Origin of the sequence: Micromonospora sp. NPDC050200, from assembly GCF_040656135.1 — a bacterium.
Classification (GTDB): domain Bacteria; phylum Actinomycetota; class Actinomycetes; order Mycobacteriales; family Micromonosporaceae; genus Micromonospora.
In genome coordinates, this window is sequence record NZ_JBFALG010000012.1 from 57,099 (window position 1) to 111,959 (window position 54,861).

The 54,861-nt window shown below is 73.8% G+C and carries 54 protein-coding genes and 1 pseudogene (2 of these 55 running past the window's edge); 21 read left to right on the top strand and 34 right to left on the bottom strand.

The window, feature by feature from the left end:
- The 4 genes from AB0I41_RS10870 to AB0I41_RS10885 form a co-directional block, all read right to left on the bottom strand.
- Positions 1-1,803, bottom strand: the 5' portion of a protein-coding gene (locus AB0I41_RS10870; RefSeq protein ID WP_357104741.1) for a glycosyltransferase family 39 protein. It extends 387 nt beyond the left edge of the window; only the first 1,803 of its 2,190 coding nucleotides appear in the window; its start codon is at positions 1,801-1,803; the stop codon falls past the left edge of the window.
- 44 nt (positions 1,804-1,847) lie between these two features.
- Entirely contained in the window at positions 1,848-3,350 is a 1,503-nt protein-coding gene (locus AB0I41_RS10875; protein WP_357104744.1) for an ATP-binding protein, read from the bottom strand.
- Complete coding sequence (locus AB0I41_RS10880; protein WP_357104932.1) at positions 3,328-4,068, bottom strand: response regulator transcription factor; 741 nt, start codon at positions 4,066-4,068, stop codon at positions 3,328-3,330. Before AB0I41_RS10880 ends, AB0I41_RS10875 begins: the two co-directional genes overlap by 23 nt.
- A gap of 200 nt (positions 4,069-4,268) precedes the next feature.
- Positions 4,269-4,502 (bottom strand): hypothetical protein, encoded by a 234-nt coding sequence (locus AB0I41_RS10885; RefSeq protein WP_357104746.1) that lies wholly within the window; start codon positions 4,500-4,502, stop codon positions 4,269-4,271.
- Between the two features lie 254 nt (positions 4,503-4,756).
- Between AB0I41_RS10885 and AB0I41_RS10890 the strand changes: the two genes are divergently transcribed.
- On the top strand, positions 4,757-5,179 hold the full coding sequence (locus tag AB0I41_RS10890) for an OsmC family protein (RefSeq protein ID WP_357104748.1): 423 nt from the start codon (positions 4,757-4,759) through the stop codon (positions 5,177-5,179).
- A 1-nt stretch (position 5,180) separates the two neighbouring features.
- On the opposite strand, the gene AB0I41_RS10895 is transcribed toward AB0I41_RS10890, so the two are convergent.
- Complete coding sequence (locus AB0I41_RS10895) at positions 5,181-6,131, bottom strand: endonuclease/exonuclease/phosphatase family protein (RefSeq protein ID WP_357104750.1); 951 nt, start codon at positions 6,129-6,131, stop codon at positions 5,181-5,183.
- Positions 6,132-6,459: 328 nt separating this feature from the next.
- Between AB0I41_RS10895 and AB0I41_RS10900 the strand changes: the two genes are divergently transcribed.
- A complete protein-coding gene (locus tag AB0I41_RS10900) occupies positions 6,460-7,302 on the top strand; it encodes a hypothetical protein (protein ID WP_357104752.1) in 843 nt (280 codons plus the stop codon).
- 13 nt (positions 7,303-7,315) lie between these two features.
- Here the strand turns inward: AB0I41_RS10900 and AB0I41_RS10905 are convergent, their stop codons facing one another.
- From AB0I41_RS10905 to AB0I41_RS10915, 3 genes are all read right to left on the bottom strand, one after another.
- Positions 7,316-7,864: an ATPase gene (locus AB0I41_RS10905; protein WP_357104755.1), complete on the bottom strand. Its 549-nt coding sequence runs from the start codon at positions 7,862-7,864 to the stop codon at positions 7,316-7,318.
- Between the two features lie 128 nt (positions 7,865-7,992).
- Complete coding sequence (locus AB0I41_RS10910) at positions 7,993-8,439, bottom strand: response regulator (protein WP_357104757.1); 447 nt, start codon at positions 8,437-8,439, stop codon at positions 7,993-7,995.
- Between the two features lie 193 nt (positions 8,440-8,632).
- Positions 8,633-8,947, bottom strand: a complete 315-nt coding sequence (locus AB0I41_RS10915) for a hypothetical protein (RefSeq protein WP_357104760.1) — start codon at positions 8,945-8,947, stop codon at positions 8,633-8,635.
- A 185-nt stretch (positions 8,948-9,132) separates the two neighbouring features.
- Between AB0I41_RS10915 and AB0I41_RS10920 the strand changes: the two genes are divergently transcribed.
- The 3 genes from AB0I41_RS10920 to AB0I41_RS10930 all read left to right on the top strand — a co-directional run bounded on the left by AB0I41_RS10920 (position 9,133) and on the right by AB0I41_RS10930 (position 12,283).
- Positions 9,133-10,110, top strand: a complete 978-nt coding sequence (locus AB0I41_RS10920) for a DUF2267 domain-containing protein (RefSeq protein WP_357104763.1) — start codon at positions 9,133-9,135, stop codon at positions 10,108-10,110.
- A 255-nt stretch (positions 10,111-10,365) separates the two neighbouring features.
- On the top strand, positions 10,366-11,154 hold the full coding sequence (locus AB0I41_RS10925) for a fused MFS/spermidine synthase (RefSeq protein WP_357104766.1): 789 nt from the start codon (positions 10,366-10,368) through the stop codon (positions 11,152-11,154).
- Positions 11,155-11,200: 46 nt separating this feature from the next.
- A complete protein-coding gene (locus AB0I41_RS10930; RefSeq protein WP_357104769.1) occupies positions 11,201-12,283 on the top strand; it encodes an AI-2E family transporter in 1,083 nt (360 codons plus the stop codon).
- A 22-nt stretch (positions 12,284-12,305) separates the two neighbouring features.
- Here the strand turns inward: AB0I41_RS10930 and AB0I41_RS10935 are convergent, their stop codons facing one another.
- Complete coding sequence (locus AB0I41_RS10935; protein WP_357104772.1) at positions 12,306-13,604, bottom strand: NAD(P)/FAD-dependent oxidoreductase; 1,299 nt, start codon at positions 13,602-13,604, stop codon at positions 12,306-12,308.
- A gap of 114 nt (positions 13,605-13,718) precedes the next feature.
- On the opposite strand from AB0I41_RS10935, the gene AB0I41_RS10940 reads away from it, so the two are divergent.
- A complete protein-coding gene (locus AB0I41_RS10940; protein WP_357104774.1) occupies positions 13,719-15,164 on the top strand; it encodes a M20/M25/M40 family metallo-hydrolase in 1,446 nt (481 codons plus the stop codon).
- A 100-nt stretch (positions 15,165-15,264) separates the two neighbouring features.
- Here AB0I41_RS10940 and AB0I41_RS10945 read toward each other — a convergent pair whose 3' ends face one another.
- Positions 15,265-15,786 (bottom strand): GNAT family protein, encoded by a 522-nt coding sequence (locus AB0I41_RS10945; protein WP_357104777.1) that lies wholly within the window; start codon positions 15,784-15,786, stop codon positions 15,265-15,267.
- A 132-nt stretch (positions 15,787-15,918) separates the two neighbouring features.
- Here AB0I41_RS10945 and AB0I41_RS10950 point away from each other — a divergent pair.
- Positions 15,919-16,173, top strand: a pseudogene (locus AB0I41_RS10950) (MFS transporter); the annotation flags it as partial.
- Between the two features lie 164 nt (positions 16,174-16,337).
- Here the strand turns inward: AB0I41_RS10950 and AB0I41_RS10955 are convergent.
- The 4 genes from AB0I41_RS10955 to AB0I41_RS10970 all read right to left on the bottom strand — a co-directional run bounded on the left by AB0I41_RS10955 (position 16,338) and on the right by AB0I41_RS10970 (position 19,111).
- Positions 16,338-16,625, bottom strand: a complete 288-nt coding sequence (locus AB0I41_RS10955) for a DUF6510 family protein (RefSeq protein ID WP_357104780.1) — start codon at positions 16,623-16,625, stop codon at positions 16,338-16,340.
- Positions 16,626-16,641: 16 nt separating this feature from the next.
- Positions 16,642-17,403, bottom strand: a complete 762-nt coding sequence (locus tag AB0I41_RS10960) for a ferredoxin reductase (protein ID WP_357104783.1) — start codon at positions 17,401-17,403, stop codon at positions 16,642-16,644.
- On the bottom strand, positions 17,373-17,963 hold the full coding sequence (locus AB0I41_RS10965) for a sulfite oxidase-like oxidoreductase (RefSeq protein WP_357104935.1): 591 nt from the start codon (positions 17,961-17,963) through the stop codon (positions 17,373-17,375). Before AB0I41_RS10965 ends, AB0I41_RS10960 begins: the two co-directional genes overlap by 31 nt.
- 128 nt (positions 17,964-18,091) lie before the next feature.
- Positions 18,092-19,111 carry a TerC/Alx family metal homeostasis membrane protein gene (locus AB0I41_RS10970; protein ID WP_357104785.1) on the bottom strand — a complete coding sequence of 340 codons (1,020 nt, stop codon included), beginning with the start codon at positions 19,109-19,111 and terminating at the stop codon, positions 18,092-18,094.
- 253 nt (positions 19,112-19,364) lie between these two features.
- Between AB0I41_RS10970 and AB0I41_RS10975 the strand changes: the two genes are divergently transcribed.
- Positions 19,365-20,531, top strand: coding sequence for a CaiB/BaiF CoA-transferase family protein (locus tag AB0I41_RS10975; RefSeq protein WP_357104788.1), 1,167 nt, complete (start codon positions 19,365-19,367; stop codon positions 20,529-20,531).
- A gap of 49 nt (positions 20,532-20,580) precedes the next feature.
- Here AB0I41_RS10975 and AB0I41_RS10980 read toward each other — a convergent pair whose 3' ends face one another.
- On the bottom strand, positions 20,581-20,994 hold the full coding sequence (locus AB0I41_RS10980; protein ID WP_357104791.1) for a DUF2267 domain-containing protein: 414 nt from the start codon (positions 20,992-20,994) through the stop codon (positions 20,581-20,583).
- Positions 20,995-21,146: 152 nt separating this feature from the next.
- On the opposite strand from AB0I41_RS10980, the gene AB0I41_RS10985 reads away from it, so the two are divergent.
- Both AB0I41_RS10985 and AB0I41_RS10990 read left to right on the top strand, forming a co-directional pair.
- Positions 21,147-21,416 carry a DUF2795 domain-containing protein gene (locus AB0I41_RS10985; RefSeq protein ID WP_357104794.1) on the top strand — a complete coding sequence of 90 codons (270 nt, stop codon included), beginning with the start codon at positions 21,147-21,149 and terminating at the stop codon, positions 21,414-21,416.
- 46 nt (positions 21,417-21,462) lie between these two features.
- On the top strand, positions 21,463-22,116 hold the full coding sequence (locus AB0I41_RS10990) for a DUF1345 domain-containing protein (RefSeq protein WP_357104797.1): 654 nt from the start codon (positions 21,463-21,465) through the stop codon (positions 22,114-22,116).
- A 232-nt stretch (positions 22,117-22,348) separates the two neighbouring features.
- On the opposite strand, the gene AB0I41_RS10995 is transcribed toward AB0I41_RS10990, so the two are convergent.
- From AB0I41_RS10995 to AB0I41_RS11005, 3 genes are all read right to left on the bottom strand, one after another.
- Positions 22,349-22,993, bottom strand: a complete 645-nt coding sequence (locus tag AB0I41_RS10995; protein WP_357104800.1) for a hypothetical protein — start codon at positions 22,991-22,993, stop codon at positions 22,349-22,351.
- A 53-nt stretch (positions 22,994-23,046) separates the two neighbouring features.
- Positions 23,047-24,018 carry a pirin family protein gene (locus AB0I41_RS11000; protein WP_357104801.1) on the bottom strand — a complete coding sequence of 324 codons (972 nt, stop codon included), beginning with the start codon at positions 24,016-24,018 and terminating at the stop codon, positions 23,047-23,049.
- Between the two features lie 636 nt (positions 24,019-24,654).
- A complete protein-coding gene (locus tag AB0I41_RS11005) occupies positions 24,655-25,248 on the bottom strand; it encodes a hypothetical protein (protein ID WP_357104804.1) in 594 nt (197 codons plus the stop codon).
- Between the two features lie 542 nt (positions 25,249-25,790).
- On the opposite strand from AB0I41_RS11005, the gene AB0I41_RS11010 reads away from it, so the two are divergent.
- The gene (locus tag AB0I41_RS11010; protein WP_357104806.1) at positions 25,791-26,795 is read left to right on the top strand and encodes an NAD-dependent epimerase/dehydratase family protein; all 1,005 of its coding nucleotides are present in this window, start codon (positions 25,791-25,793) and stop codon (positions 26,793-26,795) included.
- 99 nt (positions 26,796-26,894) lie between these two features.
- On the opposite strand, the gene AB0I41_RS11015 is transcribed toward AB0I41_RS11010, so the two are convergent.
- Positions 26,895-27,869 carry a nitroreductase gene (locus AB0I41_RS11015; protein ID WP_357104809.1) on the bottom strand — a complete coding sequence of 325 codons (975 nt, stop codon included), beginning with the start codon at positions 27,867-27,869 and terminating at the stop codon, positions 26,895-26,897.
- Positions 27,870-28,055: 186 nt separating this feature from the next.
- Between AB0I41_RS11015 and AB0I41_RS11020 the strand changes: the two genes are divergently transcribed.
- Complete coding sequence (locus AB0I41_RS11020; protein WP_357104812.1) at positions 28,056-28,694, top strand: response regulator transcription factor; 639 nt, start codon at positions 28,056-28,058, stop codon at positions 28,692-28,694.
- 52 nt (positions 28,695-28,746) lie between these two features.
- Here AB0I41_RS11020 and AB0I41_RS11025 read toward each other — a convergent pair whose 3' ends face one another.
- Positions 28,747-30,420, bottom strand: a complete 1,674-nt coding sequence (locus AB0I41_RS11025; RefSeq protein ID WP_357104938.1) for a GAF domain-containing sensor histidine kinase — start codon at positions 30,418-30,420, stop codon at positions 28,747-28,749.
- A gap of 93 nt (positions 30,421-30,513) precedes the next feature.
- Positions 30,514-31,551, bottom strand: coding sequence for a nitroreductase (locus AB0I41_RS11030; protein WP_357104815.1), 1,038 nt, complete (start codon positions 31,549-31,551; stop codon positions 30,514-30,516).
- Between the two features lie 187 nt (positions 31,552-31,738).
- Here AB0I41_RS11030 and AB0I41_RS11035 point away from each other — a divergent pair, with 187 nt between their 5' ends.
- Positions 31,739-34,105, top strand: a complete 2,367-nt coding sequence (locus AB0I41_RS11035; RefSeq protein WP_357104941.1) for a heavy metal translocating P-type ATPase — start codon at positions 31,739-31,741, stop codon at positions 34,103-34,105.
- Positions 34,106-34,248: 143 nt separating this feature from the next.
- On the opposite strand, the gene AB0I41_RS11040 is transcribed toward AB0I41_RS11035, so the two are convergent.
- Together AB0I41_RS11040 and AB0I41_RS11045 are read right to left on the bottom strand one after the other, a co-directional pair.
- A complete protein-coding gene (locus tag AB0I41_RS11040; RefSeq protein WP_357104818.1) occupies positions 34,249-34,758 on the bottom strand; it encodes an O-acetyl-ADP-ribose deacetylase in 510 nt (169 codons plus the stop codon).
- A 205-nt stretch (positions 34,759-34,963) separates the two neighbouring features.
- Positions 34,964-35,689 (bottom strand): hypothetical protein, encoded by a 726-nt coding sequence (locus AB0I41_RS11045; RefSeq protein WP_357104821.1) that lies wholly within the window; start codon positions 35,687-35,689, stop codon positions 34,964-34,966.
- 108 nt (positions 35,690-35,797) lie between these two features.
- On the opposite strand from AB0I41_RS11045, the gene AB0I41_RS11050 reads away from it, so the two are divergent.
- Positions 35,798-36,673 (top strand): alpha/beta hydrolase, encoded by an 876-nt coding sequence (locus AB0I41_RS11050; RefSeq protein ID WP_357104824.1) that lies wholly within the window; start codon positions 35,798-35,800, stop codon positions 36,671-36,673.
- A 104-nt stretch (positions 36,674-36,777) separates the two neighbouring features.
- On the opposite strand, the gene AB0I41_RS11055 is transcribed toward AB0I41_RS11050, so the two are convergent.
- The 4 genes from AB0I41_RS11055 to AB0I41_RS11070 form a co-directional block, all read right to left on the bottom strand.
- The gene (locus AB0I41_RS11055; RefSeq protein ID WP_357104944.1) at positions 36,778-37,644 is read right to left on the bottom strand and encodes a universal stress protein; all 867 of its coding nucleotides are present in this window, start codon (positions 37,642-37,644) and stop codon (positions 36,778-36,780) included.
- 31 nt (positions 37,645-37,675) lie between these two features.
- Positions 37,676-40,078, bottom strand: a complete 2,403-nt coding sequence (locus AB0I41_RS11060; RefSeq protein WP_357104826.1) for a phosphoketolase family protein — start codon at positions 40,076-40,078, stop codon at positions 37,676-37,678.
- 126 nt (positions 40,079-40,204) lie between these two features.
- Entirely contained in the window at positions 40,205-41,035 is an 831-nt protein-coding gene (locus AB0I41_RS11065; protein WP_357104828.1) for a universal stress protein, read from the bottom strand.
- Between the two features lie 190 nt (positions 41,036-41,225).
- Positions 41,226-42,032: a PP2C family serine/threonine-protein phosphatase gene (locus tag AB0I41_RS11070; protein WP_357104831.1), complete on the bottom strand. Its 807-nt coding sequence runs from the start codon at positions 42,030-42,032 to the stop codon at positions 41,226-41,228.
- 48 nt (positions 42,033-42,080) lie between these two features.
- Between AB0I41_RS11070 and AB0I41_RS11075 the strand changes: the two genes are divergently transcribed.
- The 5 genes from AB0I41_RS11075 to AB0I41_RS11095 all read left to right on the top strand — a co-directional run bounded on the left by AB0I41_RS11075 (position 42,081) and on the right by AB0I41_RS11095 (position 46,749).
- Positions 42,081-42,290, top strand: coding sequence for a Clp protease N-terminal domain-containing protein (locus AB0I41_RS11075; protein WP_357104834.1), 210 nt, complete (start codon positions 42,081-42,083; stop codon positions 42,288-42,290).
- Between the two features lie 67 nt (positions 42,291-42,357).
- The gene (locus tag AB0I41_RS11080; RefSeq protein ID WP_357104837.1) at positions 42,358-43,365 is read left to right on the top strand and encodes a diacylglycerol kinase family protein; all 1,008 of its coding nucleotides are present in this window, start codon (positions 42,358-42,360) and stop codon (positions 43,363-43,365) included.
- Complete coding sequence (locus tag AB0I41_RS11085) at positions 43,358-44,359, top strand: YihY/virulence factor BrkB family protein (RefSeq protein WP_357104840.1); 1,002 nt, start codon at positions 43,358-43,360, stop codon at positions 44,357-44,359. The genes AB0I41_RS11080 and AB0I41_RS11085 overlap by 8 nt, the downstream gene beginning before the upstream one ends.
- A 79-nt stretch (positions 44,360-44,438) precedes the next feature.
- Entirely contained in the window at positions 44,439-45,929 is a 1,491-nt protein-coding gene (locus tag AB0I41_RS11090) for a phosphatase PAP2 family protein (protein ID WP_357104843.1), read from the top strand.
- A gap of 10 nt (positions 45,930-45,939) precedes the next feature.
- Complete coding sequence (locus AB0I41_RS11095; RefSeq protein ID WP_357104845.1) at positions 45,940-46,749, top strand: endonuclease/exonuclease/phosphatase family protein; 810 nt, start codon at positions 45,940-45,942, stop codon at positions 46,747-46,749.
- A 274-nt stretch (positions 46,750-47,023) separates the two neighbouring features.
- Here AB0I41_RS11095 and AB0I41_RS11100 read toward each other — a convergent pair whose 3' ends face one another.
- Together AB0I41_RS11100 and tnpA are read right to left on the bottom strand one after the other, a co-directional pair.
- A complete protein-coding gene (locus tag AB0I41_RS11100; protein ID WP_357104848.1) occupies positions 47,024-47,386 on the bottom strand; it encodes an alpha/beta hydrolase in 363 nt (120 codons plus the stop codon).
- A 141-nt stretch (positions 47,387-47,527) separates the two neighbouring features.
- Positions 47,528-47,923 (bottom strand): IS200/IS605 family transposase, encoded by a 396-nt coding sequence (gene tnpA, locus AB0I41_RS11105; protein ID WP_357104850.1) that lies wholly within the window; start codon positions 47,921-47,923, stop codon positions 47,528-47,530.
- 39 nt (positions 47,924-47,962) lie between these two features.
- On the opposite strand from tnpA, the gene AB0I41_RS11110 reads away from it, so the two are divergent.
- Both AB0I41_RS11110 and AB0I41_RS11115 read left to right on the top strand, forming a co-directional pair.
- Entirely contained in the window at positions 47,963-49,048 is a 1,086-nt protein-coding gene (locus AB0I41_RS11110) for a transposase (RefSeq protein ID WP_357104853.1), read from the top strand.
- Positions 49,049-49,234: 186 nt separating this feature from the next.
- Positions 49,235-49,759: a hypothetical protein gene (locus AB0I41_RS11115; protein ID WP_357104856.1), complete on the top strand. Its 525-nt coding sequence runs from the start codon at positions 49,235-49,237 to the stop codon at positions 49,757-49,759.
- 21 nt (positions 49,760-49,780) lie between these two features.
- Here AB0I41_RS11115 and AB0I41_RS11120 read toward each other — a convergent pair whose 3' ends face one another.
- The 5 genes from AB0I41_RS11120 to AB0I41_RS11140 form a co-directional block, all read right to left on the bottom strand.
- On the bottom strand, positions 49,781-51,049 hold the full coding sequence (locus AB0I41_RS11120; protein ID WP_357104947.1) for a sigma-70 family RNA polymerase sigma factor: 1,269 nt from the start codon (positions 51,047-51,049) through the stop codon (positions 49,781-49,783).
- Between the two features lie 3 nt (positions 51,050-51,052).
- A complete protein-coding gene (locus AB0I41_RS11125) occupies positions 51,053-51,445 on the bottom strand; it encodes a YciI family protein (RefSeq protein ID WP_357104949.1) in 393 nt (130 codons plus the stop codon).
- 113 nt (positions 51,446-51,558) lie between these two features.
- Positions 51,559-53,727: an alpha-galactosidase gene (locus AB0I41_RS11130; RefSeq protein ID WP_357104858.1), complete on the bottom strand. Its 2,169-nt coding sequence runs from the start codon at positions 53,725-53,727 to the stop codon at positions 51,559-51,561.
- 171 nt (positions 53,728-53,898) lie between these two features.
- Positions 53,899-54,777 carry a carbohydrate ABC transporter permease gene (locus AB0I41_RS11135; RefSeq protein WP_357104860.1) on the bottom strand — a complete coding sequence of 293 codons (879 nt, stop codon included), beginning with the start codon at positions 54,775-54,777 and terminating at the stop codon, positions 53,899-53,901.
- Positions 54,774-54,861, bottom strand: the end of a protein-coding gene (locus tag AB0I41_RS11140; protein ID WP_357104862.1) for a sugar ABC transporter permease. It continues 872 nt past the right edge of the window; only the last 88 of its 960 coding nucleotides appear in the window; its start codon lies beyond the right edge, outside the window — the gene reads right to left on this strand; it ends in the stop codon at positions 54,774-54,776. Before AB0I41_RS11140 ends, AB0I41_RS11135 begins: the two co-directional genes overlap by 4 nt.

The following is a 54,861-nucleotide window of genomic DNA, read 5'->3' on the forward strand; positions in this document are numbered from 1 at the left end:
CGACCGGCCGTCACCGCCGGCGCTCTGGCCCGGCTGCCCGCCCGGGAAACCGGGGAACTGTCCGGTCTGGCCGGTGCCGCCGGGCAGGCCCGGAAAGGCGCCCGTGCCGCCGTCCTGGCCGGCCCGGTTGCCGCCCGGGAAACCGGGGAGCTGGCCGCCGCCCGGGAAGCCGCCCCGCCCCGGGCCGAAGCCGCCCTGCACGGCCGGGCCGGCGCTCGGGATCGCACCGGTGTGCGGGGTGGCCGCGGTCTGCAGGGCGTACCCGGCCGGCCCGGCCAGCGCGGACACCGTGCCGAGGGCGAGCACCACCGGCACGACCCGCCGGGGCAGCCGGTCCGCCAGCAGGACGAGCACCGCCGCGCTGAGGCCGACGACCAGCACCGCCGTGCGCAGCCAGGGGTACCAGTCCGGGCTGCGGCCCAGCAGTCGCCACGACCACCAGGCGGTGACGGCGAGGGTCGCCGCCAGCATGCCGGTGGCCAGCAGGCCCCGGCGGCCCGCCCACCGCTCGGGCGTCGCCTCGGCGGGCACCGGACCCACCGCCGCGTCGGGCACCACGACCGGGCCGGGCGCGGCCGGGCGTGCCCGCCAGAGCAGGACGGCGCCGCTGCCGACCAGGGCGCCGACCGCCGGGGCGAGGGCCACCGTGTAGTACGCGTGGAAGATGCCGGACATGAAGCTGAAGATCAGCCCGCTGACCAGCAGCCAGCCGCCCCACAACAGCAGGCCGGCGCGACGCCGGTCGGTGCGCGCCGAACGGCCGGCCAGCACCAGGCCGGCGACCAGCAGGATCAGCGCGGCCGGAAGCAGCCAGGAGATCTGGCCGCCGACCTCGGTGTCGAACATCCGCAGCCAGCCGCTCTGGCCGGCGAACGGGCCACCGCCGCCGGCCCGGCCGCCACCAACGCTGCCCTCCTCGTTGCCGGTGATCCGCCCCAGGCCGTTGTAGCCCAGGGTCAGTTCGAGGATGCTGTTGCCCTGCGAGCCGCCGATGTAGGGACGGGCGCCGGCCGGCGCCAGCTCGACGACCGCCACCCACCAGCCGGCGGCGACGACCAGGCCCAGCCCGGCCAGCAGCAGCTGCCGGATCCGCCGCCACCGACCGGTCGGCGCGGCCAGCAGGTAGACCCCGGCGAAGACCGGGACCACCAGGAACGCCTGGAGCATCTTGGTGAGGAAGCCCAGGCCGACCAGCGCGCCGGCCAGGGAGATCCACCGGGTGCTGGCCGTCTCCACCGCCCGCACCGTCGCGTACGCGCCGAGCACCAGCAGCAGGACGAGCAGGGCGTCGGGGTTGTTGAAGCGGAACATCAGGGTGGCCACCGGGGTGAGCGCGAGGACCGACCCCGCGATCAGGCCGGCGACCGGGCCGTACCAACGCCGCACGGTGGCGTACAGCGCGCCGACCGTGGCCACGCCGAGCAGCGCCTGCGGCACCAGGATGGACCAGCTGCTCAGGCCGAAGATCCGCACCGACAGCGCCATCAGCCAGAGCGACGCGGGGGTCTTGTCCACCGTGATCGAGTTGGCCGCGTCGGACGAGCCGTAGAAGAACGCCTTCCAGCTCTCCGAGCCGGCCTGCGCGGCCGCCGAGTAGAAGGAGTTCGCCCAGCCGGACGCGCCCAGGCCCCAGAGGTAGAGCACCCCGGTGGCGAGCAGCAGCACGGCCAGGGCCGGTCGTACCCAGGTCGGGTCCCGGCGCGACCGCGGGGGTTCCGCCGCCACGGGTACGGGTTCCGGTGCGGGTGGCAGCGGCGGTGCGGCCGCCGCCGGCGCGGTCAGCAGGCTCTCGGTTCTGTCCATGCGACGAGCCTGGCGAAGCCGGCTAGATCGACCCCGTGACCGGGCTATGGGTCAGCTGTGGAAGCCGGCAGCAGGACCCGGAAGACGGTGCGGCCCGGCCGGCTCTCCACCTCGACGAACCCATGGTGCGCCTCCACCACCGCCGCCACGATCGCCAGGCCGAGGCCGGTGCTGCCGTGCTCCCGGGACCGGGAGCTGTCGCCCCGGGCGAAGCGTTCGAAGACCTCGCCCTGCAACTCGGGCGGGATCCCCGGCCCGTCGTCGGCGACGCTGATCTGCACGCCGCCGGGGGCCCGGGCCAGCCGGGTGGTCACCGTGGTGCCGGGCGGGGTGTGCACCCGGGCGTTGGCCAGCAGATTCGCCACCACCTGGTGCAGCCGGACGGCGTCGCCCGGCACGTCGAGCACCTCGTCGGGCAGGTCGAGCTGCCAGCGGTGCTCCGGGCCGGCGGCGTGCGCGTCGCTGACCGCGTCGACGATCAGCGCGGTCAGGTCGACCGGCTCGGCCACCAGCGGCCGGCCGGAGTCCAGCCGGGCCAGCAGCAGCAGGTCGTCGACGAGGCTGGTCATCCGGGTACTGGCCGACTCCACCCGGCGCAGCGCGTGCGCCACGTCCGGCGGCACCCGGTCCCGGCCGCGCCGGGCCACCTCGGCGTAGCCGCGGATCGCGGCCAGCGGCGTACGCAGCTCGTGGCTGGCGTCGGCGACGAACTGGCGTACCCGGGTCTCACTGGCCTGCCGCGCGGCGAGCGCGGCGGCGACGTGCCCCAGCATCCGGTTCAGCGCCGCCCCCACCTGCCCCACCTCGGTACGCGGGTCGGTGTCGCCCTCGGGCACCCGCACCGACAGAGCCACCTCGCCGCGGTCCAGCGGCAGCTCGGTGACCCGCACGGCGGTGGCGGCGACCCGGTTGAGCGGGCGCAGTGTGGCCCGCACGATCAGCGCGCCCAGGCCTCCGGCGACCAGCAGGCCGGCGGCGGCGACACCCGCCTGGGCGGCAACCATCCACCAGACCGTCTCGTGCACCCCGGCCAGCGGGATCGCGAAGACCAGCACGTCGCCGTCGGGCACCTGCCGGGCCGCCGCCCGGTAGTCGCCCCGATCGCCCAGGTCGACGGTGCGCGGCCGCCCGTCGGTGGGCACCCGGGTCAGCGCCGACAGGTCGGCGGCCGGCAGTGCTTCGGCCGGACCGGAGCTGCTGCGGATCCGCGCGGACACCACACCGCCGTCGACGACCTTCGCCGCGATCGAGTCGGGCGGGAAGCCGGCCGGCGGCTCGGGAACCCGCTGGCCGTCCACCCGCTGCCGCTCGGCGAACTGCCGGTACCAGAGCGGGGGTTCCTGCTGCCGGCGGTCGTCGAGGGTGAGCTGGTTGTCGACCTGGACCACCAGGAAGTGCCGCAGCGCCACCGTGGTCAGGCCGCCGATGGCGATGCTGACCAGGGCGAACAGCGCCACCACCGCGGCGACCAGGCGGGCCCGCAGGGACCGCCCGGCCAGCCAGGAGCGCAGCCGGCCGCCCCGGTCACTCCGCGGGCTTGAGGACATAACCCGCGCCGCGCAGCGTGTGGATCATCGGCGCCCGTCCTACGTCGATCTTCTTCCGCAGGTACGAGATGTACAGCTCCACGACGTTGGCCTGCCCGCCGAAGTCGTAGTTCCAGACCCGGTCGAGGATCTGCGCCTTGCTCAGCACCCGGCGCGGGTTGCGCATCAGGTAGCGCAGCAGCTCGAACTCGGTGGCGGTGAGGGTGACCAACTCGCCGCCGCGGCGCACCTCGTGGCTGTCCTCGTCGAGGCTGAGGTCGCCGACGGTGAGCACGGCGTCGTCACGGGCGGCCACGGCGAAGCCGGAACGGCGCAGCAGGGCGCGCAGCCGGGCGATGACCTCCTCCAGGCTGAACGGCTTGGTGACGTAGTCGTCGCCGCCGACGGTCAGCCCGGCGATGCGCTCCTCGACCGCGTCCCGGGCGGTCAGGAAGAGCACCGGCACGGTGGGGGTCTGCTCGCGCAGCCGGCGCAGCACCTGGAAGCCGTCCAGGTCGGGCAGCATCACGTCGAGGACCACGGCGTCCGGCTGGAACTGCCGGGCGGCGCTCAGCGCGGCCATCCCGTTGCCGGCGCTGCGCACCTGCCAGCCCTCGTAGCGCAGGGCCATCGACAGCAGGTCGGTCAGGGTCGGCTCGTCGTCGACCACCAGGACCCGGACCGGCTCGCCGTCCGGGCGACGGAGTTCGATCCGCTGCTGCGCTGCCTGCCCGTCCATCACCATGCCCCCATCGTCGGCGCCGTGCCTGGCGTCGACCTGTGCGCATCCTGTGCGCGTCCTGTGCGCGCCGACCCGGGTCGGCTCGACGGTACCGGCCCGGCGGGCGCCGCGCGGGGGAACGGGACGGGCGGCGCGGGTGGCGGTGACCGACCGGGCCGCGCTGCCGCAGGCGACCGCACGGCGGGCCGGTGACCGGGCTACTCGCTCGCCCCGACGGGATAGGTGCGCACGAAGCGCATCGTCCAGACCCCGCTGCCGTCGCGCCGGTCCCGCGCGTAGAGGTGGTCCGGCCCGCCGCCGCCCGGGGGTGGGCCGGCGTCCGGGTGCCGCATGACCCAGCGCTCCGGCGGGTGGCCGCCCGGGTCGGCGGGCACCTCCCGGACCAGGTCGTGGGCCGGCCCGCCGACGAAGCGTACGGTCACCTCGCCCATCCGCGTCCCCCTCCGTCCCACGCCGTCCGCACCGGTGCACCGGACGTCCCTGGCTGGCAAGCTACCGCACGGCGGTCGGCCCCGAGCCTGCTCCGGGTCGACCCGCCCACGGGTTGCCCTGCTGAGACCGCGGGTACCGGAGCTCGGGAACGGCGGGCGGTCGCCCTCAACGACTGGTCCCGCACCCCCGCCTGACCGGCGTTTCACCCGATCGAGGCCGGGAACGCGGGCCGGTGACTGACGGGAGGAACGCGATGCCGGATCCGAGTTCCTGGCTGAACGAGGCCACCGCGACCGCCTCGGGCGGTCACGTACGCACCGACGACGGCGGCTGGTCCACGGCGCTGGCGTCCCCGCTCGCGCCGCACTGCACGGGCCTGACGCCGGAGCAGCTGCTGGCCGCCGCGTTCGCGTCCTGCCTGCACCACGCGGCGGTGGAGGCGGCCGGCGAGATCACCGACGAGGCGCACACCGTGCAGGTCACCGCCGAGGCGAAGCTGGGCCGCGACGACGACGGCCGGTACCGGGCGGACGTGCACGCCTCCATCTCGTCGGTGGGCCTGAGCCGCGAGCAGCTGGCCGACCTGGTGGAGTACGCCGACCGGATCTGGCCCTTCTCCAGCGGCGACGCCAGCCGGCACCGGTTGACCGTCACGCCCGCCGACGGGCGTCGCTGAGTCACCAGCGGAAGCCGGCGGTCACCGCCCGGTGGTCGGAGTCCGGCGTCCGCAGCACGTCGGCCTCGGTGGGAGTGAGTCCGCGGTAGAGCACGTGGTCGGGTCGGGTGACCGGCACCGACGAGGGCCAGGTGAACCCGAAGCCCCGGCCCGCGTCGGCCTGGGCGTCGCCGAGCAGGCGCGTCAGCGGGTCGAAGACCCGGTCGGTGGTCGCGGTGTTCAGATCCCCCAGCACCAGCAGCCGGTCGGCGCGGTCCGACCGGACCACCCGGGCCAGGGTGCGGACGGTCTCGTCCCGGGTGGCGGTCTTCCCGGCCCGGGCCGATCCGAGATGCACCACGTAGACCACCAGGTCCCCGCGCGGGGTGGCGACGACCGCCCGCAGCCCACGGGTCCAGCCGAGCCCGGTGTCCACCCCCGCGGAGTCCCGGATCGGGTAGCGGCTCCACAGCGCGACGGTGGAGACCGACGCCCGGTGCGGGTAGCGCTGCCGCAGGTCGGGCGCGAGCCGGTCGGCGTCGTCGACCTCCTGGAGTGCGATGAGGTCGACGCCGGCCTCGGCGAGCGGGGTCACCGTGGCGGCGGGGTCGGGATTGCCCGCCCGCAGGTTCTGGCTGGCCACCCGGATGCCGGCCGGCCCGGCGCCGGCGCCGGGCGGCAGCCAGGCGCCGGCGTACATCAGCGCCCAGACGGCCGCGGGAAGCCCGACGGCCACCAGCGCCCGCCGGGAGCGGCGCAGCAGCGCGACCAGGGCCAGCACCGGCACCGCCAGGCCCAGCAGCGGCGTCGCGCTGTCGAGCACACTGCCCAGGCCGTGCACGTTCGGCACCGCGCGGTGACCGGCCAGCACCGCCGCCAGCAGCACGGCGAGCAGCACCACGACGAGTCCACGCCGGTCACCGGGGCGGTGCGCGGCACCGCGGACGGGCTCGTCGATCATGCTGTCGGTCACCGTCCGCATCGTACCGAGCCGGGTGCCGGGCGACGGCGACACCGTGGGCGCCGGCCGCAGCCGGGGGTTCCACCGCGCGGTGGGCCCGCGGATCGGCGGTACGGCCGGCGGCCGTCGCCGAAGGGATGAGGGCCGCCCGCCTCGCCAGCGCGCTCACGGCCCGCCGGATTCCTCCGGTAGTTTCCGACATCAAGGATAAGTAGGACTGGCGAGGTCGGTGCCGTTCCTCGCAGAGCGGCACCAATGCCCGGTCGGATCATGGCAAATTGTGCCGCATGCCACCAAAGACCCCGGTGGCAAGCGGCGGCAGACTCTCTAACCTCGGCGGGTGCTTCCCGACGACTCCCCTCAGCAGCAGCTGTCCGAGACCCGACCGGGTGCCCGTCCCGCTGATGCCGCATCGGGCGAACGGAGGATCGGCCGGCACCGCGCCCCGGAGCCGTCCCGCCGCGGGACCCGGGCCCTGCTGGCCTCGGCCCCCGCCCGGGTGGCCCTCGCCTGCGGCGTGACCTGCTGCCTCGGCCTGGTGGCGTTCGCCGGCGCGCACGACACCGGCCAGCACGGGAAGCCGGTCAGCGAGGTGCTGGCCGACCGGGCCGCGGCCACCGACCGCGCCTCCCGGTCGCTGGACCGGGGCGCCTCGCCCGTCGCCGTCCCCGTCACGCCGATCCCCACGGCCAGCCCGAGCCCGGCGGCCACCCGGCCGCCGAAGCCGAAGCCGGCCAGGTCCAGCCGTCCCCGGCCGGTCGCCGGTCTCACCCAGGCGCAGATGGACAACGCGAAGGTGATCGTCGACGTCGGCGTCGAGATGAAGATGCCCCGGCGCGGCCTGATCGTCGCCATCGCCACCGCCATGCAGGAGAGCGACCTGTACAACCTGGCCAGCGACGTGCTGCCCGAGTCGTACGACCACCCGCACCAGGGCAGCGGCTCCGACCACGACTCGGTCGGGCTGTTCCAGCAGCGCCCCAGCAGCGGCTGGGGCACCGTGGCCCAGCTGATGCGCCCCGCGTACGCGGCCCGGGCGTTCTACGCGGCGCTCGCCGAGGTGCCCGGCTGGCAGGAGCTGAGCGTGACCGCTGCGGCCCAGGCGGTGCAGATCTCGGCGTTCCCCGACGCGTACGCCCCGCACGAGCAGCGGGCCACCACGGTGGTCGCGACGCTGACCTGACCCGCCCCCGCGCTCACGCCACCCGGGTGCCCGGCTCCGGCCGCTGCACCGACACCTCGGTCGCGCCGGCGGCGGCCCGGGTCGCCGGGACACCGCCCGTGGACGCGGCGGCGGTGGGCGTGTCGGCCGGCACCGCGTCCACGGCCACACCGGCCAGGATCTGGTCCACCCGGGCCTCCCGGCACCGCCGCTCGTGCAGCGCCGCCTCGAACTCGCGGCGGGCCTGCACCGCCTCGGCGTACACCCGCTCGCGGACCCGCCGGGCCTCCTCGCGCGCCGCGTCGAGCTCGCTGCGGGCCTGCGCCAGGATCTCGGCGGCCTCCCGCTCGACCGCCGACGCGGTGCGCCGGGCCGCCGCCGCGTCGTCGTCCGTGGGCGAACCCTGGCGGTCGACCAGGCCGCGCAGCAGGCTCGCCTCCTGCCGGATCTGGTCCCACTCCCGACCCGCGCCGGCGGCGACCTCCGCCCGCGCCGCGAGCCGGGTCAACCGGATCCCGAGCTCGTCGAGGCAGGAATCGACCTGCCGCTGGTCGTAGCCGGTCTCAACGACGGAGAACCTCATACTGTCGCCCCCCAGGCAGCTGGTACGTCTTTTCCCCAGTTCGATCCTCGCGGCTACCGCTCGACACCGAGGATGTTCGGGAAAAATGTTCAGCAACTGAGCGCCGACCCCGGCGGGGCGGCGGGCGGTCAGGAGCGCTTGGGGAGCACGACCACCCGCCCGAAGAACTCGTCGATGCGGCGGACCGTCTCGTTGAAGTCGTCCAGGTCGATCGGTTTGGTCACGTACGCGTTGGCCTGCAGCGTGTAGCTGCCGACGATGTCGGTGTCCGCGTTGGAGGTGGTGAGCACGACGACGGGGATGGTCCGCAGGTCCTCGTCCCGCTTGACCGCGCCGAGCACCTGCCGGCCGTCCATCCGGGGCATGTTCAGGTCGAGCAGGATCACGTCCGGGCGCCGGGCCTCGGTGTGCCGCCCCTCGCGGTGGAGGAACTCCATCGCCTCCTGGCCGTCGCTGACCACGTCGATGACCTTGTCGATCTCGGAGTCCTCCAGCGCCTCCTCGATCATCAACACGTCACCGGGGTCATCGTCGACGACGAGGATACGGACGGGGTTCGCGGCGCCTTGGCCCATGGAGGGGTACCTGTCTCGTGTCGGGCGATGGGGACCGCACGGGGTCACCCGCTGGCGGGGAAATCTAGCCGATCAGAGGGCGTCCTGCGACGCCGGGTCCGCTATGTCCGCTTGGCAGCTGGGCACGTCCGTCCCGAGGGTCGGGGTGGCCCCCGACCCTGGGACCAGGGGCCGGGGGCCGAGAGGAAGGTCCTCAGGTGGCGACGGCCGGTCGGAGCCGCGGCCCGTCCTCGCGCAGGTCGGCCGACGACGGTGGTTCGACGTCCTCCGGGCGACCGGAATCAGGCGTCTGGAACAGGTACCGGACGAAGTCCCCACCGACCTCGTTGACGTCCGATCCAGGCCACTGGCCGGCGCAGTCCACGCCCACCACCTCGCGGCCGGAACCGTCGGTCTCCTCGACCAGCGCCCACAGGCTCACCGGGTAGCACCGGGTCGCCTCCGGGCCGACCTGCCACCGGGCGTACCAGCCGGGTCGGGCGGGGACGATCTCGACGATCCTCTTCATGACGACCTTCCCTTCCGCGTTCCTCGGAAGACTTCCGGTCAGCTCCGATCGTGCGGCCCGGTCGGGTGAGGGTGGCTCACCCCCGGCGAGTGAACCCCGCGACCGGGTTCGGCCCGTTACCTTCCGCCGGGCGGCGGGAACGCGACCGCGGACGAGGTGAACCCCGACAGGAGCGAGGTGCGAGCATGCGCAAGCAGATGGAGGGCGACAACCAGCGCCGCCGGGCCCTGGCCCGCCAGGCCCGCGAGCAGGGTCGACAGCCGAGCGAGGCCGGCACCAGCCTGAGCGCGTCGAAGCAGCTCACCAGCCTGGACCGGGGTCGACGGTCCGGTCCCCCGCCGGCCGGCCGGCACAAGCCGGACAGCTCCCGGGGCGGGCCGGCGCCGCCGCCGACGGCGGTGGGTACCGCGACCCGGCCCCTGCCGGAACCCGGGCAGGGCACCCCCGAGGTGACCTCGATGGGCTACCGCGAGCTGGTCGGCGAGGTCAGCCGGCGCGCGGGAGTGGACTTCCGCACCGCCAAGGTTGGCGCGGAGGCGACCGTACTGGCACTGGCCTGGGCGCTGGACGAGGCGGAGCGCGAACGGCTGCTGGAGGCGGTTCCGGTGAAGTTGCACGACGTGGTGCCGGTCGACGGCATCGAGCGGCACCGGGACCTGCCGGGCTTCCTGGCCGAGGTGGGCCGGATCAGCGGACGTAGCCCGGAACAGGCGCGGTACCAGGCGGAGGCGACGCTGACCGCGCTGGCCGACCACGACGGCGACCTGATCGACTCGCTGGACGTACCGGACGGGTTGCGCGACCTGCTCGGGCCGCCGGCACCCGGTGGTGGCCTGGTGGGCGCGCGCAGCGCCACCGCCCCGCTGACCGAGGCGGAGCTGCGCGACGCCCTGGACGACCTGAAGTACTGGTCCAGCGACCGCCGGTCGCTGGTGCGGACCATCGAGCTGCCCACCGGCAACCTGGACCGGGTGCTCGACCGGCTCGACCAGCTCCGCGTGGAGACCGGCCGCGGGCCGCAGATCGGTCGGCCCGACTCGGACAATGCGGTGCTGACCGTGCGCAACCGCACGGTCGACGGGGTGACGGCCGCCGACGTGGACCTGGCCCACCGGGTCGACGACGCCATCGAGGAGGCCGGCGCCGGCATGGCCGCCGGCTGACCCGTCGCCGGGCCGGTGGGCTGTCCGCCCGCCGGCCCGGGCTGGCCCGGCTACGCGTCCGCCGAATGAGGCGGGAGGCGCGGCCGGGGCCGGCAGCCCACGTCGGTGCGCCTTGGAGCTGATGACGTGACCGACTCACCCCACGCGCGAGGCTGAGTCGTCAATGTCATCAGCTCCAAAGCGTCCCGGACCCCCGTTGCCTGTCGCGCCGGCAGGGGCCGTCGGTCGGTGGTCGCGGTCGGCTAGCGTGCCGGCATGGACAGCGAGGCGGACGACCGGCTGGAACTGGTCGTCGACCCGGCGCGCCGGACCGCCCGCACGCTGCTCGCCGGGGGCGTCGCCCAGTCATACGTCGACGTCGCCGACCCCCGTCACCTGCACTTCGAGTACGTCCGGCGGATGGCGGCCCTGGTCGACCTGGCCGCGCCGGCCGGGCTGCCCCGCGACGTGCTGCACCTGGGCGGCGGCGCGTTGACCCTGCCCCGGTACGTGGCGGCCACCCGCCCCGGGTCGGCGCAGCGGGTCATCGAACGCGACGCCGCGGTGGTGCGGCTGGTCAGCGAGGAGCTGCCGCCCGCACCGGTAGTGGTCGAGGTCGCCGACGCGCGCGACGCGGTCACCGCGTCCGCAGCGGACGGGTACGACCTGGTGCTGGCCGACATCTACCGGGCGGCGCGGATGCCCGGGCACGTGGCCGGCGTGGAGTTCGTGGCCGAGGTCGCCCGGACGCTGCGCCCCGACGGCATCTACCTGGTAAACGTCACGGACCTGCCCCCGCTGGTCTTCACCAGGGTGCAGGTGGCCACGGTGCGCGCGGTCTTCGCCGACGTCTGCCTGGTGGCCGACCGGCGGATGCTGCGCGGACGCCGGTACGGCAACCTCGTGCTGGCCGCCGCGCACCGCCCCGGGCGGCTCCCGGTGCGCCGGCTCGCCGCCCGGGTGGCCGCCGACCCGGTGCCCGGCGGCGTGCTGCACGGGCCGGATCTCGACGCGTTCGTCGGCGGGGCCCGCCCGGCCACCGACGCTTCCCTCGGCGTCGCCTGACGGCCGAGCCGGGTTTCCCGGCCGGGAGCCGGGGTAGCCGCGCCGGATGAGCACCGCCGACGACCGGTCCACCGCCCGTAGGTCCCTGATCGTCATCGGTCTGGTGCTGGCCACGGCGCTCGGCCTGGTGCTGCTGTGGGCCACCCGCCGGATCCTCGTCTGGATCCTGGTCGCCGCGTTCTTCGCGGTCGCGCTGGCCCCGCTGGTCGACCTCCTGCAACGCCGGCTGGTGCGGCACCGGGCGCTGGCGACGTTGCTGGTCTTCCTCGCCGTCTTCGTCCTGCTGGGCGGGGTGGCCGCGCTGATTCTGGTGCCGCTCGTGGAAGAGGTGGCCCGCTTCGTCGACCGGGCCCCCGAACTGCTGCGGGAAACCCGGGCGGGCCGCGGCCCCTTCGGCGGGCTGCTGGAACGCGTCGGGCTGCTCGGCTACGCCCGGCAGCACTCCGACCAGATCCAGCACTACGGCGGGCAGTTGGGCCAGCCGGCGTTGGGGCTGGTCCGGGGCGTGGTGGAGACCGTCGCCGGCCTGGTCACGGTCACCGTGCTGGCGTACCTGATGGTCCTGGAGGCGCCGCTGATCAGCCGCGGCGTGTTCAGCCTGGTCGGGGACGGCGCGGCGCAGCGGCTGCGCCGGATCGGGCGGGAGATTTCCCGCACCATCACCGGCTACCTCAGCGGGAACGTGCTGATCAGTGTGATCGCCGGCGTCCTGACGTACCTCGTGCTGATCCTGCTCGGGGTGCCGTTCGCGGCGGTGATCGCGCTGGTGGTCGCGGTCGCGGACCTGATCCCGCTGGTGGGGGCGACCCTCGGCGCGCTCATCGCGGTTGGTGCGGCGTTCGTGCACTCCCCCACCGCGGGCGTGGTGGTGCTGGTCTTCTTCGTCGTCTACCAGCAGGCGGAGAACCACCTGCTGCAACCGGTCATCATGTCCCGGGCGGTCCGGTTGAACCCACTGACCGTGCTGGTCAGCGCCCTGCTCGCCGCGCAACTGGCCGGGCTCGTCGGGGCGCTGCTGGCCATCCCGGCGGCCGGGATCGGACAGATCCTGCTGCGGGAGTTCGCCCCCACCGGCGTCCGGTCGCTGCCGGATCCCACCGATCCGCGCGCCGGCCCGGCCGACCGCTGAGACCGGGCGGGCCGCTCCGGGGTCACCGCCGGACCGGCACCTCCGGTGACGAGCTCTCCAGTGGTACGGCGTGCGCCGGCACCAGCCCGAGCTGGGTGGCCGAGCGGGGCAGCGCGGCGTCGAGCATCCAGTCGGCGCCCACCCGGACCCGGTTGCCGGGCATCGCCAGCAGGTGGTAGCCGCGGGTGACCGCCTTGGCCGGCAGCCCGGATAGCGGCACCTTCAGCGGGTTGGCCGCGGCGTCCTTGCCGCCCAGGTCGACCACCCAGCCCAGGTCGTGGTGCTTGTACGGCTTGCGCCGGCCGTCCCCGTACGAGGCGGCGATGTTGTGCGCGGCGAGTTTGCCCTGCCGCTGTGCGTGCTGCGCGGTCATCGTGCAGATCTGCCCGGGGCGGATCAGGTCCGGCACGGCGGCGGCGTCGCCGCAGGCGTACACCTCGGGAAAGCCGGGCACGTTGAGGTACTCGTCGACCACGAGTCGGCCCTTCTCGGTGCGCAGCCCCAGCTCGGCGACGAACGGGTCGGGGCGTACCCCCACGCACCACACCAGCGTGCAGGTCGGCACGTACTCGCCGTCGGTGAGCATCACCCCGTCGGCGGTGGCCTCGGCGACCGAGGTGCCCATCCGCACGTCCACCCCTCGCCGGCGCAGCACCCGGTCGGCGGTTGCGGACATCCGTTTGTCGAGCTCGGGCAGCACCCGGGGCGCCACGTCGAGCAGCATCCAGCGGGGCCGGACATTCAGCCGGGGCCGCTGGGCGCGCATCGCGTCGGTGAAGAGCTGCCCGTGGGCGGCCACCTCGGTGCCGGTGTAGCCGGCACCGACCACCACGAACGTGGACCGGGCCCGCTGCTCGACCGGGTCGCCGGTCTGTTCGGCCAGCTCGATCTGGCGGATCACGTGGTCGTGCAGGTAGACGGCCTCGGGCAGGCCCCGGAAGCCGTGCGCGTACTCGGTCACCCCGGGGATCGGCAACAGCTTGTTGACGCTGCCCACGGCGAGCACCAGCCGGTCGTACGCGATCTTGCCCCGGTCGCCCTCGGGCTGGGTGAAGCCGACCCAGCGGTTCTGCAGGTCGACCCGGTCGGCCTCGCCGACGATCACCCGCACGCCGTCGAGGGTGCCGGTCAGCGGCACCGAGATCCGGGTGGGCTCCACGACCCCGGCCGCCACCTCGGGCAGCAGCGGCAGGTAGAGGAAGTAGTCGGTCGAGTTCAGCACGACGATCTCGGCCCGGTTCCTGGCCAGCCGGCTCAACGTCTTCGCCGCGTGGTAACCGGCGAATCCGGCCCCCACGATCACCACACGAGGTTTCGTCATGCCCGCTCCCGTTCCCGTCGATCCGCCCGACAAACGTGCGGTCGGGCCCGCGAACCCTCCGATCCATCCGCGTAGATATGGACACCTGGCACTGAATGTGGTGAGTTTGCCGTCATGGGATCCCACGAGACCACCGGCGACCGGCCCACAAGGTCCACCCGCCGCACCTTCCTGTCCGCTACCGCCGTCGCGACCGCCGCCACCGTGGCCGTACCGCTGACCGCCGGGCCCGCCCCGGCGCAGGCCGCGCCGCCCGCCGGGCCCGGCCACCCGACCCAACCCCAGGCCCCCGACCGTGAGCTGCGCGCCCTGCTGCGGGAGGTGGACCGCGACCGCATCGAGGCCACCGTCCGCCGACTCGCCGCCTTCGGCACCCGGCACACCCTCTCCCGCCAGGACGACCCGACCCGCGGCATCGGCGCAGCCCGGGACTGGATCTTCGCGCAGCTCTCCGGGTACGCCGCCGCCTCCAGCGGCCGGATGACCGTGGAGCTCCAGTCGTACGTGCAGGAGCCGGCCTCACGCATCCCGGTCGCCACCCGGATCACCAACGTGGTCGCCACCCTGCGCGGCGACGTCAGCCCCAACCGGGTGTACGTCGTCACCGGCCACTACGACTCGCGGGCGACCGACGTCATGGACGCGGTCAGCGACGCTCCCGGCGCGGACGACGACGCCTCCGGCGTGGCGGTGCTGATGGAGCTGGCCCGAGTGATGGCCACCCGGCGCAGCGAGGCGACCATCGTCTTCGCCGCCGTAGCCGGCGAGGAGCAGGGTCTGTACGGCTCGGCGTACCTGGCGAAGCAGCTGAAGGCGGCCGGCGTCGACGGGCAGGGGATGTTCAGCAACGACATCGTGGGGTCCAGCACCGCAGACGACGGCACCCGCGACCCGCGGGCCGTCCGGCTCTTCGCCGAAGGGGTGCCGACCGCGGAGACCCCGGCGGAGGCGAGCACCCGGCAGTCGGTCGGCGGCGAGAACGACTCCCCGTCCCGTCAGCTGGCCCGGTTCGTCAGCGACGTCGCCGAGAACGGCGTCACCGGGATGGGGGTACGGGTGGTCTACCGCCGGGACCGCTACCTGCGCGGCAGCGACCACATCTCGTTCCTGCGCGAGGGCTGGCCGGCCGGGCGGTTCACCGAACCGAACGAGGACTTCGCCCACCAGCACCAGGACGTCCGGGTGGTCGACGGGGTGCAGTACGGCGACCTGCCGGAGTTCTGCGACTTCGACTACATCACCCGGGTCGCCCTGGTCAACGGCGCGACGCTCTGGTCGCTCGCGCAGGCGCCCGGCACCCCGAAGCGCGTCACCGTGGTCACGACCAACCTCACCAACGACACCACCCTGCGCTGGCAGCGCGGCGACGAACCGGACCTGGCCGGGTACGAGGTGGTGTGGCGGGAGACCACCGCCGCCGAGTGGCAGCGGGTGATCCCGGTCGGCGACGTCACCGAGGTGACCGTGGACCTGTCCAAGGACAACGTCTTCTTCGGGGTGCGGGCGGTCGACCGGGACGGCCACCGCAGTCCGGTGGCCTTCCCCCGGCCGGGCAGCTGACCCGTCCGGTCGCGCGTGGGCCGGCGTTCGGCGCGCCGGCCTCCGCCGCCGGTCCCCACGCGGAACCCGTCAGCAGCAGGCCGGTCAGGGCGGGCACCGGTCAGGCCGGGGCGGTGACCGCCCAGCGCTCATGGTCGCGCCAGGCGCCGTCGATGAAGAGGTAGTCCGGCGAGAACCCCTCCTGACGGAAGCCCAGCTTGCGGGCGACGCGTATGGACGGCTCGTTGCCCGGCTGGATGTTCGCCTCGACCCGGTGCAGGCCGAGCGTGTCGAAGGCGTGCGCCAGCACCAGCCCAATCCCGGCCAAGGCGTGCCCGGTCCCGCTGTACGGCAGAAACGCGGCGTAGCCCATGAACCCGCCGCGCAGCGCACCCATGATGATCCCGCTGATGTTGACGTAGCCGGCGATCCCGCCGCCGGGCCGGTCGCAGATGAGGAAGCTCTGCTGGTCGCGGCGGCGCGCCTTGGCGAGGTACGCGGCGAACTTCTCGGCGGTGTCGGGGGCGGCCAGCCAGGGGTGGTGCAGGTCGCGGCTGCGGCGGGCGGCGGCGACGAACTCGGCCTCGTCGGCGGGACGCGGGCGTCGGATGCCGACCGGGCCGGCGCTGCGCAGGTATCTCACGGCGGACCACTCTGGTCCCGGCGGCGGGGTCCTGTCCAACCGGAAAGCGGGGTAGGGAGTCCTCGTGTTTCCGCAGTTCCCGTGCGGGCGCCTCCGCGTGCCCGGACGTTGTCATCTCCACGGGCGGTCCCGATGACCGCCGTCACGTCCCAGCAGAGCCGGCTCGGCCCCGACTTCGCCCGGCTCTGGACCGCCAACGCCGTCTCCAACCTCGGCGACGGGGTGACCATGGTCGCCGGCCCGCTGCTGGTCGCCTCGATCACCGACGATCCGGCCGCGGTGGCCGCGGCGGCGCTCGCGCCGCAGCTGCCGTGGCTGCTCCTCGCCCTGGTCAGCGGGGCGCTGGTGGACCGCCTGGACCGGCGCCGGCTGGTCCTCACGGTCAACCTGGCCTGCTGCGCTGGCGGCCGGTGCCACCGGCCGAGCCGACCCCGAACGGCGGGGCACGGCGCTCGCTGCGCGCTGACGTCGTCGCCGGGTTGCGCGCACTCTGGTCGGTGCCGGTGCTGCGGGCCCTCGCGGTCTGCATCGCGGTGATGGGACACTGTGCGTCAGAGCCGGCCCGGCCGGTCGAGCGGCATCGGCACCTGGAGGAAGGTGGCGCCGCGCAGGTCCAGCCAGGCCCGGTCGGGCGCCCGGACCAGCCGCAGCATCACCTCGGAGCAGACCGGGCAGCGGGCGACCAGCCCGGGCGCGTGGGAGAAGACGTGCAGCCCGGCCATCGGGCCGAGCGTCCCGCACGACTGGCAGCGCGAGGTCGCGGCGCTCAGGTCGACGGCGAACAGCTCGCGCAGCGGGCCGTCGAGCATGTTGCCGTCCAGATAGGACATGTCGGTCATCGGATCTCCTCGGGCGTCAACCGGTGGGGCCGAACCGTTCGGTGCGCACCCGCCGGGTCTGGTGACCCAGCCCCACCAGCAGGTCCGCCACGGTCTCCACGAAGCCGGTGGGGCCGCAGACGTAGCAGAGCGGTTCGAGGTCGGGCGGCCAGCCGTGGTCGTTCACGTCGACCAGGCCGATCCGGTGCGGCGCGCCCCGCCAGCCGTCGGGCGCCTCCCGGGTGTACACGTACGCCACGTCCAGGCCCTGGTCGTCGCGGGCCCGGCGGCGCAGCTCGTCGGCGTAGAAGACGTCGGTCGGGGTGCGGACGGAATAGATCAGCCGGAACGGCGTCCGGCTGCCGGCCGCGCGCCGGGCCCGGACCATCGCCATCAGCGGCACCACCCCGGAGCCCCCGGCGACCAGCAGCACCGGCGCGGTCTCCGCCGGCCGCCAGACGAAGTACCCGCCGAGCGGGCCACGCACCTCCACCGGGTCGCCCTCGGCGTAGGTGTCGATCAGGTACGGCGACACCTCGCCGTCGGGCACCCGCTGCACGGTCAGCGCGATCCGCTCGCCGTCAGCCGACGCGGCCAGCGAGTACGACCGGGCGGCCTGGTAGCCGTCCTCGGCGGTCAGCCGGACGTCGACGTGCTGCCCGGGCAGGTGCGCGGGCCAGCCCGGCACCTCCAGGACCAGGGTCTGCGCGGACGGCGTCTCGACCCGGCGCTCCACCAGCCGGGCCACCCGCCACGTGCCCGGCGCGTTCAATCGCCGGCGTAGCGCTGCTCGCGCCACGGGTCGCCGTAGTCGTGGTACCCGGCGGTCTCCCAGAAGCCGGGCTGGTCGTCGACGAGCAGGCGGACGCCGCGCACCCACTTCGCCGACTTCCAGAAGTAGAGGTGCGGCACCAGCAGCCGGGCCGGGCCGCCGTGCTCGGCCGGGAGCGGCCCGCCCTCGTACGTGTGCACCACCCAGGCCCGCCCGCCGCGCAGGTCGTCCAGTGGCAGGTTGGTGGTGTAGCCGCCGTAGGAGTGGGCCAGCGCGTACCCGGCGGTGGTGTCGATGCCGTCGAGCAGGGTGTCCAGGGAGACGCCCTGCCAGTTGGTGCCGAGCTTGGACCAGTGGGTGACGCAGTGGATGTCGACGGTCGGCGACTCCTGCGGCAGGTCGGCCATCTCGTCCCAGGTCCAGCGGTACTCGGCGCCCGTCTCGGTGGTGAGCACGAACTCCCAGGTGTCCAGCGACACCTTCGGCGTCGGGCCCGCCGACAGCACCGGGAAGTCCTCCGTCAGGTACTGCCCGGGCGGCAGGGCCGGCCCGCTCGAGCGGCGCCGGCCCTGGAAGCCCGGTGACACGATTCCCACCTGTCAGTCGTAACACTGTCGACGCCGGCGGCGGGGGCGTTCCCGCGTACCCGGGCGGCGAACGGGCGGGCGCGGAGCCGGCGGCGACCGCGGTGGCCGCCGCCGGCGCGCGGCCGGCGTCAGTTCCGCTCGGAGACGACCTGACGCTCGCCGGGGGTCCGGTCGCGGGTGGCGCGCAGGCTGGTGACGGTGACGACGACCAGCACGCCGATGATCACGCCGAGGGAGGCCGGCGTCGGGATCTGCGGTACGCCGGGCCAGCTGCCGTGCGCCCAGTGCAGGCCGAGCTTCACGCCGATGAAGGCGAGAATGATCGCCAGGCCGTAGCTGAGGTGCACCAGCCGGCTCAGCGCGGCGTGCAGGACGAAGTAGAGCGCGCGCAGGCCGAGCAGGGCGAAGGCGTTGGTGGCGAAGACCAGGTACGGGTCCTCGGTGATGCCGTAGACGGCGGGCACCGAGTCCACGGCGAAGACGATGTCGGTGGCCAGCACCGCGACCACGACCAGGGCGAACGGGGTGAGCGCCCGGCGTCCGTGCTGCCGGATGGTCATCCGGGTGCCGTGGTAGTCCTCGACCACCGGCATCACCCTGCGCAGCAGCCGGACCGACCGCATCGTGTTGATGTCGACCTCCTGCTCGTGCCCGGAGAGGGCGTCGCGCAACAGCTTGATCGCGGTGACGATCAGGATGACGCCGAAGAGCAGGAAGGCGAAGTCCAGGGTCTGCAGGGCGGCGGCGCCGAGGGCGATGAAGATCGCGCGCAGCACCAGCGCGCCGGCGATGCCGTAGAGCAGCACCCGCTGGGCGAGCACGGCGGGCACGGCGAAGGCCGCCAGCAGCAGCATGAAGACGAACAGGTTGTCGACCGAGAGGGACTTCTCGACCAGGTAACCGGTCAGGTACTCCACACCCTGTCGGGAGCCGAAACGCGACCAGATCCAGGCGCCGAAGGCCAGCGGCAGCGCGATGTAGAACGCCGACCAGCCGAGGGCCTCCTTCATCGACACCTCGTGCGGGCGCCGGGTGACCAGGAAGTCCAGCACCAGCAGGGCGAGCACGCCGACGATGGTGACCGCCCAGAGCGTGGGCGTGCCGACCGACGACAGCTCACCGGCGGACAGGTACGACAAATCGGCCATGGGGTCTCCTCGAACACCGTGTCATGTTCGAGGTCTCCTTCACCCGCGATCCAGCGGGCAACCACCCGAGGCGTGCCCTGGGCACACCGTACTGACCGGCATGGTTCGTGGGAAGTACTCCCCTCGTGCGTCAAGGTTAGGGCAGGCCGACTCCGCACGCCAAGTCCAGCCGGGCATGGTTGCCCTGATCAACCGCTGGACGCCGGCCGGTCGGGGCCGGACGCGAGGGCCCGGATGGGCCTATCGTGACGCGATGACCGACGACGCCCCCGCCGCCCCGGTCGGCCCCCTCACCGGCGTACGCGTGGTCGAGCTGGCCGGCATCGGGCCCGGCCCGTTCACCGCGATGATGCTCGCCGACCTCGGCGCCGACGTGGTCCGGGTGGACCGCACCACCCCGGCCGACTTCGGCAGCCCCCCGGAGGACCTGCTCCACCGCAACCGCCGCTCCATGGCGGTGGACCTGAAGTCCGACGCCGGGCGCGAGGTGGTGCTGACCCTGGTCGGCGGCGCGGACGCCCTCATCGAGGGCTACCGGCCCGGGGTGACCGAACGCCTGGGCCTGGGCCCGCGGGAGTGCCTGGCGGTCAACCCCCGTCTGGTGTACGGGCGGATGACCGGCTGGGGCCAGGACGGCCCGTACGCGCACACCGCCGGCCACGACATCGACTACCTGGCGCTGACCGGCGCGCTGCACGGCATCGGCCGGGCCGGTGAGCGCCCGGTGCCGCCGATGAACCTGCTCGGCGACTTCGGCGGCGGCGGGATGATGCTGGCGCTCGGCATCGTCGCCGCCCTCTACGCCGTCCGCGCCGGCGCTCCCGGCCAGGTGGTCGACGCCGCCATCGTGGACGGCGTGTCGGTGCTCAGCACCCAGGTCCACGCGCTGCGCCGGCTCGGCAGGTGGCAGGACCCGCGCGGGGTCAATCTGCTCGACGGCGGCGCGCCGTTCTACGACACGTACGAGTGCGCCGACGGGCGGCACCTCGCCGTCGGCGCCCTGGAGCCGCGCTTCTACGACGAACTGGTCCGGCTCACCGGGTTCCCGCTCCCCGGCGACGAGGCCCTCGACCGCCTCGACCCCGCCAACTGGCCGGCGCTGCGCGAGGCGTGGGCGCGGCTGTTCCGCACCCGCACCCGGGACGAGTGGGCCGAACTGCTGGCCACCTCTGACGCCTGCGCGGCGCCGGTGCTGGACTGGGGCGAAGCGCCGGAGCACCCGCACCTGCGGGCGCGGGGCACGTTCGTGGAGCACGCCGGGGTCATCCAGCCCGCCCCGGCACCCCGGTTCTCCGCCACCCCCACCTCGGTACGCCGACCCCCGCCCCGACCCGGCGAGCACACCGACGAACTGCTGGCCGAGGCCGGCTTCGACGCCGAACGGATCGCCGCCCTGCGCGCCGCCGGCGCGGTGGTCTGAACCAGCCGGCCGACGTCGGGCGCGGCGCCGGGCGGCGCGGGGTGGCCGCTCAGGCGCGGCGCAGCACGCTCGCGCCCGGGGTGAGCGCCGGCTCCACCATCTCCCGGTAGTCGCGCGGCAGTTGCGTCACCACGTCGTCGAACTCGCCGCCGCTGACCGCCTCCCGCAGGGTGATGAAGACCGCCCGGAGGCCGTCCCGGGCCGCCGCCTCGTCCACGCCGGCCCGCTGCCCCACCCGGGCGACGAACTCGGCGGCGCCGAACCGCTGGGCCGCCTCCACGCTCGGGCTGGGCTTGAGGACCAACTGCAACGGGGCGGGCAGCTGGATGGCGAGGTCGAGCACCTCGCCACCGGTCAACCGCTCGGTGAGGGTCTCCAGCGTCGCGTGGGTCAGCTCCACGGCCCGCTCGGAGCTGGTCCGGGCCCGGCGGGCGACCTGGTCGACGAAGGTGTCGTAGTTCATCGGGGCTCCCTTCGGGGTCGGAGGGCTCGGGTACCCCGCGCGGGGCGGCGGAAACGGCCACGATTTCCCGCCCGGTCGGTGCGTGAGCCCGGGCCGGGCGGGTAACCGCCGCCGGTCGTGACCGGATCGAGGCGCGCGAGGGAGCTCACGCCATGGCGAGTTACACCGACGTCCTGCAGTACCTGTCCAGCCTGGACTACCCGGCGGAGAAGGACGACGTCGTGCGCGAGGCCGAACGGGAGGGCGCCCCGCCGGAGGTGCTCAAGGCGTTGCGCGCGCTACCGCCGGTGGACTACGCCAACGGCAGCGAGGTGGCCCGCTCGGCCGGTATCGACGCCGCACCGGAACTCAGCCCGGCGCAGCGGGCCGCGCAGGCCCGGGACAGGCACCCGCGGGTCTCGCAGCACCTGCGCGGCATCTGAGCCGCCGGCGCGCGGTGCGGTCAGCCACCGGGCCGTGGTTCGCTCCGTGACCGGCCGGAGGCCGGACGGGCACACCCCGGTCACCGTCCAGCTCACCGTGATGGGCGTGGTCGGGCTCTGCGTCGGCGGGCTGTTCGCCGCGCTGGTCTCCCCCCGGCTGGCTCCGCTGGTCGGCTGGGACGCCGCGGCGGCGAGCTGGCTGGTGCTGGTCTGGCGGAGGCTCCTGCCTCTGGACGCCCGGCGCACCGAGGCGGTGGCGGTGCACGAGGACCCCAACCGGGCCATCCGGGACGTACTGCTGCTGGTCGCCTGCGTGGCCAGCCTGCTGGCGGTCGCGCTGGTGCTGGCCGGCGCGCGTGCCGCCGGGCCGGGGTTGCACCAGGCCGCGTTCGGCGGGTTGGGCATGCTCAGCGTGGTGCTGTCCTGGTTCGTCGTGCACACCGTCTTCACCACCAGGTACGCGCGGATCTACTACACCGGCACCGACGGCGGGGTGGACTTCCACCAGTCCGGCAAGCCCTGCTACGTCGACTTCGCGTACGTGGCGTTCACCGTCGGGGCCACGTTCCAGGTCTCCGACACCAACCTGACCAGTCAGGCGATGCGCCGGACGGTGCTGGGGCACGCCCTGCTGTCGTACCTGTTCGGGGCGATCATCATCGCCGCGACGGTGAACCTGCTGGCCGGCCTGGCCGGGTGAATTCGCGGGCGGATGCCGCACGGCGAAACAGGCGGGCGCCCCGGGTCACGAACCGCGACCTGGGGCGCCACGCGTACCTGTCCCTGGCGGGTCCACGCCCGAACCGGGTCGCGTACCGCCAAGCGGTGGATGTTCGCCCGAACCGGGCGGCATCACTGCCACGATCATCATACGACAAGACATCACCCGTACGGATGATTTTGGCGAGACTGTGGGCCAGGGCACCACGGGCTCAGCGGGTCACCTCGGCGTACCGCTGCTCCAGGTCGACCCGGGCGAGCGCGCCGACCAGCCAGGCCAGCCGCTCCGACTCGCCGCTGCCGGCCAGCTCGGCCAGATCGTCGGCGGACCGCCCGAGCCCGAGCCGGCGGGCGGCGGTCAACGCCCGCTTGTCGGCCACCGGCGCGACCTCCCGCCACAGCGCCTGCGTCTCGCGCAGGAACAGATCGGCGACCTGATCGTCCACTCCGGGCAGCGCGGTGAGCAGCGCCCGCTCCCTGCCCGGGTCGTGCCCGGCCGTCGCGCGCAACCGGCGCAGGTCGCCCCGGTAACGCTCGACCACGGTACGGGCGAGGTCGCCGAGAAGGTCGGCCAACTGGTCGACGTCGCCGCGCTGGCCGGCGTCACGCAGCACGCGTACCCGGTCGGCGTGCAGCGAGCGGGCCAGCCGGGCGGCGCTGTCCCAGCCGTTGGCGGGCAGGGCGTGGGCGCTGTCCAGGGCGCGCCGGAAGTCACCCCGGCGGGCCAGCAGCACCGCCAGGCAGAGCAGCTGGAACAGGCTCGACGGATTGTTGGTCACCCGGAAGCCGTACTGCTCGGCGAAGCCTCGGTCGCCGGCGAGCCGACGCACCAGCCGCTTCCTGTCCTCGGTCGTCATACTGCGGGTCATGCCCCGCGACTACCCGCCCCAACGGCGGGCACGCCTGCCGGTCAGCCGCGTACGCCGCCGTGCCGGTCGCGGGCCTTGAGCCGGGTGGTCGGCATCTCCGGGGCCGGCAGCGGCGGGGCGGCGTCGTCGGCGACCACGCCGAACCGCCGGCCGGCCATCCAGTCCTTCCGGGCGGCGGCCACCTCCTCGTGCGACCGGCCGACGAAGTTCCACCACATGACCAGGGGCTCGTCGAACGGCTCGCCGCCGAGCAGCATCAGCCGGCTGCCCGCCCCGGCCCGCAGTTCCAGCCGGTCCCGGCCGGCGCCGAGGTAGAGCAGCGCGCCGGGGGCGACGTCCACGCCGTCGACCTGCGCGGCGCCGGACATCGCCAGCAGGCCGTACTCGAAGTCGGGCCGCAGCGGCACCGTCGCCGCCGTGGCATCGCGGACCTGGACCTGCACGCCGAGCAGCGGGGTGTGCACCACGGCCGGCGAGCGTTCGCCGCGCAGCTCCCCGACCAGCAGGGTGAGGTCCAGCTCGCCGTCGCGCCAGCGGGGCAGCTCGGCGTGGTGGGCGAAGTCGGCGCCGCCGGCCCGCGCCGGGTCGGGCAGCGCCACCCACAGCTGCACGCCGTGCATCACCGGCGGGTGCGTGGCGGGCGACCGTTCGGAGTGGGCGATGCCGTGGCCGGAGGTCATCACGTTGAGCTGGCCGGGGCGGATCGCCTGCACGTTGCCGAGGCTGTCCCGGTGCACGATCTCGCCGTCCAGCAGCCAGGTGACCGTCTGCAGGCCGGTGTGCGGGTGCGGCGGGACCTCCATGCCGGGCCGCTCGGCGACGTCGTCCGGGCCGAAGTGGTCGACGAAACACCACGCGCCGACCATCCGGCGCTGCCGCTGCGGCAGCAGCCGCCGCACGGTGGTGTAGCGCCCGAGGGGCACGTCGTGCCCGGGCAGCAGCACGCTGCCCGGATCGACCGGGGCCACCCCGGGTGGTCGGGTCTGCGCCGGCAACGATTCGGTACGGTCCACCGCCTGACTCTATGCCGACGGCGGCTCCCCGCGTCCCAGTCGGCGCCGGCCGTGGCCCGGTTGGCGCCGCCCAGGTCGACGTATCGACCGAGCGGTCCCGTGTGGCCCTCCGGTACGAGGCGGAGCCCGGCGTCGACGGAGGCCGGCCCGGCCCGGCCGCCTCGACCGCCCCCGCGCCACCCGGCTCGGCGCCGAAAGTCACCGACGGCGCCGAACCCGTCCGCCGGAGAAGGCGACGCCGAGCCGGCCCCGGTGACGGTCACCGCGGGCGCGCCGAGAGCCAGCACCACGATCGCGGCGGCGGCCAGCAGGCGCGCGCCACGCGGCCAGGACGAACGGTACGGCGGCGCCTCGTCGGCCGGCTCTCCAGTCACCACCACGACCAGCGCCGTGCGCTCCCCGCTCGTCGGCCGGCTGCTCGCTACCCGTCGTCGGACGGTCGGTCCGGTCCGGCCTCCGCCATGGCGCTCCCCTTTCACCGTCCCCCGTCGTGGGCAGGCTCCGCCCGTCGGTGCTGTGTGAAGAGTTGTTGTCGCTGGAGCAGCAACATCTCTTCACACAGTTCCGGGGCTGGATATGCTGCTGGCCGGCACCCCGGTCTCGGGGTGCCGGCCAGCGGCGGTTGTTCTGGGTGGGTCAGCTGTTCCAGTACTGGGCGACCAGGTCGGCGGCCTGCTGCTCCCACTGGGCGTAGGCGTCCGGGTAGGCCGACACCTGCACGGTCTGGGCGGCCTTGGTCAGCGGCATGTCCTGCCAGCCGTCGACCTGCTTGAGGCCCTTCTGGAACGCCATCGTCGAGTACTCGGGGTCGGTGATCTGCTCCGGGGTGCCCCAACCCGAGGTCGGACGCTGCTGGAACAGACCCAGCGAGTCATGGTCGTTGGACTCACCCAGGTGACCCAGGTTCTCCAGCTTCGACTCCTGCATGCTCGTCGCGATCGAGATCACCGCGGCCCGCTCGTCCAGACCCGACTTCTTCGTCGCGGCGATGATCGCCTTCACGTTCTTCGTCTGCTCGTCGCCAAGGTCGATGTGGGACTGCTTGCCCTGCACACCGTGCGGAATCAGCTTGCCCTTGTCCACACCGGGCTTGTCCGCCTGCACCACGGCGACGGGCTTGGCGTCAGCCGCCGGGGCGGCGTGAGCACCGGTGGCCGGGCCGGCGAAGACGCCACCGGCGAAAGCCAGACCAGCAATACCAAGAACGCTCTTACGCATGATCGTGTTCATCACCAAGCTCCAATACGGGGGTCGGCGACGCATCCGATGGGGGCCGGACACGCGCAAGCACCACGACAAGGCGCTCAAAAAAGGGGGAAAGTCTTCATCCGGCAGGCTTCGCAAGCGGGGGGCTCGCGGCGCCGGGACCATGTGTAACGACCGGCGGCCCACCACCATTCCCGGGGGCCCGCACCCCGCGGCGGCCATCGGGCCAGGCCAGCGGGGACTGCTGCTGCGATCGTCCACGTGATGTAACGACCCCGGGCCGGCCATCATTCCGCCGCCCGGGTGCCGCCGGCCACGGGACACCGGACACCGGACACGAACCGTGCCCCACGGGACGGCCAGCGCCAACGCCCACCCGACATACCGCGCGGCTCGGAGCCTGCCCCGCGTACCGGACATACCTCCCTGTCCGGCCCACGGAACTCATCAACCGGGTGGCGGGCCGCGGTCGACGGGGAAGGGCGGCGGCGGGTTCTGCCGAAGGCAGATCCGCTACCGGTGAACGGTGGGTCCGTCGGCGGCAGGGACGGGGCAGGCTGGGACGCATGAGACTCCTGATGTTGGGTGGCACGGGCTTCGTCGGCGGCGCGACCGTGGCCGAGGCGGTACGCAGAGGCTGGTCGGTGACGGTGTTCAACCGGGGGGTGCACGGCACCGCGCCCGAGGGCGTACACCGGTTGCGGGGTGACCGGACGGCGCCGGACGGCCTGGCCGCGCTGGCGGGCGGCGAGTGGGACCTGGTGGTGGACACCTGGGACGGCGCGCCGCGGGCGGTGCGGGACGCGGCCCGGGCGCTCGTCGGATCGGTGCCGCACTACGTCTACGTCTCCAGCGGATCGGTCTACGCGCAGCCGGTGCCGGCCGGGTTCGGGGAGGAGGCGCCCGTGGTGGACGCCGCGTCCGACGCCGACGACGGCGACTACCCGCAGAACAAGGCGGGCGGGGAGCGGGCCGCGGTGGAGGTGTTCGGGGACGCGGCGTTGCTCGTCCGGGCCGGGCTGATCCTCGGGCCCGGGGAGGACATCGGCCGGCTGCCCTGGTGGCTGGGCCGGGTCGCCCGGGGCGGGGACGTGCTGGCGCCCGGCCCGCAGGACCTGCCGATCCAGTACGTGGACGTGCGGGACCTGGCGGCCTGGACGCTGGACCGGGGCGCGGAGCGTGTCGGCGGGGCGTTCAACGTGATCAGCCGCAGCGGGCACGCGACCATGGGGGAGTTGTTGGCGGCGGCCGTGGCGGCGACCGGGTCGGACGCCCGGCTGCGCTGGACGGATCCGGAGCAGATCCTGGCGGCCGGGGTGGTGCCCTGGAACGACCTGCCGATCTGGGTGCCGCTCGGCCACGAGTACCGCTGGTTGCAGGAGCGGGGCGTGGAGAAGGCGTACGCGTCGGGGCTGACCTGCCGACCGGTGGCCGAGACGGTCGCCGACACCTGGCGGTGGCTGCGACAGGTGGGGTCCGTGCCGGCGCGGGCCGGGCGGCCGGCGCGCGCGGCGGTGGGGCTGGACCCGGAGCGGGAGGCGGCCCTGCTCGGCAGCCCCCGTCCCGCCTGACGCCGGCCACCGGCAGCGGATCACGCCGCTGCGGCTGCCGGCCCCGGGCGACGGGGGCGGGGCCGGCAGCCGATGGGCGGCGCGGGCGAGGGGTACGGCTCAGGCCGACGCGACGGGCAGGTCGAGTACCTCGTCCACGCCGCGCCGAGGGGTGGCCACCCCGGGCTGGCCGTAGCCGACCCGCATCACCATCTGCGGCGTGCCGAACCGGCCCAGGGACAGCCGCAGCGCCTCGCGCGCCCCCGGCACCTCGATCGGCTGGGACAGCAGGGAGACGCCCAGCCCGGCGTCGGTCGCGGTGAGCAGCACCCGTTGCAGGGCCTGCCCGGCCAGGATCTGGTCGGTGGCCGTGTTGCCGGGGGAACCGAGGACCGCCACCAGCGGCTCCGGTTCGAAGTCCCGGCCGGGGGCCCGGTTGCGGCCGCCGAAGCCCCGCATCGGCAGCAGGTCCTGCGGTTCGCTCTGCGGGCCGCCAGCGGCGGCCGGCACCCCGTCGGGAGCGGGCTCGCGGCGGATCCACTCCGCCCGCTCCTCCCGGTAGCCGGGGTCACGTTCCAGCACCCGGTGGGCGCTGCGGGCGACCTCGGCGAAGGCGTTGACGGCGCTGGTGCCGATCACCAGCTCCAGCCAGCACTGCTCGGCGCGGGCCGCCTCGCCGAGGCGCCACCGGGCGTCGGCCGGCACCGGGTCCGGCCAGAACGGCGCGCGGTTGCTGAACCGGCGCGGGATCGCCGCGTGCAGGCTCTGCTCGGTGGGGGTGGGGGGCCGGGGCGCGTCCGGGACCAGCCGGGCCACCACGTCCGGTTCGGTCGGGTACGGCCGCAGCCGCACCGTGGCCGGGGTGCCCGCGACGGCGAGGGCGAGCCGCAGGTTGAACAGGGCCGCCCCGCAGGAGATCCGGGTGCCCCAGCCGCTCGGGTCGGTGGCGGGCAGCCGCCGCGTCGGGTCGACCGACAGCTCGATCCCGCCGTCGCGCAGCCGGAACCGCCACGGCTGGGTGTTGTGCAGGGAAGGCGCGCGGACGGCGTCCGCGGCGGCTGCCCTGAGCTGCGCGACGGTGTAGCCGGTGTCCATGGTGATGCTCCTTCCGTGGCAGGTCGGGCCGTCCCCCCGCTGGTTCAGCTACACGGTGCGTCACCGGGCGGTGGGCGGGGCAGGGCCGGATGTCCCGTCCGCCCGGGCCCCACTTCCCGCCGTGACGCGGCACGGTAGGGACCTTCGGCCCGTGCGGGAGGCGGCCGGGGCGGGTAGAAACGAGGGATGATCCGGGTGTTCCTCCTCGACGACCACGAGGTCGTCCGTCGTGGCCTTGCCGACCTGCTGCAGAGCAGCGGCGACATCGAAGTGGTCGGCGAGTCCGGCTCCGCGCAGGAGGCCGCCCGGCGCATTCCGGCCCTCCGGCCGGATGTGGCGATCCTCGACGCCCGGCTGCCCGACGGCAACGGCATCGACGTGTGCCGGGACATCCGGGCCGTGGACTCCTCGATCAAGGGTCTGATCCTCACCTCGTACGAGGACGACGAGGCGCTCTTCGCCGCGATCATGGCGGGGGCGGCCGGTTACGTGCTCAAGCAGATCCGTGGCACCGACCTGGTGGACGCGGTGCGCCGGGTGGCGGCCGGCCAGTCGCTGCTCGACCCGGCGATCACCACCCGGGTGCTGGAGCGCATCCGCAGCGGTGTCGAGCAGCCCCGCGAGCTCAAGACGCTCACCGAGCAGGAGCGCCGCATCCTGGAGTACGTGGCCGAGGGGCTGACCAACCGGGAGATCGCCGGCAAGATGTTCCTGGCCGAGAAGACCGTGAAGAACTACGTCTCCAGCGTGCTGGCCAAGCTCGGTCTGGAGCGGCGGACCCAGGCGGCCGTGCTCGCCACCCGCCTGCTCGGCCAGCGGCACTGAGCGCCCGCCGCGCCGGGTTTTGCCGGCGCGGCGGACTGCCGGACCCGGCCGGTCAGTCCCGCAGCGGGACGCCCCAGAACAGCTCGGTGCCGTGCGGCTGCACCTGGCGTACCTGGAACTCGCCGCCGTGCCGCTCGGCGCGTTCGCGCAGGTTGACCAGCCCGCCGCGCGCGGCGGCCGGGTCGCAGCCGACGCCGTTGTCGGTGACGGTGACGGTGACCCGCCGGGCGTCGACCCGGACGGCGACGGCGACCCGGGTCGCCTCGGCGTGCCGGACGGTGTTGGACAGCGCCTCGCGGAGCACGGCCGTGAGGTCGGGGCGGACCGATTCCGGCACGGCGCTGTCGATCGGCCCGTCCAGCTCGGCGGTGGGGCGGAAGCCGAGCGACTCGGCGGCCAGGTCGATCGCCTCCCGGATCTCGGTGCGCAGCGCCGCGCTCATCGGGGTACGCAGCTCGAAGATGGTCCGCCGGATGTCCCGGATGGTGGCGTCGAGGTCGTCGACGGCCGCGTTGATCCGCTTGGCGACCTCGGGCCGGGCGTTCATCGGGGCGGCGCTCTGCAGTTGCAGTCCGGTGGCGAAGAGCCGCTGGATCACCACGTCGTGCAGGTCGCGGGCGATCCGCTCGCGGTCCTCCAGGACCACCAGCAGCTCCCGTTCCTCCTGGCCGCGGGCCCGTTCCATGGCCAGCGCGGCCTGCCCGGCGAAGCTGCCCAGCAGCTTCACGTCCTCGTCGTCGGCGCGGCCGGCGTCCGGCCGGTGGGCGATCACCAGCACGCCGTGCAGGGTGTCCGCTGCGGCGAGCGGGGAGACCACCGCGGGGCCGGCGACCACCGGCACCGGCCAGGGGGCGGCCTGGGCGAGGTTGTCCACCAGTTCGTGCCGGTGCGCGGTGACCGGGCCGGCGAAGCTGGTCTCCGCGGCCGGCAGCACCGTGCCGACCAGGTCCCGGTCGGCGCCGTCGGCGGAGTCGACCACCTCGACGGTGAACTGGCCAGCGTCGGAGTCGTAGAGCAGCACCAGGGCCAGTTCCGCCTCGGCGACCTCCCGGGCCCGGCGGGCCACCAGGGTCAGCGCGTCGGTGCGCCGGACCTCGCCGAGCAGCACGGAGGTGATCTCGGCGGTGGCGGCGAGCCAGCGTTCCCGCCGGTGGGCCAGCGCGTAGAGGCGGGCGTTCTCGATCGCCACGCCGGCCGCGGCGGCGAGCGCGACCACGATCTCCTCGTCGTCCTCGGTGAACTCCGGGGCGCCCTGCTTCTCGGCGAGGTAGAGGTTGCCGAAGACCTGGTCGCGGATGCGGACCGGCACGCCGAGGAAGCTGTGCATCGGCGGGTGGTGCGGCGGGAAGCCGTACGACTTCGGGTGGCGGGTGATGTCGGGCATGCGGACCGGGCGTGGTTCGTCGATGAGCAGGCCGAGCACACCCCGCCCGTGCGGCAGGTCGCCGATCTTGGCGTGCAGCTCCTCGTCGATGCCGTGGATGATGAAGTCGTGCAGGAGCCGGTCCGGCCCGATCACGCCGAGCGCGCCGTAGCGGGCGCCGACCAGTTCGCAGGCGGCCTCCACGATCCGTTTCAGGGTGCTGCGCAGGTCGAGGTCCGAGCCGATGCCGACCACGGCGTCGAGCAGGGCGCGCAGTCGCTCCCGGTTGGTGACCACCTCGCCGACCCGGTCGAGCATCTCCTGGAGCAGCTCGTCGAGGCGTACCCGGGACAGCGGGCTCAGGCCCAGCGAGGGGGCGAGGGGCTCATTGCGGGGGTTCGGTGTGCTGGCGGCCACGCAGCCGATGCTATCGCCCGGCCGCCGGGCACGCGGGCGTCAGGAGCGCTGGTCGCGGACCGCGGAGGTGTCGACCACCTGCTCGGTGGGCAGCCGCGGGGTGTGCGGCGGCCCCGCGTGCGTCGGGTCCGCGATTCCCAACCGCATCGAGAGGTACGGGAAGCCCAGGTCGGAGAGCATGTGCCGGAGCGCCTGCCGGGTGCCGTCGACCTCCACTACGCCGCTGAGCGGCACCAGGGACACCCCGAGCCGGGTCGCGGTGAGCCAGGCGGCGGAGAGACCCTCACCGGCGCGAAGCCAGCTGTCCGGCTCGTCCTCAGTGCCCCAGAGGATCGCGTAGATGGCCGCCCGGTCGTGCCCAGGGCTGACCGGCAAGCTGCCCGGGCGGCCGAAGTCGCGGCCCGGGACGGTGGTCTGCGGGGCCTCCTCGGGCAGCACCTCCGGCGGCAGCCCGGTGCCGGTCCCGGCCCGGCTGGTCCAGTACGCCAGCTCCTCACGCAGCTCCGGGCTGCCCGCCTCGACCGCCGCGGCCTGCTGGGCGGCGCTGGCGAGCTGGACCTTCTGGGTGTCGTCGAGGATCTGGAGGTTGACGCCCTCGCGGGTGGCCGCCCGGTCGATCTCGTCGAGCGCGGCGTCGGGGATCGGCTCGTCGCTGACCGGGCGCCGATCGGTGTGTCGTACCTGCATGCACTGCACCATGCGCATGGCGTCCGGGGCCGCCCCCGACCGGGTCAGCCCGGTCAGGCGGGCCAGCAGGTCCGGCTGGGTCGGGTCGGGCAGCCGTTCCACCACGGCCGTCCAGCCCTCGGCGGCCAGCGCGAGCCGGGCGTGGTGCAGCGCCGTGCCGCAGCTGATCGCCACCAGCCGCCCCTCCGGGTCGGTGGCGGCCAGCTGGCGGTCGGGGGCGGTCCGTAGCTCCAGGGCGTCGGGTAGGACCCGCCAGCGCCACGGTTGCGTGTTGTGCACCGAGGGGGCGTGGCCGGCGGTCGCGGCGGCCTCCGCGAGCGCGGTGGTCAGCGGGCGGTCCTGTGCCGGCGTCTCGTGGCTCATCGTCACGACCTTTCCGTCTCTCCCCATCGTGCCCCACCCCGACGGTCGCGGGGGCGGGGTTGCGGCTCCATCCTGCGTGGTGCCCCGACCCGTCGCAGAGTACGCAGGCCGACCGCGGGCGGATGTGGCGGCCAGTCCGTTTCCGCTGGATCCGGACGTGGGCGGGCGGTATCGCTGGGACGATCCGCAAGTGGGGGCGGAGCCGCGGGAGTGTGTGCCGGAGAAGCCGGTCGGGCGTCACCGGGTGAACTGGCGCGAGTGGGCCCCGCTGACCCTGCTCACCCTGGCCGTGCTGGTCGGTGCGGGGCTGTGGTTCGCCGGCCTGCGCCTCGCGACCGACCTGGTCTGGGCGGCGGTGACGCTGGTCGCACTGGTGCCGGCCGCCTGGGCGGTGCTACGCCAGCTGTGGCACCGGCAGTTCGGCGTGGACGTGATCGCCGTGCTGGCGCTGGTCGGCGCGCTCGTCGTCCGGGAGTACCTGGCGGGCGCGGTGATCGCGGTGATGGTGGCCACCGGGCGCTCGCTGGAGACGTACGCCCAGCAGCGGGCGACCCGCGACCTGCGCGCGCTGCTGGAACGCGCCCCCCGGCGGGCGCGGCGGCGCACCCCGGGCGGTGGCATCGAGGTGGTGCCGTTGGACCAGGTCGCGGTGGGGGATCGGCTGGTGGTCGGTCCGGGCGACGTGGTGCCGGTGGACGGGACCGTCGAGGAGGCGGCGACGCTGGACGAGTCGGTGGTCACCGGCGAGTCGCAGCTGGTCACCCGCGCGGCCGGGGAGCAGCTGGCCAGCGGTGTGGTCAACGCCGGGGCCGGGTTCGGGTTGCGGGCGAGGAAGAACGCGGCGGAGAGCACGTATGCCGGGATCGTGCGGCTGGCCGAGGAGGCGACGGCGCGCAAGGCGCCGATGGTCCGGCTGGCCGACCGTTACGCGGCGGCGTTCGTGCCCTTCACCCTGCTGCTCGCCGGGCTGGCCTGGCTGCTGTCGGGCCAGTTCATCCGGGCGGTGGCGGTGCTGGTGGTGGCGACTCCCTGCCCGCTGCTGCTGGCCACCCCGATCGCCATCGTCTCCGGGTTGTCCCGGGTGGCCCGGCGCGGCGTGCTGGTCCGCGACGGCGGCTCGCTGGAGCTGCTCGGCCGGGCCCGCACGCTGCTGATGGACAAGACCGGAACGCTCACCGCCGGCCGGCCCCGGGCAGCCGAGACGGTGGTCGCTCCGGGCGGGGACCGGGACGAGCTGCTGCGGCTGGCCGCCTCGGTGGAGCAGCTCTCCCCGCACGTGCTGGCCGCGGCGCTGGTCCGGCAGGCCCGCGAGCAGGGGCTGCCGCTGGCCGAGCCGACCGAGGTGACCGAGGAGCCGGGGCGGGGGGTGACCGGCCGGGTCGACGGCCGGCTGGTGCGGGTCGGTCAGCTCGCCGGGGAGCCCCCGGAGTGGGTGCACCGGGTGCGGGAGCGCGCCGAGCTGGCCGGCCGCTCCACCGTCTGGGTCAGCGACGAGCGGAAGCCGCTCGGCGTGATCCTGCTCGAGGATCCGGTACGCCCCGACGCCCGGCGTACCGTGCGGCGGCTTCGTGAGGCCGGCCTGCACCGCCTGATCATGGTCACCGGGGACCGACCGCGTACCGCCGAGCAGGTCGCCCAGGCTGTCGGCGTGGACGACGTGCTGGCCCAGTGTTCACCGCAGGAGAAGGTGGCCCGGGTCAAGGAGGAGTCCGGTCGGGCGATCACCGTGATGGTCGGCGACGGCGTCAACGACGCACCGGCGCTCGCCGAGGCGCACGTCGGGGTGGCGATGGGCGCCACCGGGGCGACCGCCTCGGCGGACGTGGCCGACGCGGTGCTCACCGTGGACCGGCTGGACCGGCTCGCCGACGCCGTGGAGATCGCCCGGTACGCCCGCCGGATCGCGGTGCAGAGCGCCACCGTGGGGATGGGTCTGGCGGTGGTCGCGATGGTCGTCGCGGCCGCCGGCGGGCTGCCCCCGGTCGCCGGCGCCTTCCTGCAGGAGGGCATCGACGTGGTGGTGATCCTCAACGCGCTGCGTGCCCTCGGTGGCGGGCTGCGTCACCGGGACGTCCCGCCGGCCACCCGGCACCTGCTCGACCGGTACGCCGGCGAGCACGCCGGGGTCCGCGATGTGCTGGCCCGGCTGCGGGACGCCGCCGACCTGGTCGCCACCCGGCCGGACGCCCCGGAGTGCCTGCCGGCGCTGCGGGAGACGCACCGCCGGCTGACCGACGAGGTGCTGCCGCACGAGAGCGGCGAGGAACAGCAGCTCTACCCGGCGCTGGCCGGGCCGCTGGGCAGCGCGGAGGCGACCTCCACGATGAGCCGGGGGCATGTGGAGATCCGCCGGCTGGTCGACCGGATCGGCGCGCACCTGGCGCAGGCCGGCGGCGGGCCGCTGCGCCCCGACCAGGTGCCGGACCTGCTGGCCAGCCTTTACGGCCTGGACGCCGTGCTGCGGCTGCACCTGGCCCAGGAGGAGGAGGACTACTTCTCGCTCAACCCGACCGACCCGCCCGGCAGCCAGGGCGGGCAGGGCCGGGCTGCCGGGGCGGGCGGAGCCGACGAGGCCCGGTGACCACGGCCTTCGCCTCGGGTCACGGGCAGGTGGTCGACTCCGTTTGCGGGAGGTGGCGGTGTCCCGCCACCGGGAGATTCAAGTTTCCCGCCCCGGGCATCTGCGGAAACCGCGGCCTAGCAGCGGAAACAGCTCGCGACAGGTCAGTCGCCGGCCGCCATGGCCGCGTGCAGGTATTGCTGGGTGTCTTCATCGAATGCGACGAGTCGTACCCGTTGGACCGCTGTCGGCGTGGTTCTGATCGTTGCCACCGCGATCCGGGCCGCCTGATCCGGAGGGTACCCGTTTACGCCCGTGGCGATCGCAGGGAAGGCAACGGTCCGGGCGCCAAGCTCGTCGGCGAGTTGCAGGCTCCGTCGGTAGCAGGAGGCCAGGACGTCGGCTTCACTGTGGCTGCCTCCTTCCCAGATCGGCCCGACGGTGTGGATGACGTGCTGAACCGGTGGGTTGAGGTCGAATGCCGGGGTCGCCGTCGCGTCGCCCGGCTCGCAGGGGCCGATCGCGCCCCCTGCCTGTGCCAGGCGAGGTCCGGCGGCGCGGTGGATAGTGCCGTCCACACCGCCGCCGCCGAGGAGCGACTCGTTAGCGGCGGTGACGATGGCGTCGACATGTTCCCGCGTGATGTCGCCCAGGACGATCTCGATCACTGTCACGGAAGCATCCTGGCACGCCAGACGACGACATCGGTCTATGCCTACGCCTTCGGCAGCGGACTCCGCCACGCCAGACCGGCGCGAACGAACGATCCACGGCAGTCGGCTACTTGACCGAGTAACCGAGAATCTGACTCCAGGCGTGGACGGGGGCTCAAGCAGTCAGCGGCATGTGCCGCAGGACGTTCTTGCGGCTCGGCCCTGGTTAGGGAAGGGAATCTGTTTGCTCAGCGTCTCGCCACGAACGGTAAAAAGCGAGGGAGCCTTCGGCTTTGCCAAGCTCCGCGGCGACTGACGGGTCAGTGGCGTCCATGAAGGCCGCTGTGAGCAGGGCCGACGGCTGGGGCCCTCGGAGCCACCGGTCGACGTCAACCCACAATTGCTCGGCGGTCCGGGTCGAAACCATCCAATCCTCGATGAAGGCAGCCAGGTGTCTGGCTGCCGGCTCGCCCGCCTGCGCCGGCAACGCGTTGAGGTGCGGGACTACCCGCTGCCCTGAGCCGTCGATGGTCTCCAGCACATCCCGCGGCGAACAAGGGCTGGGCCAGGAGGAAGTGGTCGCCAACCACCACGCCTCCAGGAATCCGGCAATCGCGCGATGCTCTCCCGGCGTGCCGGTTGTCCAGCATTGCTTCAGGCCGCTCGGGAGGAATGTTGGATAGCTCCAGTCCTCCATCTCACCGGTGGCGACGAGTTCCAGCAGTCGCGGCAGGAAGTGTTTGAAGTACCCCAGGTCACCCCACGTGGACATGGCGTTGAACAACAGCGGTCCGAGATGCTCGGAGGTCAGCTGCCTCAACGGGGTTCGGCGTAGAGCCTCCACCTGCGCGGGATCCACGCAGTGATCGCAGTAGTCGACCTGGTCTATCACCCGAACGTTCCCGAATGCCTGGTAAAGCACCTCGACCGCCGCCTTGAGGTCGTCTCGCACCACGCCAGGCCACCGCCCAACGCTGCACGAGCCGCGTTCAAAAGGTTGTAGGCCTGATCGCCGGCCGCTACCCGCGCACGTAGCACCCTGGTCGGTAGGCTCACCGTCATGACGCAGACGCAGACGCACACACTCGCCGCACCCGGCGTCGACCTGGTCTACGACGTCCGCGGCCCGCTTCCCCCTTCCGGCGGACGCCCCGCGTTGCTCATGATCGGCCAGCCGATGACGGCGGAGGGCTTCGACTCGCTCGCCGCCCACTTCACGGACCGTACGGTCATCACCTACGACCCGCGCGGCCTGGGCCGCAGCGTCCGTAAGGACGGCCGGTCCGACCACACGCCGCAGCATCAGGCGGCCGACCTGCACCTACTGATCGAGGCGCTCGGCGCCGGTCCGGTCGACGTGTTCGCAAGCAGCGGCGGCGCGGTGACCGCGCTCGAACTGGTCGCGACCCACCCCGGCGACGTCGTCACGCTGGTGGCGCACGAGCCGCCGATCAACGCGGTGCTGCCCGACGCCGCGGCCGCCGAGCGCGCCCGGGCCGCCTTCCACGAGGCCTACCAGGCGAAGGGCACCGGCGCGGGCATGGCCGCATTCATCACGATGACGTCCTGGCAGGGCGAGTTCACCGAGGACTACTTCGCCCAGCCCGCACCCGACCCGGCGATGTTCGGCATGCCGACCGACGACGACGGCACCCGCGACGATCCACTGCTGTCGAAGAACTCGTGGGCGATCAGCGACTACCGCCCCGACGCGGACGCGCTCACCGCGGCACCGACCCGGATCGTGATCGCGGTCGGCGAGGAGTCCGCGGGGACATACACCGCGCGTACGGCCGTCGGCACCGCGGCCCTGCTCGGCCAGGAGGCCACGGTGTTCCCGAGCCACCACGGCGGCTTCCTCGGTGGTCAGTTCGGTTACGCGGGCAAACCCGAAGAGTTCGCAGCGAGGCTGCGCGACGTGCTGGCCGCCGGCTGACCGTCCGGGTCTGCGCAGCCGGCGTCGCACTCCACGACCTGCCGCAAACAAAGTCGACCAACCGGCACCGGCGGGGGCGGCGCACCCGCCGGCGCCGGGCGCCGCTAACGTTCCCGGGCCACCACGACCGGGCAGTACGCGTGCTGGAGCAGCTGCTGGCTGACCGAGCCGAGCAGCATCCCGCGCAGCCCGCCCAGGCCCCGGCTGCCCACCACCACGAGTTGGGCGCCCCGGCTGGCCTCGACCAGGGTGGCGGCCGGGTTGCCGGGTGTCACCTCGATGTCGACTCCGACGTCGGGGAAGGTGTCCCGCCACTGGGCGAGGGCCTCCTCCACCGTCGCCCGTTCCTCGGCGACGGTGGCCCGCTCGTCGTGGTCCGAGGGCCGCCACCGCCCGGCGGGCGGCTCGAAGACCCGGACGACCCGCAGCGGCGCCTTGCGCTGCGCGGCGCTCTCGACCGCGAAGCCGAGCGCCACCCGGGAGGACGCGGAGCCGTCGACGCCCACCACCACCGGGCCCGCCGCGCCGGCCTGCCCGGCGCGGACCACCACCACCGGGCAGTGCGCGTGGGCGGTCACCGCGACGGCCGTCGAGCCGGCGAGCAGGCCGCCGAACCCGCCGTGTCCGCGACTGCCCAGCACCAGCAGCGCGGCGTCGGCGGACCGCTCCTGCAACACCAGGGCGGGCGGGCCGTCGTACACCTCTCCGTGCACGGTCGTGCCGGGCCGCTCGGCGGCGGCGTCGGTCGCCGCCTTGTGGACCACCTCCTCGACCTGCCGTCGGGCGGTCTCGTCGGGCCAGATCCCCGGGGCCACCCCGGGGCCGATCCAGCCGGCCACGGTCAGCCACTCGAAGACGTACGCCAGGCGGACCGGCCGGCCGCTGCGTTGCGCCTCGCCCAACGCCCAGTCCAGCGCCAGCGTGGCGTCGGTGGAACCGTCGTAGCCGACCAGGATCTCGTCGCGGACCATCGCGCTCACCTCCCGCTCCCGGCCGGCCGGCTCACTGCCCGCTCCGCAGGGCGGGCTCGGTCTCGCGGATCCAGCGCCACTCGGCGACCCGGGGGTCGTCCTCGCCGTACCGGCGGGTGTGGTCGCGGCAGGACTGGCGGGCGTCGACCATCTCCTGGCGCAGGTGGGCGGCGCGCGCGGCGAGCCCGGGCACCCGGTCGATGACGTCGATGACGAGGTGGAACCGGTCCAGGTCGTTGAGCATCACCATGTCGAACGGCGTGGTGGTGGTGCCCTCCTCCTTGTATCCGCGTACGTGCAGGTTGCCGTGGTTGGTCCGCCGGTAGGTGAGCCGGTGGATCAGCCACGGGTAGCCGTGGTAGGCGAAGATGATCTGCTTGTTGCGGGTGAAGATGGTGTCGAACTCGTTGTCGGGCAGGCCGTGCGGGTGCTCCGACGGCGGCTGGAGCCGCATCAGGTCGACCACGTTGACCACCCGCACCTTCAGCTCGGGCAGGTGCTGGCGCAGCAGGTTCGCCGCGGCGAGGGTCTCCAGGGTCGGTACGTCGCCGGCGCAGGCCAGCACCACGTCCGGTTCGCTGCCGTCGTCGGTGCTGGCCCAGTCCCAGATGCCCAGGCCGCGCCGGCAGTGCTGGACCGCCTCCTCCATGGTCAGCCAGTTCGGCGCCGGCTGCTTGCCGGCGACCACCACGTTGATGTAGTGCCGACTGCGCAGGCAGTGGTCCATGGTGGAGAGCAACGTGTTGCCGTCCGGCGGCAGGTAGACCCGCACCACCTCGGCCTTCTTGTTGACCACGTGGTCGATGAAGCCCGGGTCCTGGTGCGAGAAGCCGTTGTGGTCCTGCCGCCAGACGTGGCTGGAGAGCAGGTAGTTCAGCGAGGCCAGCGGTTCCCGCCAGGGGATGCCCCGGGTCACCTTGAGCCACTTGGCGTGCTGGTTGACCATCGAGTCGACGATGTGGATGAACGCCTCGTAGCTGGTGAAGATGCCGTGCCGGCCGGTGAGCAGGTAGCCCTCCAGCCAGCCCTGGCAGAGGTGCTCGGAGAGCACCTCCATCACCCGGCCGTCGGGCGAGAGGTGGTCGTCGCCGGGAACGGTGCCGGCGACGAACGCCCGGTCGGTGACCTCGAAGGCGGCGCCGAGTCGGTTGGAGGAGACCTCGTCGGGGCCGAAGAGGCGGAAGGTCTGCGGGTTGGCGGTGATCACGTCGCGGACCCACTGGCCGAGCACGCCGGTGGCGCCGACGGCCGGTTCGCCCGGCCGCTCGACGTCGACCGCGTAGTTGCGGAAGTCCGGCAGCTCCAGGTCGCGTAGCACCCGTCCGCCGTTGGTCACCGGGTTGGCGCTCATCCGGCGGTCGCCCCGGGGCGGCAGGGCGGCCAGTTCGGGGATCGGGCCGCCGGTGGCGTCGAAGAGCTCCTCCGGCCGGTAGCTGCGCAGCCAGCGCTCCAGCTCGGCCAGGTGCGCGGGGTTCTCGCGGACCTCGTCGACGGGCACCTGGTGGGCCCGGAAGGTGCCCTCGACCGGCTTGCCGTCGACCTCGCGCGGTCCGGTCCAGCCCTTCGGCGTACGGAGGATGATCATCGGCCAGCGGGGGCGCTCGACGGGGCCGCCGGAGCGGGCCCGCCGCTGGATCTCGGTGATCTCGTCGAGCACCCGGTCCAGCGTGCCGGCGAGGGCCTGGTGCACCGTGGCCGGGTCGTCGCCCGCGACGACGTACGGCTGGTGGCCGTAGCCGCGCATCAGCTCCAGCAGGTCGTCGGTGGGGATCCGGTCCAGCACCGTCGGGCTGGCGATCTTGTAGCCGTTGAGGTGCAGGATGGGCAGCACCGCCCCGTCTCGGGCCGGGTTGAGGAAGACGTTGGACAGCCAACTGCCGGCCAGCGGCCCGGTCTCCGCCTCGCCGTCGCCGATGACGCAGGCGACCAGCAGGTCCGGGTTGTCGAAGGCCGCGCCGCACGCGTGGCTGAGGGCGTACCCCAGCTCGCCGCCCTCGTGGATCGAACCCGGCACCTCCGGTGCCACGTGGCTCGGGATGCCGCCGGGGAAGGAGAACTGGCGGAACAGCCGGGCCATGCCCCGCTCGTCCTGGCTCACGGCGTGGTAGAGCTCGCTGTAGGTGCCCTCCAGCCAGGTGTTCGCCACCAGGGCAGGGCCACCGTGGCCGGGGCCGGTGACGAAGATGGCGGACAGGTCCCGGTTGACGATGAGCCGGTTGAGGTGGGCGTAGAGCAGGTTGAGACCCGGGCTGGTGCCCCAGTGGCCGAGCAGGCGCGGCTTGACGTGCTCGGGCTTCAGCGGCTCGTGGAGCAGCGGGTTGTCGAGCAGGTAGATCTGCCCGACGGTGAGATAGTTGGCCGCCCGCCAGTAGGCGTCCAGCCGGCGCAGCTCGTCTTCGGTCAGTGGGCTGTGCAGGTCGAGAGCGGTGTCCATGCTGCCATAGCCTCTCGCGCGTCGGGGACTTCTGCATTCCGAAGGCGGATATCCACCCGGGCCTGTCCAGCGTCGCCCGCGCGGATGCGAGTGGAGCAGGGCCGTTGGTCCCGGGACCGGCGGGCGTCATGGCCCGTCCGGCGCTGTGGTGATCAATCCACGGACGACGATGACCGGCGACGGCGCGTGGTACAGCAGGGTCTGGCTCACCGCGCCCAGCATGCCGCGCCACGCCTCGTCGCCCCGGGCGCCGACCAGCGCCACCTGCGCGGACCGGGACTGCTCGACCAGGACGGTGCTCGGGTCGCCGCGGACGGTGTGGCACTCCGCCGCGACGGTGGGGTGCCGCCGCCCGACCTCGGCCACCGCCTCGATGAGCACGTCGTCGCCGTCGTCGGCCCGTCCCGGCTCGACGACCCGTACCGCGAGCAGCCGGGCCTCCCGGCGGGCGGCGCAGTCGAAGGCGAAGCCGAGCGCGGTCCGCGAACTCGCCGACCCGTCCACCCCGACCAGCACCGGCCCGGCGACGGGTGGGTCGCGGCGGACCACCAGCACCGGGCAGCCGGCCCGCGCGGCGAGCTGCACCGCCGGCGCGTCGACCGGTACGCAGTCCCCGCAGTCGGCCATGCCGCCGTCGCCGATGGCCACCAGGAACGCCGACTCGGAGCGGCGGATCAGCGCCTCGATCGGCGCGCCCTCGACGATCTCGCCGCTGACCGACACCTCCGGCTCGACCTCGGCGGCGGTCGCGGCGGCCCGGGAGATCAGCTCGTCGGCCTCGGCGCGGGTCCCGACGACTGATTCCCCCACGAACGCCGCCTGCCAGTTGAAGGCGTGCAGCAGGACCAGGTCCCGGCCGTGCGCGGCGGCCTCCCGGGCGGCCAGTCGGACGACCTCCGTGGACTGCGGTGACGGTCCGACGCCGGCCACCATTGGCGCGCCGGCGGATCCGGCCATCGGGCTCACCTCCCGGGCGCCCCGCACGGTACGGCCACGCCGACCCCACCGACGCTAGTCGCGCCGCCGCCCCGGCGGGCCGGGATCGGCGCACCCGGGCGGTCGCGATCGGCGGGTCCGGGCGGGTCGGCGGGTCCGGGCAGCCGGCCCGGCGTCGGCGAGCGCGCCGGCGACCACGATCGTCAGCGCGTCAACGGTCCTCGCCGTCACCCTCGGCCGCGGGTCGGACGCGGAGCACCACTGCGGTGGCGTTGTCCTCGCCGCCCTCGGCCAGGCTGATGGCGAGCAGGCTCCGGACCGCCCTCGTCGGATCGCCACCCGCCAACGCCTCCCGCATGCGGTGGTAGTCGACCTGGTCGCTCACCCCGTCGGTGCAGAGCAGCCAGGTGTCGCCGACCCGCAGCGGCACGGCGAGCAGGTCCGCGTCCGGGTTGTCCGGGTGGCCGATGTAGCGCAGCAGCTGGTAGCGGGCCCGGGTGGCCTCCGGGGAGTCGGCCCGGAACCAGCCGTGCAGCAACCCCAGCCAGGCGGCCGTGTGGTCGACGGTCATCAGTTCCAGCACGCCGTCGCGCAGCCGGTACGCCCGCGAGTCACCGAGCTGGACGAGCCAGGCCTGCTCGCCGCCCGGCTCGACCAGCAGGGCGGTGAGCGTGCAGCCGGTCAGCTCGGCCAGCCGCGCGCCGGCGGCGCGTACCAGGGAACGGGCGTCGGCGACCGCCGCGCGCAGCTCGCGTGGCCCGACGGTGGGCCAGTCGGCGCGGACCGCCTCGACCAGGGTGGTCATCGTCGTGGCGCCGGCCACCCGGGAGCCCTCGCCGGAGCCCATGCCGTCGACGACGGCGGCGAAGGGGAGCGTCGGGTCGACGTGCAGCACGTCGAAGTTGGCCGGGTAGCGGTGGCCGACCACGCTGCCGCCGGCGACCTCCAGCGCGACCCGCCCGGCGGCGAGGTGGCAGGTCAGCGGCTCGGGCCGGTCGGACGGGGCGCGGCGGAACATCAGCGGACCGTAACACCGTCGGAGCCCCCGGCCGGGGCGTGCGCGGTCGTGTCGGCCGACGTCCCGGCGGGGGTGGCGCTCGGGCTGCTCCGCGAGGGCGGCGGACTCGCCGCCCTGGTGCTCACCGAGGCCGGGCTGAGCCTCGGCGATCTGCGCCGGCGGGTCGAAACCGCGCTGCGGACGGCGGCCCGACCGGTGGCCGGCGGTGCGCGGGAGGCGGCGCGCGCCCCGATCGGTGGTGTGCGTCTTCACACCTGATTGCGGCCTGCGCGACGTCGCCCCTCGCCGGCTCGCTGACCGGCCGCGCCTGCTGCACACTTGCGCCGTGGATGGTGGAGAGCAGACGCGCCCGGTGACCGCCGAGGACGCCCCACCGCGCTCGGCGGTGGTGGTCAACCCCTCGAAGGTGACCGATCTGGACCAGTTCCGCCGCACGGTGCAGGACGCCCTCGCCGCTGCTGGCTGGCCCGAGCCGGCCTGGTACGAGACCACGGTCGAGGACCCGGGCCGGGGCCAGACCCAGGCGGCCGTCGCCGCCGGCGCCGAGGTGGTCTTCGCCTGCGGCGGGGACGGCACCGTGATGGCCTGCGTCGGCGCGCTGGTCGGCACCGACGCCGCGCTGGCCGTGCTGCCCCAGGGCACCGGCAACCTGCTCGCCGCCAACCTCGGCCTCTCCGGCGAGCTGGCCGCCGGCCTGGAGATCGCCGTGGAGCGCGGGAAGCGCCGGCTGGACGTCGGCGTGGTCGAGAACCGGCACTTCGCCGTGATGGCCGGGATGGGCTTCGACGCCCAGATGCTCCAGGACACCTCCGAGACGACCAAGGCGCGCATCGGCTGGCCCGCGTACGTCGTGGGCGCCGCGAAGCACCTGCGGGACCGGCCGATGCGGGTCTTGATCCGCATCGACGACCGGCCGCCGCTGCGCCGCCGGGCCCGCACCGTGCTGATCGCCAACGTCGGCCGGCTCCAGGGCGGGGTTCGCCTGCTCACCGACGCCGAACCCGACGACGGCTGGCTCGACGTGGCCGTGCTCACCCCCCGTACGGTGCGGCACTGGCTGGCCATGGGCTGGGCCCTGGTACGCCGGCGCGGCAGCGTGCCTCGGATGGAGGTGTTCCGGGCCCGCCGGGTGGAGATCACCAGCAACCGGGCCCAGCCCCGGCAGCTCGACGGCGACCTGATCGAGCCCGGCCGCTCGCTCACGGCGGAGATCAGGCCGCACTCGCTCTGGCTCTGCGTGCCGCGGCCCGAGCGCCACCCCGACCTCGCGGTGAACGCCGACGCGGCGGCGCGGCGGGGCGAGCGGTTGATCGAGGAGGCGCGCCGTGAGTAGTACCAAGCTCGTCCCCGAGACCCGGTTGATGTCGGAGGACGAGCTCTCCGCCGACGACGCCTGGCACACCCTGCGCCGCCACGGCGGCTGGTGCCTGCTGCGCGACGCGTTCGTCCGGTTCCGCTACGGCGACGGGTTCAGCCACTCCCGGGCGTTCGCCCTTCAGCTCTGCCTCGCCGTGGTGCCGTTCCTGATCGCGCTGACCGGTTTGATCACCGAACTGGGCGTGGAGGAGGGCGGCCAGGTGGTCGCCGACACCGTGCTGGCCCTCACCCCCGGGCAGAGCGAGGCGGTGGTCCGCGAACTGCTCGGCGACGGCGAACACACCGAGCGGGCCGGCGAGCTGGCACTGACCCTCGGTCTGCTCACCGGCCTGGTCGCGCTGACCACCACCATGGCCCAGATCGAACGCGGCGCCAACCGGATCTACGGCGTGGAGCGGGACCGCCCGGCCCTGGCCAAGTACGTCCGGGCCGCCGTCCTCGCGGTGACCGCCGGCGTGCCGGCGCTGGCCGGCTTCCTGATCCTGGTCGGCGGCGGGGCGATGGGCGAGTCCGTGCAGCGGCACTACGAGTGGGGCGCGTTCGCCGCCGGGGCGTGGAACGTGATCCGGTGGCCGCTGAGCCTGGGGCTGACCGTGCTCGCCGTGGCGGTGCTCTTCCGGCACGCGCCCCGGCGCAACCAGCCGAGCCTGTCCTGGCTCTTCTTCGGCGCCGGCATCGCCACCGTGCTCTGGTGGCTGGCCAGCCTGCTGCTCGCCGCGTACGTCCGGTTCAGCGGCGGGTTCGGGCAGACCTACGGCGCGCTGACCGGCATGATGGCCCTGCTGCTCTGGGCCAACCTCACCGGCATCGCGCTCTTCGGCGGGCTGGCCTTCGCCGCCCAGCTGGAGGCGATGCGGATCGGGGTGCGGGAGCCGGCCCAGCCGGACCTGTGGGAGCCCGAGAGCGAGCGGGAGGACCGGTACGACACCGGTGACATGACCTCGCTGTAGGTCCGTGCCCGCCCACCCACGGTGTACGCGGAGCTCCGATCGGGTACAGCGCCTCGCCAGAAGACAAGGGAGGTGCGGGGTGACGGCGGTCAAGGAGTCGACGCGACGGCCGCTCGGCCATTTCGCCGGGCGCAGCCTCGCCGGACTGTTGGTCATCGCCGGCGCGGGCGCCGGGTTCGGCCTGCTGCTGATGCTCGTGCGGTTCCACTGGAACCCGCTCCAGCACGCCGACCACGAGGTGGCCGAGTGGTTCAATGGGCTGGTGGCGCCGCACCACGCGCTGGTCACCGTGCTGCAGGCGGTCACCGATCTGGGCGGGCGACCGGTGCTGATCTGGCTGGTCACGATCGCCGTGGTCGGCCTGCTGATCCGCCGCCAGTCCCGGCTGGCGGTCTACCTGATCACCGCCGGGGTGGGTGGGCTGATCCTCGACCCGTCGCTGAAGACCCTGGTCGGCCGGCTGCGGCCGGTGGTCGACGTGCCGGTCGCCAGCGCCCCGGGCAACAGCTTTCCCAGCGGGCACGCGCTCGGCTCGTTCGTCGCGTACGGGGCGCTGCTGCTGGTCTTCCTGCCGGCCCTGGCGCCGCGCTGGCGCAAGCCGGCGATCGCGATCGCGGCCGTGCTGGTGGCGGTGATCGGGCTGACCCGGATCGCGCTGGGCGTGCACTTCGTCTCCGACGTGCTCGCCGGCTGGCTGCTCGGCGCGGCCTGGCTCGGCGTCACCGCGTACGCGTTCCGGCTCTGGCGGCGCGAGCGCGGCCGCCCGGTACCCCCGCTGAGCGAGGGCCTGGAGCCGGAGGCCGGCGAGGAGATCACCCCCGCCCCGGCCGAGGAGCACGTGCTGGAACACCCCCGCTCGGCCGTCGCCGAGCTGCTGGTCGGCTGGGTGATCGTCTTCGGCGCGCTCTACGGCTTCGGTATGTACGTCAGTTACCACGCCAAGGGCACCGTCTTCGCCGCCGTCGACACGGAGGTGCCCCGCTGGTTCGCCGAGCGGCACACCGACGTGCTGACCGACCTGAGCTGGTGGTGGAGCAAGTTCGGCGACACCCACGCGATCCTGCTGGTCTCGCTGGTGTTCTGCCCGCTGGTGCTGGCCGTCTGGCGCCGGTGGCGGCCGGTGCTCTTCGTGGCGCTGGCGATGTTCGGCGAGCTGACCCTCTTCCTGGCCGCCGCCCGCGCGGTCGACCGGCCGCGTCCGGCGGTGGAGAACCTGGACGGGCAGATGCCCACCTCGTCGTTCCCGTCCGGGCACATCGCCGCGACGATCTGCCTCTGGACCGCGATGGCGCTCATCGTGTTCGTCCGCACCGACCGCTGGTGGCGCTGGCTCTTCGTGGGGCTGGCCGTGATCATGCCGGTCGGGGTGGCTGTATCCCGGATGTACCGGGGCATGCACCACCCGACGGACTTCATGGGCGCGATCCTGCTCAGCGCGCTCTGGATGGGGTCGCTCTACTGGGTGGTCCGCCCCAACGCCGACGTCCACGAGGGCAACCGGCCGGCCATCGGGTCGGAGCAGATTGGCGAGCTCGACGACGAGCTGGCCAAGGCCGCCCGGCCGGGATGAGGCGACGTCCATGCTGCGGGTGATGACCTGGAACCTCAGGACCGGTGGACGGGACCGCGACGGGCCCGACCGGCTGGACTTGGTGGTCGGCGTGGTCGCCGCCCAGCGGCCGGACGTGCTGGCCCTGCAGGAGCTGCGCGGCTTCGACCGGGGTGGGCTGCTCGACGACGTGGCGGGCCGGGTGGGAATGCGTCCCCACCTGGCCCGCTCCTGTTTCGGGCAGCCGGTGGCCGTGCTGGTCCGCCCGCCGCTGCGGGTGCTGGCGGCCGGCCGGGTGCGCCGGCCGTTCCACCACGCCACCGCCCGGGTGCGGGTGGCCACCGGGGAGGGGCCGTTGACGGTGTTCAGCACCCACCTCGACCCGTACTCCGGCGGCCGGCGGCGGATGGAGGCGGACTGGCTGGCGGCCGCCGTGCGGCGTACCGGCGGTCCGCTGGCGCTGCTCGCCGGTGATCTGAACACGCTGGAGCCGACGGCGGACCACACCGACCGGCTGGCGAACCTGCCGATCCACTACCGCCGCCGGCACCTGCGCCGCGACGGCAGCACCGTGGACACCCGCGCCGTCGGCCGGCTGCTCGACGCCGGCCTGGTCGACCTCTGGCCGGCCCGCGCCGCCGGCGCGCCCGAGGCCGACGGGTTCACCGTGCCGACCCGGCACGGCGGCGCGGAGTTCGCCGGCATGCGGCTGGACTACCTGCTCGGCACGGCTCCGGTCGCCGCGCTGACCCGCGAGGTGCGGGTGGTCCGCGGCGGGGACGCCGACCGGGCCTCCGACCACTACCCGGTCGTCGCCGAGCTGGACCTGCGTCCGGCCTGACCGGCTCGCCGCCGGGCACCACCGGGCCGGCCGATGCACGGCAGACAAGAAAAGCTCGACCTTGTGCGGCCGCTCTTCCGGCCGGACTGCTGCCCGACGGGATGACTCACCGGACGTGCTCCAGCCGGCGGCGGGAGCAGTCCCTGATCGCCTGGGAGGGCCCGGCGACGGGTCCGATGGCCGGAAAGCCGGGTGGTGTCGGTGCGGGTGGGCTAGACGATGACGTTGAGCAGCACCGTCAGCACGACCGAGGCGAGGATCGAGAAGAGGACCATCAGGAGGCAGCCGAGTCCCCCGCCGACCGGACGGATCTCCGTGTTTCCGATGCGCATGGGTCCACCTTGTCAGGATCGGCGGCGAGCAGGGTACGGATCGCGTCGGCCACCTGCTGGGGCGCGGTGGTGACCAGGTTGTGCGCGGCGCCCGGCACGGGCACCGCGCGGGCGTGGGGGACCAGCCGGGTCACCTGGGCGCGCCAGGCGGGCGGCGCCACCGGATCCTTCGCCCCGCCCACCACCAGGGTCGGCGCAGCCGGCTCGGCGCCGGAGCCAGCACCAGCTTCGGCTTCATCGCCAGGTGGAACGGCACCAACGTCGCGCCCGCGGTGACCTGCACCGCGAGCTGCGGCCCGTCGCACGACCGGTGGCCGGGTCCGTGCGGACCCGGCTACCTCCTTTCGGGTACGTGGGCTGCGTGGTCGGGGACCGCACCGCTAGGACTTGCTCATCCGAAGTCGCCCGAGGAACCCCTGGCTTTAGCCGTGGGGTGGTATGGGCGGTCATGCGTTGCGTTGGTTTTCGACATAGTGGTTGATGGCCTCCGGGGTTGCGTCGCCGATGGTGGCGACGAAGTAGCTGTTGGTCCACAGGGTGGGTAGTCGGGAGCGCAGGCTTGGGAACTCCGCGCGCAGCAGCCGAGACGATCGGCCCTTGATTTGTTTGACGAGGCGGTGGATGCCGAACTGCGGGTCGCAGGTGACGAGCAGTTGTACGTGGTCGGGCGTGGTGTCCAGTTCGATGAGGGGCGCGTCTCGTTCGGCGCATACATCGCGGATGATCTGTTTGAGGCGGGTGTCGACTTCGTCGGTGATGACGGGTCGCCGGTACTTGGGGCACCACACGACGTGGTAGGTGCAGCGGTACACGACGTTGTTGTTAGAGCGGACCCCGTCCATACCAGACAATATACAGTGTTATGGTGTATAGTGCCTGACATGGACGAGGTTGTGCGGTACACCTATCGGCTGCGCCCGGGCGCGACCGTGGTGGCCGCACTGTTGTCCGGGTGGGGTCGGTGCCGGTGGCTGTGGAACGAAGCCGTCCACCAGCAGAAATCCGGCGGCAAGTCCACCTACTGCAAGCTGTCCAAACTGCTCACCGAGGCGCGGAGCCGGTCGCGGTGGCTGCGGGACGGGTCCCAGGTCGCCCAGCAGCAGACGCTGCGCACCTACGCCCTCGCCCTCGGGCACTCCTACAAGGTAAAGGGCCGCGGACGGCCGGCGGTCAAGCGGCGCAAGGAAACACTGCCCAGCCTCGAGTACACCGTGCGCGGGTTCACCATCCGCGACCGCCGGCTGCGGCTGGCCGGCGGTATCGAGATCCGGGTGGTCTGGTCCCGGAAGCTGCCGTCGGACCCGACCAGCGTGCGCGTCTACCAGGACTCGCTGGGCCACTGGTACGCCTCGTTCGTGGTCCGGCGTGAAGCCGTGCCGGCCCCCGCCAGCAACAAGGCGATCGGCATCGACTGGGGTGTCACCACCACCGCAACCACCACCGACCCGTCCTACGACCTACCCCACGTGGGGCGCCGGAGGCGGTGCGCCGCCGAGTTGGCCAAGGTGCAGCGGAAGATGAGCCGCCGGCGCCGCCCCCGAGGCAACCCACCTTCCAAGGGCTACCTGCGGGCCAAGCGGCAGGCCGCCAAGCTGCACAAGAAGGCGGCCAGGCAGAACGCCCACGACGCCCGCCAGTGGGCAAAGAAGGTCGTGGACAACCACAGCGTGATCGCCGTGGAGGACTTCAAACCGACGTTCCTGGCCAGGTCCACCATGGCCCGCAAGGCCGCTGACGCTGCGATCGGAGCTGCCAAGCGGGAACTGATCGACCGTGGCAAGCGGGCGGGCCGGAAGGTGGTGCTGGTCCCGCCCGCCTACACCACGATGACCTGCTCCGAGTGCGGTACGAGAACCAAGGAACGCCTCGGACTGGGCGTGAGGACCTTCCGATGCGACGGCTGCGGGGTACACCGCTTGTCGCGACCGGAACGCCGCGAGGGCAATCCTCGCCACGGTAGAGCGTGACCGTGCTGGTGCCGACGACGTAAGACACGCGATCACCACCCCTCGGGGCGGTGGCGCTGTGCGGTCTGAGCCAGAAATCCCCCGGCTTGCAGCCGCAGGGAAGCGTTAACGGATTAGAGTCTGGCGGGTGCCGTCCTCTTCGGAGGACGGCCTTGGCATTTGCATCCTGCTCATGGAGAAACTGGCATGCCGCGCACCGTCGCCCTGGTCCTCGCGACCGGCTTCCTCCTCGCCGTTGCCGCCTGCAGCTCGCAGGACGGTACCGTCGCTGCCCCCTCGCAGGACGGCGCCGTCGCCACCCCCTCAGCGGCCCCGAGCAGCGGCGAACCCGGAGGGCTCGTGATGGAACCCGCAGTGGCATGCGAGGCGGCCGACGCCGCCTACCACTCGCTCGGCCCGGGAGCCCGTGCCCAGATCGTCAAGGGCGTCACCGCCGAGGCCAAGGGCGACACCACGGGGGTCAAGGAGGCGCTGGCGGCCCTGAAGCCGCTCTTCACCAGCACCTCGGCGACCTTCGCGGACACGGCCAGCAAGGTGACCGACCCCGCGCTCAAGGAAGCGCTGATGAGCCTGTCCGAAACCGCCGCGAAGGAGGCGACGTTCACGTCGTTCGTGGAGTTCGACTCGCTGGCGGCGATGACCGCACCGGCGGAGGCGACGCTCAAGCAGAAGTGCGCGGACGCGGGCTACCCGATGAAGAACATCGAGTAGGCGCCCGTCCGGCCGGGGAGGTCAGGGCCGGCTGTCGACCGCCCCGCCGGCGAGCCGGGCGGCCCGCATGGTCAGGTAGCGCTGCTCGGGCAGGCTGGTCGTGCCGCCGGCCGCCGCCCGGTAGTGCGCGACCGCCCGCTCCCGGTCGCCGGCCATCTCGTACAGGTGGGCCCGGGCCGCGTCGAGCCGGTGGTGCCCGGCCAGCCGGGGGTCGGCGGCCAGCGTGGCGAGCGCCGCCAGGCCGGCCTCGGGACCGTCCACCATGGCGGTGGCCACCGCCCGGTTGAGCGCGACCACCGGGTTGCCGGAGAGCCGTTCGAGCACCTGGTAGAGGGCGAGGATCTGCGGCCAGTCGGTCTGCGCGGCGCTGGGCGCCTCGTCGTGCAGCGCGGCGATGGCGGCCTGGAGCTGGTACGGGCCGACGGGTCCCCGCGCCATCGCCCGGGTGACCAGCGCGATCCCCTCGGCGATGGCGGCGGCGTCCCAGCGGGTGCGGTCCTGGTCGGCCAGCGAGATCAGCTCACCGGACGGGCCGGTGCGGGCGGCGGCCCGGGCGTCGGTGAGCAGCATCAGCGCGAGCAGCCCGGTGACCTCGCTGTCGTCGGGCAGCAGCGCGTGCATGGCCCGGGTCAGCCGGACCGCCTCCTCCGACAGGTCCACGCGGCGCAGGTCGGGGCCGAGGCTGGCGGTGTGCCCCTCGGTGAAGACCAGGTAGAGCACGTGCAGCACGGCGGCCAGCCGGTCCTGCCGTTCCCGCTGGTCGGGCAGCCGGAACGGCACCCCGGAGTCCTGGATGCGCTGCTTGGCGCGGCTGATCCGCTGGGCCATGGTGGCCTCGGGCACGAGGAACGCGCGGGCGATCTCGGCGGTGCTGAGCCCGCCCACGGCCCGCAGGGTCAACGCGATCGCCGACGCCGTCGACAGCGTGGGATGGCAGCAGAGGAAGAGCAGCACCAGGGTGTCGTCCCGGTCCGTGGCCAGCGACTCGTCCGCCGCCGGGGCCGTGCGCCGGAGGTCGGGCTCCCGCCGGACAGCGCGGTCCTCCCGCTCGCGCCGGGCCGTCTCGGCCCGGACCAGTTCGATCATCCGGCGGTATGCGACCTGGACCAGCCAGCCGCGCGGATTGTCCGGCAGCCCCTGCGCCGGCCACTGGGTGGCCGCGTCGAGCAGCGCCTCCTGGACGGCGTCCTCGGCGGTGGCGAAGTCGCCGAACCGGCGGGCGAGCACGCCGAGGACCTGCGGCGCCAGTTCGCGCAGCAGGTCCTCGACGGGGCGGTCCGGGGTGTCCAGGTGTCACATCTCCTGCGGCGGCGCCGACATGATCGGGTGCACCTCGATCGGCATGTTGAGCGGCCGGCCGCCGGGCCCGGGGGCGGTGGAGATGTGCGCGGCGATCTCGACCGCCCGCTGCGGGGTCTCGCAGTCGACGATCCACCAGCCGGCGAGGAACTCCTTGGTCTCGGCGAACGGCCCCTCGGTGACCACCGGCGCGCCGCCCGCGCCGGCCCGGACGATCCGCGCCTGCTGCGGCCCGGCCAGCCCCTCGGCCTGGACCAGCTCGCCGTCGGCGGAGAGCTTGCCGTTCACCTCCCGCATGAACGCGATGTGCGCGGTGATCTCCTCCGGCGTCCAGGTGTCGATCGACGGGAAGTCGGTCCCGGCGGCGCTGAACTGCATCAGCAGCATGTACTTCACGGCTGGCTCCTCACGTCCGAGCACCGATTCTCGGTGCTTTCACCCCCAGGTAGAAGCCGCCGCCCCGGTTCTCTACATCCGCGTGAAGTTTTTCCCGAACTTTCTCAGTCGACCGCGGTGACCTCCAGCAGCAGCGCCTGCTCGGGGTGCAGGGCCGGCAGTTGCAATCCCACCGTGGCCAGCACCGCCCCGCCCAGCGTTACCCCCTTCGGCAGCCAACCCGGCCCGGTCAGCTGCACCACCGCCGGCTCCGGCGTGCCCGCCGGTGGGCGTACCGCGTAGCGCCGGACCGGGTCCAGGCCGGGCAGCCGTACCGCTCCGGGCACCTGCGCGGCGGAGGTGGCCAGCCGCGACACCGCGTACACCGCGTGGGAGCCGTCGTGGGCGACCACGCCGTGCGCCTGGACGGCCGGGTCCGGGTGGTCGACCCGGACCATCCGGCCGGAGTGCAGCAGCGGGCGGAGCCGCTTGTGCAGCGCGACCCAGGCGGTCAGTTCGGCGCGCTGCGCGGGGCTGACCGACCCGATGTCCCACTCGATGCCGTAATGGCCGAAGAGCGCGGTGACGGCCCGGAAGCCCAGGTCGTGCACCCGGTGGGTGGTGTGTGAACGCTCCGGCCCGATGTGGGTGCCGACCAGCTCCGGTGGGAGCAGCAGCCCGGTCCAGCGTTGGATGGCGAGCCGTTCCAGGGCGTCGTTGCAGTCGCTGGCCCAGACCCGGTCGGTGCGGCGCAGGATCTCCAGGTCGACCCGCGCCCCGCCGGAGGAGCAGCTCTCGATCTCCACGCCGGGGTGCCGGCGGCGCAGCTCGTCCAGCAGCCGGTAGACCGCCAGGGTCTGCGCGTGCACACCCGGTCGGCCCCGGTGCCCGGCCTCGGTGAGGTCGCGGTTGTGGTCCCATTTGAGGTACGCGATGCCGTCGTGCCCGGCCAGCAGCGCGTCGAGCCGTTCGAGGAGGTGGTCGTACGCGTCCGGGTGGGCCAGGTCGAGGACGTGCTGGTGCCGCCACTCGGGCGGCATCCGGCCGGGTACGGCGAGCACCCAGTCGGGGTGGGCGCGGAACAGGTCGGAGTCGGGATTGACCATCTCCGGCTCGACCCAGAGCCCGAACTGCATCCCGTGCCCGCGTACGTGGTCGATCAGCGGTCGCAGCCCGTCCGGCCAGACCTCGTCGTCGACGAACCAGTCGCCGAGGCCGGCCCGGTCGTGCCGGCGGCCCCGGAACCAGCCGTCGTCGAGCACGAACCGCTCCACGCCCACCTCGGCGGCCCGGTCGGCCAGCGCGGTGAGCCGGGCCAGCTCGTGGTCGAAGTAGACCGCCTCCCAGACGTTCAGGGTGACCGGCCGGGGCGTGCGCGGGTGCCCGGGCCGGGCGCGCAGGTGGCGGTGCAGCACGTCGCTGAGCCCGTCCAGGCCGGCGGCGGAGTGCACGGCGTACAGCAGGGGAGTGGCGTATTCCTCGCCGGGGGCGAGCACGATCTCGCCGGGGGCGAGGAGTTCCCCGCCGCCCAGGGTGGACTCTCCGGTGGGCCGGCGTTCGGCGACCGTGACGTGGTCGCCGCTCCAGGCGGTGTGCACCGCCCACACCTCGCCGTGGCCGAAGCCGAAGCCGGGCGTGCCGGCCACCAGCAGCAGCGTGGCGTCGTGCCCGGTCCGCCCGTGCCGGCCCTCCCGGACCCAGGCGCCCATCGGCCACGGGTGCCGCTGCGGTGCGCGTTCCCGGCACCAGCGTCCGGTGAGGTCGAGCAGTTCGGTGGCGACCGCCGGCACCGGCAGCACCGGCGTCAGTTCCCGCAGCTCGTAGGGGCGGTCGCCGTCGTTGCGCAGCCGGTGCCGCAGCGTGAGCAGGCCGGCCGGGTCCAGCGTGACCTCGACGGTGAGGAAGAGGGCGGCGTCGGGATCGGACGCCCGCACGGTCACCCGCGCCGCGCCGGGTCCGTCGTGGTCACCGTCCTGCCCGGGTACGTCGGCGACGTCCAGCCGGTCGAGTCGGAAGGCGGTGGACCAGGCGGTGCCCTCGCGGTGGCCGCCGAGTCCGGGCCGGCCGCTCCAACCGGCGCTCGCCTCCGGCAGCAGCGACAGCACGGTGGGCGCGTCGAAGCTGCTCGGCACCACCGGCGGGATGGAGGCCTCCACCAGCGCGGGCAGGTCGTCGGCGGGCACCGGGCCGAGGTCGGCACCCCAGTGCACAACCCGGGGGAGCCCCGGGCCACGCGCGTCGAGCACCAGGCTGGTCCCCGCCCGACGCAGGTGGACGACGGTCGGAATCGTCATGGCCGCTCAGCTCTCCGTGAGGGCCGCCGGTGTCCGTCGCTGTCCGTGACGGCGCTGGGCGGCCGGATCGCGGTGAGCGACATGCCTGTCAGGCATATTCATGACTGACAGGCATGTCGCTCCTCCGAATGTCCAGTGGGGCCGGGAGCCGGAGGACCGGCCCCGGCGACGTCAGCCCTTCGAGGCGCCCAGCGTCAGGCCCCGGACGAACTGCTTCTGGAGCAGGAAGAAGACCACCAGGGTGGGGATCGCGACCAGCACCGAGCCGGCCGAGACCAGGTTGTTGTCGGTGAAGAACTCGCCACGCAGGTTGTTCAGCGAGCTGGTCACCGGGAACTTGTCGCCGGTGCGCATCAGCACCGTGGCCCAGAAGAACTCGTTGTAGATCCAGGTGACCTCCAGGGTGGCCAGCGCGGCCAGGGCCGGCCGGCACAGTGGCATGGTCACCTGCCAGTACTGCCGCCAGACGCTCGCGCCGTCGACCATCGCCGCCTCGTACAGGTCGCGGGGGAGCGCCTTCATGTAGTTGCTGAGCACGAAGACACAGAAGCCGCACTGGAAGGCGACGTTGACCAGGATCAGCCCCCAGTAGCTGTCGTAGAGCAGCTCCGAGTCGCTCATGAACTCCGGCAGCGGCACCTCGGTGAAGAGCCGGAACAGCGGGATCAGCAGCGCCTGCTGCGGCAGCAGGTTGGCGGCGGTGAAGAGTCCGAGCAGGACGATGTTGAGCTTCCAGCTGAACCTGGCGATCACGAACGCCACGCAGGAGGCCAGGAAGAGGGTCAGCAGCACCGCCGGCACGGTGATCCAGACCGAGTTGAGGAAGTGCTTGCCGAACTCGGCGGTCTCCCAGGCGGTGACGTAGTTGTCGAACGTCCAGCCGCCGAGCGAGACGTACCCGTTGGCGGCGGTGTACTCGTACGACCGCAGCGAGGTCAGCGCCGCCCAGATGATCGGGAAGAGCCAGCCGATCGCCACCGTACCCAGGAACAGGTGCAGGACCACCCGGGCCGGCCGCAGCGGCGCGCGGCGCCTGGCCGGGGCGCTCATCGCCGGTCCTCCCTCATCACGGTGGCCAGGTAGATGGTGATGAAGACCAGGGAGACGACCAGCATGATCGTGGCCAGCGCGGAG

Excerpts from the sequence above, each read along its gene's own strand:
- AB0I41_RS11065 (WP_357104828.1), bottom strand. The coding sequence starts at position 41,035 with ATGGCCGGATCCGCCGGCGCGCCAATGGTGGCCGGCGTCGGACCGTCA.
- AB0I41_RS11015 (WP_357104809.1), bottom strand. The coding sequence starts at position 27,869 with ATGGACACCGGCTACACCGTCGCGCAGCTCAGGGCAGCCGCCGCGGAC.
- AB0I41_RS10880 (WP_357104932.1), bottom strand. The coding sequence starts at position 4,068 with ATGGACGGGCAGGCAGCGCAGCAGCGGATCGAACTCCGTCGCCCGGAC.
- AB0I41_RS11110 (WP_357104853.1), top strand. The coding sequence starts at position 47,963 with ATGGACGAGGTTGTGCGGTACACCTATCGGCTGCGCCCGGGCGCGACC.
- AB0I41_RS11125 (WP_357104949.1), bottom strand. The coding sequence starts at position 51,445 with ATGCTGCTGATGCAGTTCAGCGCCGCCGGGACCGACTTCCCGTCGATC.
- AB0I41_RS11055 (WP_357104944.1), bottom strand. The coding sequence starts at position 37,644 with ATGGTCCGCGACGAGATCCTGGTCGGCTACGACGGTTCCACCGACGCC.
- tnpA (WP_357104850.1), bottom strand. The coding sequence starts at position 47,923 with ATGGACGGGGTCCGCTCTAACAACAACGTCGTGTACCGCTGCACCTAC.
- AB0I41_RS11135 (WP_357104860.1), bottom strand. The coding sequence starts at position 54,777 with ATGAGCGCCCCGGCCAGGCGCCGCGCGCCGCTGCGGCCGGCCCGGGTG.
- AB0I41_RS10905 (WP_357104755.1), bottom strand. The coding sequence starts at position 7,864 with ATGAGGTTCTCCGTCGTTGAGACCGGCTACGACCAGCGGCAGGTCGAT.
- AB0I41_RS11095 (WP_357104845.1), top strand. The coding sequence starts at position 45,940 with ATGCTGCGGGTGATGACCTGGAACCTCAGGACCGGTGGACGGGACCGC.
- AB0I41_RS10910 (WP_357104757.1), bottom strand. The coding sequence starts at position 8,439 with ATGGGCCAAGGCGCCGCGAACCCCGTCCGTATCCTCGTCGTCGACGAT.
- AB0I41_RS10925 (WP_357104766.1), top strand. The coding sequence starts at position 10,366 with ATGGACAGCGAGGCGGACGACCGGCTGGAACTGGTCGTCGACCCGGCG.
- AB0I41_RS11115 (WP_357104856.1), top strand. The coding sequence starts at position 49,235 with ATGCCGCGCACCGTCGCCCTGGTCCTCGCGACCGGCTTCCTCCTCGCC.
- AB0I41_RS11050 (WP_357104824.1), top strand. The coding sequence starts at position 35,798 with ATGACGCAGACGCAGACGCACACACTCGCCGCACCCGGCGTCGACCTG.
- AB0I41_RS11130 (WP_357104858.1), bottom strand. The coding sequence starts at position 53,727 with ATGACGATTCCGACCGTCGTCCACCTGCGTCGGGCGGGGACCAGCCTG.
- AB0I41_RS11010 (WP_357104806.1), top strand. The coding sequence starts at position 25,791 with ATGAGACTCCTGATGTTGGGTGGCACGGGCTTCGTCGGCGGCGCGACC.
- AB0I41_RS11030 (WP_357104815.1), bottom strand. The coding sequence starts at position 31,551 with ATGGGGAGAGACGGAAAGGTCGTGACGATGAGCCACGAGACGCCGGCA.
- AB0I41_RS10970 (WP_357104785.1), bottom strand. The coding sequence starts at position 19,111 with ATGGCCGATTTGTCGTACCTGTCCGCCGGTGAGCTGTCGTCGGTCGGC.
- AB0I41_RS11005 (WP_357104804.1), bottom strand. The coding sequence starts at position 25,248 with ATGAACACGATCATGCGTAAGAGCGTTCTTGGTATTGCTGGTCTGGCT.
- AB0I41_RS11070 (WP_357104831.1), bottom strand. The coding sequence starts at position 42,032 with ATGTTCCGCCGCGCCCCGTCCGACCGGCCCGAGCCGCTGACCTGCCAC.
- AB0I41_RS11020 (WP_357104812.1), top strand. The coding sequence starts at position 28,056 with ATGATCCGGGTGTTCCTCCTCGACGACCACGAGGTCGTCCGTCGTGGC.
- AB0I41_RS10875 (WP_357104744.1), bottom strand. The coding sequence starts at position 3,350 with ATGTCCTCAAGCCCGCGGAGTGACCGGGGCGGCCGGCTGCGCTCCTGG.
- AB0I41_RS10890 (WP_357104748.1), top strand. The coding sequence starts at position 4,757 with ATGCCGGATCCGAGTTCCTGGCTGAACGAGGCCACCGCGACCGCCTCG.
- AB0I41_RS10955 (WP_357104780.1), bottom strand. The coding sequence starts at position 16,625 with ATGACCGACATGTCCTATCTGGACGGCAACATGCTCGACGGCCCGCTG.
- AB0I41_RS10995 (WP_357104800.1), bottom strand. The coding sequence starts at position 22,993 with ATGACGACCGAGGACAGGAAGCGGCTGGTGCGTCGGCTCGCCGGCGAC.
- AB0I41_RS10975 (WP_357104788.1), top strand. The coding sequence starts at position 19,365 with ATGACCGACGACGCCCCCGCCGCCCCGGTCGGCCCCCTCACCGGCGTA.
- AB0I41_RS10940 (WP_357104774.1), top strand. The coding sequence starts at position 13,719 with ATGGGATCCCACGAGACCACCGGCGACCGGCCCACAAGGTCCACCCGC.
- AB0I41_RS10915 (WP_357104760.1), bottom strand. The coding sequence starts at position 8,947 with ATGAAGAGGATCGTCGAGATCGTCCCCGCCCGACCCGGCTGGTACGCC.
- AB0I41_RS10930 (WP_357104769.1), top strand. The coding sequence starts at position 11,201 with ATGAGCACCGCCGACGACCGGTCCACCGCCCGTAGGTCCCTGATCGTC.
- AB0I41_RS11060 (WP_357104826.1), bottom strand. The coding sequence starts at position 40,078 with ATGGACACCGCTCTCGACCTGCACAGCCCACTGACCGAAGACGAGCTG.
- AB0I41_RS10985 (WP_357104794.1), top strand. The coding sequence starts at position 21,147 with ATGGCGAGTTACACCGACGTCCTGCAGTACCTGTCCAGCCTGGACTAC.
- AB0I41_RS10935 (WP_357104772.1), bottom strand. The coding sequence starts at position 13,604 with ATGACGAAACCTCGTGTGGTGATCGTGGGGGCCGGATTCGCCGGTTAC.
- AB0I41_RS10920 (WP_357104763.1), top strand. The coding sequence starts at position 9,133 with ATGCGCAAGCAGATGGAGGGCGACAACCAGCGCCGCCGGGCCCTGGCC.
- AB0I41_RS10980 (WP_357104791.1), bottom strand. The coding sequence starts at position 20,994 with ATGAACTACGACACCTTCGTCGACCAGGTCGCCCGCCGGGCCCGGACC.
- AB0I41_RS10885 (WP_357104746.1), bottom strand. The coding sequence starts at position 4,502 with ATGGGCGAGGTGACCGTACGCTTCGTCGGCGGGCCGGCCCACGACCTG.